We start from the raw sequence: 46,815 nt of genomic DNA on the forward strand, positions 1-46,815 counted from the left end.
AGGAGGGGAACCACAGGTCGAACAGCGTGTCGAAGCCCGGCCGGTGCGAGGGCCGCTTGACCAGCGTCGCGGCGTACGCGGCCCGCAGCGACTCCCGCTCGGTCAGGTCGATCACCTCCAGTGCCCTGGCCGCGTCCAGCCCCTCGGCCAGCGACACCGGCAGCCCCGCCTCGCGTAGCGCGTGCACGAACCCCACGTGCCGGTCGAGCAGGCTCACCTGCCGCCTCCCGCCCCGTGGGCCGCGCGCTCCGCGCCGGTCACAGGGCCAGCTCCTTGCGTGCCCGGGTCTGGTCGGAGGCGTGCTTGAGCACGACGCCGAGGGTGGCCCCGATCGCCGCCTCGTCCAGCTCGGTCCTGCCCAGCGCGATCAGGGTGTTGGCCCAGTCGATCGTCTCGGCGATCGAGGGCGCCTTCTTCAGCTCCAGGGCGCGCATGGTGGCCACCGTACGGGCGAGTTGCTCGGCCAGGGCGGTCGTGATCGTGGGCACCTGGGCCAGCACGATGTCGCGCTCGCGCTCCGGCGTCGGGTATTCCAGGTGCAGGTAGAGGCAGCGCCGCTTCAGCGCCTCGGAGAGCTCGCGGGTCGCGTTGGAGGTCAGCACCACGTAGGGCCTGCGTACGGCGGTGATCGTGCCGAGCTCGGGGATGGTGACCTGGTAGTCGGACAGGATCTCCAGCAGCAGCCCCTCCACCTCGACGTCCGCCTTGTCGGTCTCGTCGATCAGCAGGACCGTGGGCGTCCGGGAGCGGATCGCCGCGAGCAGTGGCCGCTCCAGCAGGAACTCCTCGGTGAAGATGTCGTCGTGGGTGGCGTCCCAGCTCTCGTCCTGTCCGGCCTGGATGCGCAGCAGCTGCTTCTTGTAGTTCCACTCGTACAGCGCCCTGGCCTCGTCCAGCCCCTCGTAGCACTGCAACCTGACCAGTTCCGCCCCGGTCGCCGCCGCCACGGCCTTGGCGAGCTGGGTCTTGCCCACACCGGCCGGCCCCTCGGCGAGGAGTGGTTTGCCGAGCGCTCCCGCCAGGAAGACCGAGGTCGCGATGGAGTCGTCGGAGAGGTAGTCGACGGCGCTGAGCCGCTCGCTGGCATCGGCGGGCGAGGCGAACCACATGTGTGCTCCCAGTACAGGACCGAATGTTGTTCTAGCTTAGCCGCTGATCGTCGCGGATTTCGAAGCCCTGCCCGATGTGCGCTATCCTTCAAGAGCTTCAAGCGCCGCTAGCTCAGTTGGTTAGAGCAGCTGACTCTTAATCAGCGGGTCCGGGGTTCGAGTCCCTGGCGGCGCACTTGCGGGAAAGCCCAGATCGGCATCGCCGATCTGGGCTTTCTTCTTTTGAATCCTCGGTGACCCGGGTCAGCGGACCCGGCGGCCGTGGCTGGGCTCGCTCTGGCGGTTCGCCCGGTCCACGGCCGTCACGTGGTAGTGCGCGCCGCCGGCTCCCTCGGGGTCCACCCAGCGCACGTCGCGGCCCGCGGGGATGACCGCGACCAGGTTGCGGGCGTCGGTGAAGTCACCGGGACCGGCCTGCCGGTCGAACCTGAAGACCGCGAACTGGAACGGGACGTCCCTTCCGGGGGCGACGATGTGCAACTCGGCGCCACCGGCCACCTTGTGCGCGGTGGCCAGGACCGGGCGGCGCGGTGGCCGGCCGCCCGCGAGGCGCGGCAGCAGCGGGGCGAGGGCCGGGCGGGTGTAGTGGTCGGTCACGGCGGTGCTGACGCTGCCCAGCCGGTCCTCACGTACATCGCCGGAGTTGTACCAGATGTCGCCGCCGACCTGGGGGTTGTCCCGGTTGAGAGTGAGGTGCCGGGAAAGCTCGTCCGGCTGGAACCACTGGGCGGGCTGCCCGGCGGCACCGGCCTTGTAGGCGGCCTGGCCGATCCAGAGCTGGACGTCGGTGCCCGCCGCCACGCCGGACCACCAGGGGATCAGCTTGGCGTAGTCGGCGTTCGACTGGCCGATGTACCAGTAGATCTGCGGTGCGATGTAGTCCAGCCAGCCCTTCCTGACCCAGCCCCGGGTGTCGGCGTGCAGGTTGTCGTACGACTGGCTGCCGGCGGTGTCCGAGCCGAGGGGGTCGGTGGACCTGTTCCGCCAGATGCCCGAGGGGCTGATGCCCCAGGCGACCTCCGGCTTGGCCTGCCGTACCCGCTGCTGCATCTCCCGGACGAGCAGGTCCACGTTGTCGCGCCGCCAGGAGGCGAGATCGGGGAAGCCCGCGCCGTAGCGCGCGAAGGCCGCGGCGTCGTCGAAGGCCGTGGTGTTGACCGGGTAGAAGTAGTCGTCGAAGTGCAGGCCGTCGATGTCGTACCTGGTGACCGCGTCCATCATCGCGTCCTGCACGAACGCCCGCACCGCGGGGATGCCCGGGTTGTAGTACAGCTTGCCGCCGTAGGAGACGATCCAGTCCGGATTCCTGCGGCCCGGGTGCTCGGGGTGCAGTTTGGCCGGGTCCGGCTGCATCGACACGCGGTACGGATTGAACCAGGCGTGGAAGGCCAGGCCGCGCCGGTGCGTCTCCTCGACCAAGAAGGCCAGCGGGTCGTAGCCCGGGTCCTGGCCCTGAACGCCGGTCAGGTACTCCGACCACGGTTCGTGCGGCGAGGGCCAGAAGGCATCGGCGGTCGGCCGGATCTGGACGAAGACCGAGTTGAGCCGACGGGTCCGCGCGAGGTCCAGCCAGGCCAGGTACTCGGCCTGCTGCGCCTCGACGGTCAGGCCGGGCTTCGACGGCCAGTTGATGTTGAGCACCGAGGCGATCCACATCCCGCGCATCTGCCGTAGCGGCGGGACGTGACCGTCGGCGTTGCCGGCGGCGAAGGCGGGCGTCGAGGTGAGGGCCGACAGGGGGAGAGTCGTCGCGCCCGCGGCCAGGGCCAGGCCGCGCAGGACGGAACGTCGGGTGGGTGTGCTCATGCGGACCTCCGGGGGGCTGAAGAAGAAGGCGCCGAGCGTGACATTGGCAGAAACTTACTTTCAAATCAATGACAATGAAGGAAAATATCGTTGAGATGCGATCCGCTCCAAGGCGTTCGGGCGGGCGGCCCGGTGGAGGCCACGGCGCGCCGAGGGGTCGGGTGGATCGGTGGTGATCCGGTGGCGGGTGCGTGTCGGTCGCCTGAAGATGGGCACTGGACATAAACCCATATAAGAGGTAGGGATAGTATGAAAAATTCCATGACATTCGAGGAGCAGCCATGGCAGCCAAAGTGATCGACGCGACCGCGTACGTCCAGGAATGGCAGGACTGGCACCACCGGCACGAGGTGGTGCTGGCCGATCCCCACGGGTTCCTCGCCGTCACGAACCTGCACTGGCTGACCTCTGAACCGCAGCGCCTGCCGGATGCTCCGGGGGAATGGTCGACCGGCGGCGAGGGCGTCGTGGTGACCCTCGGAGACGCGGAGGAACTGGTGGTGGACGGCACGCCGGTGCGTGGCCGGTACGTGTTCGGCCTCATTCCCGAACGCGGCGCGATCAATGCCACCTGGGGTGACGCGGTGATCGAGGTGGCCAGGCGGGGCGGGCATGACATCGTCAGGCCGAGACACCCGGACCACCCGCTGCGTGTCGCGTTCGCCGGCACGCCGACCTTCCCGCCGGACCCGCGCTGGCTGGTCGCCGGCCGCTACGTGCCGTTCGACGAGCCCCGGCCGACGGACGTCGGGGCGGCGGTGGAGGGGCTGCGGCACGTCTACGACGCGCCGGGGCGGGTCGAGTTCGAGCTCGACGGGCAGACGCTGAGCCTGACGGTGTTCAACGGCCACGCGCCGGGCAGCCTGATCGCCCTGTTCACCGACGCGACCTCCGGCGTGACCACCTACGCCGCCAACCGCGTCCTGCAACTGGGGGTGCCCGACGCCGGCAACCAGGTGACCGTGGACTTCAACCGGGCCACGAACCTGCCGTGCGCCTACACCGACTTCGCCACCTGCCCGCTGCCGCCGGCGGAGAACCGACTGCCGGTCGCGATCGAGGCGGGCGAGAAGATCCCCTACGAGCGCGGCTGACGTCGGATGAGCACGCCCGTGATCTCGCTCATCCGTTCCCCTGGGGGAGAGTATCGGCCGGTTCAACGGGATCACGGCCAAAGGTCCGCCGGGTGGCGGGCGCGCCAGGCGGTGTAGTGCGGCTGACTTTCGAGGGATTCGCGGTGGGCCTCGGTGGCGAGGCGCGTCAGCTCCTCGGCCCGGTGGGCGAGGGCGCCGTCGCGGCGCCAGGCCGCCAGGTGCCTGATCCACACCGGTGATCCGGCGAGCGGGCGGACCACGAGCCCAGGTCCTGCGGGGAAGCTGGCCTGGCAGGGCGAGATCGCATGCTTCTCGGCGATGAGATTACGGATCATCATCGGCTCGATCATGATGTACGGCATCTTCGGGACGAAGCCCTCGTTCTGGCAGGCGGTCACGAAACACTCCGGCCAGCCGACGCCGTCCGGCGGCGAGAGCACCCAGTCGTCGCCCGCCAGCTCCGCCAGCGGCACCTCCTCCAGCACCGCGAGGGGATGGGACTCGGCCATCGCCACGAAGACGGGTTCCACGGCGATGGGACGCACGCCCACCGAGGGTGGGATGACCAGCTCGTGGCCGGGGTAGTCGATGAGGGTCGCGGCGTCCAGCCGCCGGGAGGTCAGCAGATCCAGCAGCAGGCGGGGCGAGTGCTCGGTGTGCACGGTGATCGAGGCCCCCGGGACCTCGAACAGCCGCCGCAGCAGGCCGCTGAACAGGGGGTTGGCGTAGCCGCCGATGCGGGCGACGCTCGTCTGGCCGCTGGGCGGCAGGGCGCCTGTCATCAGCTCGTCCACGGTGTGCAGCGCGGACCTGGCCCGGGTGAGCACGAACTGGCCGAACGGGGTCGGTGTCACGCCCAACCGGCTGCGCCGGAAGACCTGGCCGCCGAGCGTGGACTCGATCCGGTGCAGCTGGGCGGTCAGGGCGGGCTGGGAGACGCCCAGGGAGGCCGCCGCCTTGCTGAGACTCCCCGCGCCGGCGATGGTGCATAACGCTCGAAGGTGCCGTAGCTCCAGCTGCATGGGCCAAATATAGTGCGGCATAACGCTGGATTTATATGTCTCTGGGATAAGACGCGGTTCCCTCGTTCGGCGCACAGTTGACGATGATCCCTACTTCCGAAGGAACCCCTATGCCAGTGACCTACCGCCGTTCCGGCCTCGTCTTCACCGATCACACGATCACCGTCCCGCTGGACCACTCCAGCCCGGACGGGGCGACGATCGAGGTGTTCGCGCGGGAGGTGGTCGCGGCGGGGCGGCAGGGGGACGACCTGCCGTGGCTGCTGTACCTGGAGGGCGGCCCCGGCCACAGTGCCCCCCGCTCGCCGGTCGGGTGGCTGCACCGGGCCACCAGGGAGTACCGGGTGCTGCTGCTGGACCAGCGCGGCACCGGGCGCAGCACTCCCGCCAACCGGCAGACCCTGGCCGGCCTCGACGACCCCGCCGCCTACCTGCGCCATTTCCGGGCCGATGCCATCGTCAGGGACGCCGAACTGCTTCGCGAGCGCCTTCTCGGGGACCGGCCGTGGAGCCTGCTGGGGCAGAGTTTCGGCGGGTTCTGCGCGCTGACCTACCTGTCGCTGGCCCCCGAGGGGCTGCGCGAGGTCATGATCGCGGGTGGGCTGCCGCCGCTGGCCGACCGGCCCGAGGACGTGTACCGGGCGGCCTACCCCCGCGTCCTGGCGCACAACGAGCGGTTCTTCGCCCGCTATCCCGGTGACCTGGCGATCGCCCGTCAGGTGGCCGACCACCTGCAACGGCAGGAGGTGTTCCTGCCCGGCGGGGAGCGGCTGACCCCGCGGCGCTTCCAGACCCTCGGGATCACGTTCGGCACGGAGAGCAGGTTCGACACACTGCACCATCTGCTGGAGGAGGCGTTCGCCGGTGAGAAGGAGCTGTCCGACGTCTTCGTGCGCCGGGTGGACGCGCTGGTCTCCTACGCCGAGCACCCGCTGTACGCGCTGCTGCACGAGGCGTCCTACTGCCAGGGCGGGGCCTCCAACTGGGCCGCGCACCGCGCGCTGGGCGAGTTCCCCGAGTTCGATGTGGAGCAGGGCGGCCCCGTCCGGTTCTTCGGCGAGATGATCTTCCCGTGGTTCTTCGACGAGGACCCGGCGCTGGTCCCGCTGCGGGCCTGCGCCGAGGCACTGGCCGCCTGCGAGTCCTGGCCGCGCCTCTACGACCTGGACCGGCTGAGCGGCAACACCGTTCCGGTGGCGGCGGTGATCTATCACGACGACCTGTACGTGGACCGCGACAGCTCCCTTCGCACCGCGAGCACGGTGCGTGACCTGACTTCCTGGATCACCAACGAGTATGCCCACGACGGGTTGAGGGTCTCGGGCGAGACCGTGCTGGACCGGCTCATCGCGATGGTCCGCCGGTGAGCCTGGGGACATGACGGGGGCTCGGCCTCCCGTGCCTTCCGGTGGCGTACGAGCGTCGATCGCCTTTCGCGGAGATGAGCCCTTTTCCATAACCCGTGGGTTATGGAAAAGGGCTCATCGTGTATATCTCAACTGCCCATAACCCACCGGTTATGAACAGCCTTGACCTGCGGCTCCCCGGCCGGTACGAACGGGCCGACAAGCTCGACACTCTCGCGTGATCACCCCGTTATCCGACACCGGTGACAATCTGCGGCATTCCCCAAGCAAGGAGAACCCGTGCGCAGATCGTCCGTGGTGGTCGCCACGCTCATGGTCATGGCGTGTCTGTCGACCGGTCCGGCTCACGCCGAGGATCCGGGCCAGACGCGAAAGGTCGAGGTCTTCGGCGAGCACGCCCCCCAGGGCTACACCGAGGTTCCGGTGGAGAGCGGCGACAAGGCGAGGGGCCTGGCCGTGCCGTCCGCCACGGTGACGCCGATCGAGGTCAACGGCCCCAGTGACAAACGCATCGACCTGGTCTACCTCGGCGACGGTTTCACCGAGGACGAGCAGGACGCCTACACCGCCCAGGTGGCCAACAGCTGGAACATCCTGGTCCAGCGCGAGCCGTTCAAGAGCTACCGCAAGCTGTTCAACGTCTGGCAGGTGAACGTCGTCTCCAACGAGTCCGGCGTCGACAACGACCCGGTCAAGGGGGTGCGGAAGGACACCGCGCTGGGCGGTGAGTACTGGTGCGAGGACCTGGAGCGCCTGGTCTGCGTGGACATCCCCACCGCCCAGTCCTACGCCGGGCTGGCCCCCGCCTTCGACCAGATCGCCGTCGTGGTCAACAGCCCCACCTACGGCGGTGCCGGCTACATCGAGGAGAACCTGGTCACCTTCTCCGGCGGGCACCGGAGCGGCCCGGAGATCCTGCCGCACGAGTTCGGCCACTCCATCGGCGACCTGGCCGACGAGTACCCCTACTGGGCCTACCCGGACGACGGCAGCACCTACACCGGCGACGAGCCGGTCGAGACCAACGTCTCTGTCCACAACGCCGGGCAGCAGACCGCGCGGCAGGCCAAGTGGTGGTACTGGCTGGGCGCCCAGACCCCCGACGGCGGCGTGATCGACACCTTCGAGGGCGGCGCCTACTACAACCTCGGCATCTACCGGCCCAGCGACAACTCGCTGATGCGCTCTCTGTACCGGGAGTTCAACCTGGTCGGCCGCGAGGAGATGGTCCGTACGTTCGTCGGCACGACCGGCCTGATCGACGACTCCACCCCGAGCGGCAAGGTCAAGCCGAACAGCACCCTGACGGTCACCCCGGTGGGCCTGCCGACCGTGTCCACCCGCTGGTTCATCAACGGCCACGAGATCACCGAGTGGGCGGGCAGGACCTCGGCGGTGGCTCTGACCAAGAAGCCCAAGGACCACGGAAAGCCCGAGGCGCCGTGGTGCGGGCACAAGGACCTGAAGGCCAAGAAGGGCGACTGCACCTACTCGGTGCAGGTCAGTGACTCCACCGACTTCGTGAGGAACTCCGCCTACAAGACGGACACCCTCACCCAGTCGATCACCTGGACGGTCGGCAAGCACTGACCGGAGGATCCTGCCACGCCCCGCTCGGGACGCGGCGGGACCGGATGGCGAAAGAACGGCGATCGCCGAAGGATGTTCCGCGGAAGCGGGCGTCCTTCGGCGATCGCGTGCGTTCAGCGCCGGGTCGTCATCCCGTCTTGGCGAGAATCGCCTTGGTCATCGCGTCGAGACCGATCAGGTTGAACTTCTTCCCGAGGGTGCGCATGATCGAGTTCTCCGACGGGCGGTAGATGCCGTACGCGTAGTCGGCGCCCCCCTGGTAGGCGCCGATCACGCCACCGTCGGGAGTGGCCTGACCCAGGTACTGGTACCACTTGCGCTTGCCCGAGGTGAGCTGCGCGGCGGTGTACTTCGAGACGTTCGCCGCCGACGGCTCGCCGCCGGTGTAGGTGGCGTTGAGGGTGGAGTACTCGTCCGCGAGGTTACCCATTGAATGTCCGAGCTCGTGCACCACGACCTGGCCGGAGCTCGCGTTGCCGCCCGAGGCGGTGGCGACGCCGCCACCCGCGCCGTACCCCGCACCGCCGTACTTGGTGCTGTTGCCCAGCGCCACCACCTGGTCGACACCGGGTGCCAGCGCGGCGTAGGACTTGGCGGTGGCGGTGTTCACGCAGAGCAGGCGCTCGATTCCCGAGCACCAGAACCCCATTCCGAGCGCGGTGTTCCTGCTGACGCCCTGGGTGGGGTCGTTGTCGACGCCCGACTGGCTGGAGACGACGTTGACCATCCACACGTTGAAGGAGTTCTTGTAGGTGCTGAACGGTTCGACGGCGGTCATCTCGGCCCACTTGCTCGCGGCGTGGGCCTGGAAGGTGGCGATCTCGGCGGAGGTGTAACCGTCGCCCACGAAGACCAGGTCGAAGCGCTGGGAGGAGGGGCCCGTCTGCTGCAGGGCGGTGACCGTGGCGGTCGGCGCGGCGCGCGGGGCGGGAGGCACCTGCCGCTTCGGGATCTCGACCTGCTGGATCGTGCCGTCGGGGGAGAAGACCTCCACCCGCTCGGTGGATCCCGGCGGGGACGGTTCGGCGGCGGCGGACGTTGGTGTGGCGAGGAAGGCGATGACGACCGGTACGAGCAGCGCCAGGCGGAGGGGGCGGGGCACGGCGTCTCCTTGGGGGTGAGCGCAGTGGATCTAGTGCCCACATCGTGATTTATCGCCATACGCCCAGATAATCCCTTTTCGAGATAACCCTCCCGTTATAGTGGTGAATCCTGAGCCCTCACCCCCTCCAGGTCGGGGACTCCGCCTCCGGTGACGGCCTGGAATGTGAGGGCGGCGGCAACTCTCAGTCGCGGGGGAGAGCCTCGATGGTCTCCAGATGCCTCTCGCCCCAGTCGCCGAGAGGGAGAAGCGCGGTGTTGAGCGAGTGGCCGAACTCGGTCAGCGAGTACTCCACCTTCGGCGGAACCTGGTGGTAGACCTCGCGGTGCACCAGGCCGTACGACTCCATCTCGCGGAGCTGCTGGATGAGCATCTTCTCGCTGATGCCGGACACCGACCGGTTCAACTCCCCGAACCGCAGCGGCTTGTTGTGGAGCGCCCACAGGATCAGTGCCTTCCACTTACCGCCCACGACGTCGACGGCGGCATCGAGCCCGCACGAATAGGTCCGCTTCTTCATTCGCGTTCTCCATACTTACAAAAAGGTTAGTACCTGACAAAATAGTAGGTACTTGAGGAAAATTCAGCAGAGCGCCAGCATCGAAACGTCCCAGCCGGGGTCACGAAGGGCCCGGGACTGGGACGTTCGCATGCCGACATCTGATGAAAGCGGGGGAGAGAATGACGGTCGCCAGCCGATCGCCGGTGACAGTTCTCGGTCTGGGCGCGATGGGAAGAGCACTGGCCGGGGCGTTCCTGGACAACGGCCATCCCACGACCGTGTGGAACCGTACCGATGGGAAGAGCGCGGAACTCGCCGGCCGTGGCGCGACCGTGGCCGCCACAGTCGCCGACGCGGTCGCCGCGAGCCCGATCGTGGTGATCTGCGTACTGGACTACGACGCCGTAAGCGATGTTCTCCGCGGTTTCAGCGCCTCGGGAATCCCCGGCAGGCCGGCGGGCATCCTGGTCGGCCGGACGCTGGTGAACCTCACCAACGGCACCCCTCGCCAGGCGCACGAGATGGCCCGATGGGCGGCCACGCACGGTGCGAACTACCTGGACGGCGGCATCATGGCGGTGCCTCCGATGATCGGGAGCACCGGGTCGCTCGTCCTCTACAGCGGATCGCCCGAGGTCTTCACCGCCCACGAGCGGACCCTCGCCGCACTCGGCACCTCCACTCACCTGAGCGCCGATGTGGGCAGGGCGTCGCTGTACGACATCGCGCTGCTCAGCGCGATGTACGGCATGTTCGGTGGCTTCTTCCACGCCGTCGCCATGGTCAACTCCGAGAAGGTCCCGGCGACGGAGTTCACGCCCCTGGCGGTCTCATGGCTCACTGCCATGATCACCAGCCTTCCCGCGATGGCGAAGGCGGTCGACTCGGGCGACCACTCCGCGACGGACTCGAATCTGCGGATGCAGGCGTTGGCCTACGTCAACCTGCTGGAGGCCAGCAGGGACCAAGGGGTCAGCACCGAACTGGTGGAGCCCATGCGAGCACTGCTCAACCGGGGAGTCGCTGCGAACAGGGGCAACGGCGACCTCTCAGGGCTGATCGACCTGCTCCACACGAGTCCGGTGAGAAACCTCAGAACCGATGACCTGCTCCACTCGGATTCCGTGGGGGACAACGAATCGACCGACTTCGGATCGGAGTAAAAATGACACACGACCACCCCACCCCGGTGACAGTTCTGGGCCTGGGTCCGATGGGGCAGGCGCTGGCGGGCGCGTTCCTCGGGAACGGCCACCCCACGACCGTGTGGAACCGTACGGCCGCCAAGGCCGACGCCCTCGTCGCCCGGGGCGCGGTCCGCGCGGACACGGTCGCCGACGCGATCGCGGCGAGCTCGCTGGTGATCGCCTGTGTGATCGACTACGACGCGGTGAGCGCGATCATCGATCCCTCGGTAGACGCGCTGAAGGCCCGGACCCTGGTCAACCTCACGGCCGACACGCCGGAACGCGCACGCCGGATGGCCGACTGGGCCGCCGGTCACGGCGTCGACTACCTCGACGGCGCCATCATGACCCCGACGCCGACCATCGGCGGGCCGGCGGCGGTCGTCCTGTACAGCGGACCTGAAGAGCTCTACCAGGCCCATCGGCCCGCGCTGGCGAGCCTGGGCGGCACCGCCACCTACCTCGGCGCGGATCCCGGGCGGGCGGCGGCCCACGACGTGAGCCTGCTCGACCTCTTCTGGACGTCCATGAGCGGCCTCGTCCACGCCTTCGCCCTGGCCGGCGCGGAGGGCATCTCGGCCAGGGACCTCGCCCCGTTCGCCAAGGGGATCGGCGCCCTGCTCCCCGATCTCATCGACGAGTTCGCCCGCTACGTCGACGACGGCCACCACCCGGGCGACCAGTCCAACATCCTGTCGTCCGACGCGGGGATGGCGCACATCATCCACGCGGCCCAGAGCAGGGGCATCGACACCGGCGTGCTGAGCGCCGCCAGGGCCGTCACGCGACGCGCGATCGACGCCGGTCACGGCGACGACAGCTTCTCGCGCCTGGCCGAGGTGCTCGGGAGGCCGACACCGTAAAACGCGCTCGAAGAGGGGGCGGCCCGCCACGACCGGCTCTGATGATGGCGCCGCCCCCACCGGAACGATCACCGTCCAGGCCCGGCCGGAGTGGAAAGCAGGCGTAGAGTAGGAGATACCGAGGACATTTCGTACGTTGGCATTCAGGTCGACGTCGCCCAAGGCGATAGGCGAATCCGGTCCTCCTACGGGCCGAGACGGGCCGGGCGATCATGACGCAGGCGCTTCTTTCCCACAGCACACCGCTCACCGACGAGGCACGTCTGAGTCTGGATCCCACCCTCGGCCGCAGGGGCGCCGTGGACGGGGCCTGGTGGCCACACTCCCAGGACGCGGCGGTGGAACTGCCAGACCTCATCGCCGCCGTCGACCGGCGGCTGGACCGGCCCGTCAGGCGGGTGGGTCTGCCCCTGGGGTCCTGGGACGACATCCCGCACCGTGTCGCGGCCCCCGGCCGCCAGGTCAAGGTGGGCTGGTTCCGCAACATGGACCCACACGTGGTCACCCTGATCTGCGAGGCCATGGAACCCGTCAACCTGCTGGTCATTCCACCCGGCACCGAGAGCGGCACGGCCGCGCACGCGCTCACCCTGGCCACCAGGTGCGCGGGCGCCACCCGCCCGACCGACATCCTCACCGCCGCGGCCTCCTCGGACGTCAGCTCGATCGCCCGGGATGACAGCCGGGCCGTCTGGGAGGACGAGGGCGGACAGATCGCCGGCTGCGCACCGGCTGCCGGTCACCAGGGCCCGGATCCTCGCCGAGAGGAGACCTCATGACCATCCTGAAAACCCGAGCCTCCTGCGGAGTGGGGCCCCAGGCCGTCGCCCCCGCCGCCACGGTCATCCATCTGCACGGCGAGATCGACGTCTTCACCAGCGCGGCGCTGCGCGAACGGCTGCTCCGCGCGTTGCGGCGCGGAGCGAATCCGCTCATCCTCGACCTGTCCGGGGTGTCGTTCTTCGACACCTCGGGGCTGGCCGTACTGGTCGGCATCCAGCGCCGCGCCAGATCGCTCGGAGTCACCTTCGAGCTGTCCGCGCCTCGTCACCAGACGGCGGACCTGCTACGGGTCACCGGCCTGGACCGCACCTTCACCATCCGCTGAACGTCGGTCGAGTCCTCTGGGGGAGGATCCCCTTCACCAGAGGACGATGGAGCGGGTCAGGATCTTGGTGAGGTCGTCCTCGGTGACCGGCCGGGGGGCGGTGCTGAGCAGGCGCTGCTGCTTCATCGCGCCCTCCGCCAGCGCGGGGACGTCCGCCTCGGTGTAGCCGACGCCGCCGATCCCGCAGGGGAGGCCGATGTCGCGCATCAGCCTGGTCAGCACGCCGGGCAGGTACTCGGAAAGGTCGTCGGGCCTGGCGGCGGACGGGTCGAGCAGCTCGGCCGCGCGCAGGTGCCGCTCCGGCTGCGCCTCGAAGGTGAACCTGAACGCCTCGGGAGCGGTCAGCGCGACGGCCATGCCGTGCGGCACCATCGGCTCGCCCGCCGGGTAGCCCTCGGGGTGGAAGTCCCTGACCCGCCCGGCGATCGGGTAGGCGTTGGCGTGCGGGATGTGCACGCCCGCGTTGCCGAACCCCAGTCCGGCGAACGTCGCCGCCAGCGCCATCCGTCCCCTGGCCTCGACGTCGTCCCCGTCGCGTACGGCGGTGCGGAAGGACTGCGCGAGCAGCGCGATGGCGCGCTCGGACCACATGTCGGCCACCGGGTTCGAACCGCAGTAGGGCACCCGCTCCTCGGGGCGTTTGCGCTCGTATGAGGTGTACGGCCGGGCGGTGTAGCTCTCCAGGGCGTGGCAGAGGATGTCCATCCCGGCGGCCGCGGTGACCCCGGCGGGCTGGGTCATCGTCAGGTCGGGGTCGACGACGGCCAGCACCGGGCGGAGCCGGGCGTGGCTGATCCCGGTCTTCACCTTCAGGTCGAGCACGTCGAGCACGCAGATCGTGGTGCTCTCGGACCCCGTTCCGGTGGTCGTGGGCACCGCGACCAGCGGCTTGAGCGGCCGGGACGGGGCCAGGCCGCCGCCCACGGGCGCGTTGACGTAGTCCATCAGCTCGCCCGGGTTGGTGGTGAGCAGGTTGACCGCCTTGGCGGTGTCGATGCTGGAGCCGCCCCCGATGGCGACGAAGGCGTCCCACGGCCCGGAGGCGCAGGCGTGTTCGATGGCCGCCAGCAGGCTCTCGTCCGTCGGCTCGACGCGCACGCCCTCGTAGACGCTCGCCTCCATGCCGAACCCGGAGAGCTGCTCGGCGATCCGCTGTGGCGCGCCGGTCGCGGCCACCCCGGGGTCGGTGATGACGAGGACGCGCCGGACGCCGTACTGCCCGAGGTCGAAGCCGATCTCGGCCGAGGCGCCGGAGCCGAACTTCAGGGCGGGGGCGCCGTAGGTGAAGACGGACTCGGGATTGCCCGGAGTACTGAACACGCCCGGCTCCTCTCTCGCTGATCTTAGGAATGTCACGGGAGAGCCGTAAGAGGTACTCCGTGACACTTGATGCCCATTTCTCCGTCTACCGCCCCTGGATCTCGCTGATCTTCCCGGTGGGGTCAGAAGGTCTTGGTACCGACTTCTACGATTGCCGACACGTTCCCAGGCGGCACCCCAAGTGGTGATATCTGCCCTTATGGCAAGAGGAATGCATGCAAACGGCAAGCCGTCCTCACTAGCATCGCCGCCATGATGAAAAGAATGATCGCGGTGACCGCTGTCGCCGGAGCCGTCGTGCTGGCGGCCCAGCTTCCCGCGTCCGCGAGCTCCTCCACCGCGCTGCTCCGGCTGCGCGGCGGTTTGACGCTGGAGATCCCGAATTCCTGGCGGGTGTACGGGACCGCGGACCAGGTCCGGGTGGTGACCGGTGCCTGCGCGCGGCCCAACGGCGGCTACTTCCAGCCCAGGTGCGACAGCTTCTGGGTCATCGGGCCGAAGGCCCTCAAGACCGGCGCCGAGGGCTTCGGGCGCTACAACCCCGACCAGGGGCCGTTCTACCCGGCGTCCGACGTGGTGCCCTGCGCGACCAACCCCAAGTACGGCCAGGTCCTCGGCAAGGCGATCGCGGTCGGCTACCGCAACATCGGGGTGGCCCACAAGGCGCACTACCGGGTGTGGCCCGGCCGGTGCGTGACGTACACCGGCGGTGAGCAGAAGTCGACGTTCAACCAGCGTGAGTGGTACCTGCCCCAGTCGAAGATCCTCATCGTCGACCAGTGGGCCACCCCGGGCCTGGCCACCATCCTGAAGAACGCGGTCTGGGACAACTGACCGTCAGACCCGCCACCTGAAACCGGGCCGGCCTGCCCGCCCCTCGATCGCGGGCAGGCCGACCAGCCGCGACTCCCGCCCGCCGTCGCCGTCGGGCCCCGGTACGCGTACGGCGGGCGTGCTCGCGGCGGACCATCGTGGTGGTACGGGCCAGGTGGCTCATCTGAAGATCATCGGTTGTGCTCGCCGAAACCGTGCAGCAGGGTGTCGACCAGGCGGGTGGCCAGGGCGTCGGCGTCCTGCCCCTCGTCCGGTCCCGTCGCCGCCTCGTGGATCAGGGCGTAGTAGACGCGGCGGGTCCAGTCGAGGTCGGCGTCCGCGCGGAGCAGGCCCGCGTCGCGTGCTCTGCGGAACATCTCGTCGCACCGCTCCCGGGCCACGGCGTACACGCGGGCGACCTCGGGGCCGGCCGAGGGGGTCCGGCTCATCGCGTACCCCCAGTTGATCTTGATGCGGAGCACGTTCGCGGTCACCTGGTGGAGTGTGACCAGGGGTGGGGCGGTGGTCGTGTAGGCCGACTCGACGGCCTCGGCGAACCGGTGCGTCGCCCACGCGGTCATCGCGTCGACGAGCGCGTCGCGCGAGGTGAAGCGGCGATGAACGGTCGTGCGGGCGACCCCGGCGGCCTCGGCGATCTGCTCCATGCTCGCGGCCGGATTCCGGCTGAGGACGCGTTCGGCCGCCTCCAGGATCGTTCGCACGGTCCGTTCCGTGTCCGAGCGCAGCTTGTTCACCCCGTAAGGCTACTTCAATGTCCCTCTTTGAGGATTACTTGCAACATATATGTTGCATGTCGTACCTTCGCTGCATCACAAGTGTTGCGAGTGGATGGGAAGGCTCTGTCATGGATCTGGGACTGAACGGCAAGACCGCGGTGGTGACCGGTGCCGGCAGGGGGATCGGCCTGGCGATCGTGCGGACGCTGACGGCCGAGGGAGCGCGGGTGGTCGCCGGAGCGCGCACGCTCACCGCCGAGTTGAAGGAGACGGGCGCGCTCGTGGTGGCCGCCGACCTGGCCACCGCGGAAGGGGTCACCGCACTGGTCGAGCACGCGGTCGGGGAACTGGGCGGGATCGACGTGCTGGTCAACAACGTCGGCGGCGGCGACGGGGCGGCGGGGCAGGCCGGAGGGTTCCTCGACTTCGACGACGAGCGGTGGCTGGGGTCCTACCAGCTGAACTTTCTCAGCGCGGTACGCGCCACCCGGGCCGCGCTGCCCAGCCTGATCGAGCGGGGCGGCGTGATCGTCAACGTCTCCTCCAACAGCGCCCGGCAGCCAAGCGCGGGACCGGTCCTCTACACGACCGCCAAGTCCGCGCTGACGGCGTTCGGAAAGGCGCTGAACGACGAGTTCGGGCCGAAGGGCGTGCGGGTCAACACGGTCTCGCCCGGACCGGTGCGGACCTCGCTGTGGGAGGGCCCGGCGAGTTACGGCGCGGAGCTCGCCAAAGCGATAGGGGTGCCGCACGAGGACCTGCTCCGGCTGCTGCCCGCGCAGATGGGCATGACGACCGGCCGGTTCGCCGAGCCCGCGGAGGTGGCCACGCTGGTCGCCTACCTGGCCTCACCGCTCGCGGCCAGTATCGCGGGAGCCGACTACCTGATCGACGGTGGCGCGATCAAAACGGCCTGACCGGTTACCCGAACCTCACCTGGTTCTGAAAAAGTGCGACCTACCAGTAATAACGTTTCGCGGGCAGGCTCGGTCGCGTGACGATAATCAACCGGCTGGACTACCGGCCGTTTCCCGAGGGCCCGCACAACTACAAAATCTCTGCGGAATCGGCCACAACGATGACCTGACAGCGGCGGGCCGCTTGGCGAGCCAGGCCAGGTACACCCGGACCCGGAGGCGTAGGTGCGGCGGGTGTCGGCCGACAGGCACCTCCTCCAGCGCGACGGCGTACTCGGCGAGGTGTCGTTTGTAGGTGGCAGGCAGCGGGGTGGGGCGGGCGCCGCGCCGCTTGGCGGGAACGTCGCCCGTTCCGGTCTCGGTGTTCTCGGAAGTTGCCGGCGGGGATTGTGACCCGGCCGGAGTTGGATTCCCGGAAGTCACCACCGGAGTGTACTTCCGAGAACCGGTCATTCTCAGAAGCCGCCCGAACGGGATCGCTGCCATTTCACCGCCGCGAGGCGCGATACCCGTTGGGGGCGGAGATAAAGCGATGAAGATGGCCGAATGCGGTCGCCGTGACCGCATTGATCCGAAATGCGATCGGGGTCAGTGTGAGTGGACTTCAGCTCACGGAGGTGGCTATGGCGGCTCAGGATTCCCTGCTCAAGGTCTACGGCGATCGTACGTACGCGCATGTGGCGATGGTCCGGCACCAGGGCATCACGGTGGCGTTCGCGATGGACTCGGCGCGCCGGATCGTCTACAACGTCCTGGACCTGGCCAGGCAGGATGCGGCCAAGGGGGAGACGGACGCCGCGTACTGGGCCGACAACCCCGCCGAGCTGCCGTTCTCGCGCGAGATCACCGAGGTCGGCTACAGCATCGCGGGCGCGACGGCGATGCCGACGGTCAAGCGGGGCGGCCGGATCGAGGCGGGGGCGGCCGAACAACTGGAACCCGACGAGATCGACACGTTCTTATCCACGACCGCGCGCCTGTCGGCGGCGGTCCCGTTCCAGGTGATCTCGGACGGCACCTACGTGGTGGTGCTACGGCAGTCGATCGGGGCTGCCCACGCCGACGCGGTGCACAAGCTGACCGGCGGCGGCTGCTCCGGCGACGCGGCCAGGACGGACTACGTGCTCAGCGGCGGCGCCAAGGTGCCGCTGGTGCGCGAGACGCTCTTATGCGACAGGTTCCTGCTGGTGGACGGCAAGCTCAAGCCGGTGCTGGAAGTGCGCTACCGGCGCAGCCGCCACGCCACGCGGCCCGACTCCTCCAACGACACGCTGGGCACCGAGGACATGGAGAACCGGCCGTTCTACGAGCCGACGAAGGAGCTGTCGTTCATCCGCAACCTGAGCGGCGGGCGGTTCGCGGCGGTGATGGTGCCGACCGCGATCAACGACATGTGGCGCTGGCAGCTCTTCGCGCACAACGACGCCACCGGCCGCGTCGACTGCTTCAACGTCGAGCGCGACGCCGACGGCGGGTTCAACACCCAGGGCACCCGCTACTACACCAGCCCCGACGCCAAGTACCGCGACTCCGTCTTCGAGCGCGCCCCTGGTAAGTGCCCGTTCACCGGTCTGGATCTGGTCCCGGTGGCGGGTGTCGCGGGGCACGCGGAGACCGCGCTGCTGCTGGACGGCACGGCCGGGCACGTGGACCTGGGCACTCCTGGAGCGCTCCAGTTCGGCGCCGGGCCGTACACGATCGAGGCGTGGATCAAGCCGTCGGCCTTCGACGGGACCGTGCTGGCCAAGGGCGCGGCCTGCCGGCTCGGGGTGCACGCGAACGGCACGGTGTTCCTCGCCCACAACAGCGCGCCCTGGTCGGTGGCCTCGGTCGAGCCGATCTCGCTGAACGAGTACACCCACGTGGCCGGGGTCTACGACGGAAGCAAGGCGACCGTCTTCGTCAACGGCCGGGCGAGCCAGAGCGTGAACCTGCCGTACCAGGCGGACCAGGCCGCACCGGTCCTGATCGGCGCGCAGAGCACCGCGGGGCAGCCGGGCAAGTTCTTTAACGGCGAGATCGACGAGGTACGCCTCTGGGACCGCGCCCGTACGACCGAGGAGCTGAGGCGGGAGCTGGGCCATCGCCTGATCGGCAACGAGTCGGGGCTGGTGGCGTACTACCGCTTCGACGAGGGGTCGGGCACGACCGCCTACGACCAGAGCGACCGCGCCGTCAACGGCACGCTCCGCGGCGGCGTGCGGTGGGTGGGCTCGCAAGCCCCGGTGGGCGACCACCCAGGCGTGCGCCGCGACAGCTTCTCCATCGCGGGCCGGAGCGTGATCTCCGGGATGGCCGCCGCCCTCTACCACCAGCAGCAGTCCGCCGCCGTCGGGTACGGCACCACCGCCAAACCGGCCAAGCGCCAGGCGCGACTACTGCTCGCCTTCACCACCAAGGCCGCCGCCGACTCCGGCGGCCAGGTGGCGACCGTGGACTTCGGCGTGGGCCGGGACGGACGGCTGGCCCAGGTGCCCGACATCCTGGACCTGCCGCTGATCGACCGCCCGAAGCAGAGCCAGGACCTGGACGCGATCGCCGCGCTGGAACAGAAGATCAAGACGCTCGAGGGTGAGGTGCTGGACCTGCCCCGGGAGATCGACCGGTTGACCAAGGCCGCCGGGAACATGCCCGCGCTCCAGAGCGCCTACGACGCGAAGGCCGCCCAGGTCGCCTACCTCCAGCGGATCGTCGACGGGTCCAAGGGCAACCTGGCGGCCTGGCGGTGGCGGCTGGAGTTGAAGGGGTCGCCCACCCGGCCGACCATCGCGATCAGGAGCGACCGCACCGACGACGGCGCGGAGCTGGTGAGAAACCCCGATTTCAACTCGCCCAGCAGCCTGTGGCTGTTCATCCGCCTTGGCAGCGTGACGTACAACGGCAACCCCGTCTATCAAATCCTCAACGTCCTATCGAATGGCCTCATGGCCGTGAACGGCGCGTCCACCACCGACATGGCGTGGATCATCCAGCAGCGCGGCACCAGCGGCGGCCCCTCACAGTTCGCCATGGAGAAGAACGGCGACCACGTCAGGCTCATCAACCTCAACAGCGGCCTCGCCGTCTCCTCGGAGGGCACCGGCAGCACCGTGGTCCAGACGCGGGCGGCCCTGACGCAGGATTCCGGGCTGATCAAGATGGTGCCCGTCAGCATGCTCAACGGCGTCGACACCGACCTGAAGAACGAGCAGATCGCGCTCGACAAGGCCCGCATCGCCCTGGAGGAGGCACGCACGGCGCAGATCAAACTGCCGGTGCTCCGCCGCGAACTGGCCGCCAAACTGATCGACCTGGACACGGCGCGCAACGAGCTCGCCCTGAAGACCGGCGGCGCCCAGGGCGCGACCGATCTGACGGTGGCCATGCCACTGCTGACCCTGGACCGCACCGGGCTGAGCTGCGCCGGCGCCCTGCTGGCCTTCGCCCGCTGCAACGACGCGCCCACCCTGCTGGACAGCGCCACCGGCAATGTCGTGCTCTACTTCCACGGCGTCAACGACCAGTTCTTCGCCGCCTACCTCGACACCTTCGTCATCCCCTCCACCCAGGAACTCCTCGTCAACGGCAGCGCGGTCGTCTTCACGGCCCGCGACGCGGCCCTCGACCTGGGCGCGCTCACCATCACGGTGAGCGACGGCGACGCGCCGGGCCGGTGCGACCTGACCATCTCCGGCGGCCGCGACGGCGAGACCTGGCGCTCGCTGCCGCGCGACACCGAGCGGCTGACCGCGGTACTGGCCGGAGCCTTGGGCGAGCCCGTCAGGCTCGGCACGGTGGCCAAGGTGAACGGCACGCAGGTGGAGCTGACCGAGCCCCTGACGGCCGTCGTGCCGAAGGCCGCCCACATCATGATCGGCTCGGACGGCTACAGCGCCGACGCGGACCACGCGGTGGGCGCCAAGAGCCTCACCCTGACCGCCGTCAAGCAGACGATCACACCCGGCGCGCTGGTCACCCTGGCCGTCTACGACTACCAGCGGGCCACCTGCGCCCGTCCCGGAGTGCCGCTGTCGGCGGGTTCGCGCCTGGTCCTCCTCACCGCGGGCACGGTCACCTCCCTCGCGAACGGGAGCGCCAAACGCCTGGTCACCGGGCACGCCTGCCGCTGGCGCGGCGAGATGCCCGGCCGCGCCTACTCCTTCGACGGCCGCCAGCAGCACCTGACACTGCCCGCCGCCCAACTGGAGCAGGTCACCACTCCCGGCGACCTGACCATGGAGGCCTGGGTGAACGCCTCGTCCATGACGGGTGCGGGGGCCAGGATCCTGCACGCCAACAGCGGGCAGTCGCAGTACACGCTGTCGCTCGCGGACGCCCCGCTGAACACCGCGAAGGTGTTCAACGGATCGGAATTCCTCGAACTGAGCAAGAACATCGAGCTGGCCGGGCGGGACTTCACGATCGAGCTGTGGGCACGGCGCGACCCCGGGCAGACCAACACCCAGCCGCTGCTGATCCACGGCAACCTGGGCGGAGTGCAGAATCAGACGCTGCACCTGCAGATCAACGGCGACAACACCAGCTACGGCTTCAGCTTCTACGGCGATGACCTCTACGTCACCCAGGGCTCCACGGACCTGGGATGGCACCACTGGGCGGCGGTGTACGAGCACGCCACCCGCACCCAGATCCTCTACATCGACGGCAACGAGGTCGGCCGCCGCGCCTCCAACGCCCCCTACACCGGGCGCGGCCCCCTGCTCCTGGGCGTCAAGCCCTTCGCCGGCCATTACCTGGCAGGCCAGATCGACGAGGTACGCGTCTTCAACCGCATACGCACCCCGTACGAGATCAGCAGCGAGCGCAACCAGCGGCTGTCGGGCCGCGAGCCCGGCCTGCTGGGCTACTGGACCTTCCCCGGCTCGTCGGCCGCAGCCTCCCCGATCAAGGGCTACCGGATGGTGGCCGGAGTCGGCAACCGCGTCTTCCGCAGCCAGGAGACCTTCCCCTGCGGCGAGTGGACGCACCTGGCCGCCGCCTTCCGGCAGTCCTGGGCCCTGCGGCTGGACGGCAAAGCCCACCTGGAGGTGGCCAAGGACGAGGCGCTGAACGTGGTCGAGGACCTGACCCTGGAGGTGTTCCTGCAGGCCGATCGGCTCGGCGGCACCATGGGCCTGGTCTCCAAGGGAGATCTGTACCTCTCCGGCGGTGTGCCGTACCAACTCAGCGTGCGGCCCGACGGCAAGCTGGAGTTCGCCTTCGAGGAGCCCGACGGCAAGGTCGTGCGCTACACCTCCACCCGCGCCATCGCCGCGCAGGCCTTCCACCGGGTGGCCGTCGTGCGCAAGGGCCGCCAGACGGAGACCTCCACCACCGCCACGACCCCGCCGGACACCCAGACCTGGGCGGACATCCGCTTCTACATCGACGGGCAACCGGCCGGCGCCGAGCGCTACACCGGCCCCGGAGCCCAGGGCAACGACAGCATCCTGACCATGGGCAAGACGGTGTCCGGCACCGCGTTCTCCGGCGTGCTGGCCGAGGTGCGCCTGTGGAACACGGCCCGCGAGGCGGCCCAGATCGGCCAGCCGGTCACCAGGCGGGAAAAGGGGCTGGTGGCCCGCTGGGCCTTCGAGGAGAACACCGGCAACGTCACCCTCGCCGCCGACGGCTCCTACCCGGCGCGCCTGCGCGGCACCCAGTGGGTGCGCGACCCCGATCCGATCGCCAGCCCGTTCCGCCTGTTCCGCAACGGCGTGCCGCTCGTCACCGAACCCGTCACGACCCCGGTCGACTATGGCGACCGGCAGCTCAGCCTGGCCGCCCGGCTGGCCGCCGGCGCGGTGACCGAGCCGTTCAGCGGCATGCTGGAGGAGGTCCGCCTCTGGCGCACGGCACGCACCGGGGAACAGATCCTCGACAACCTCTTCACCCGTCTCAAGGGCGACAAGAAGGACCTCATCGGCTACTGGCCCTTCGACCGCGACTCCACCGCCCTCACCGCCACGCAGGTCTATGACGAAGGACTGCGCGGCAACCACCTCGGTTTTCCCGCCGCGCGTCCGCGCCCGATGCTCTCCAACGCCCCCATCGCCACCGACACCGCCCAGGTACGCTCCGCGCTGGCCGCCATCCGCACCCCCTTCCACGACATGATCAGCGCCACCCCGGCCGTCGGCGAGTACGCCGACATGCAGCACACCGTCAAGGGCGAGCCGTTCGGCGTGCTCAAGCGCTGCTACGGCTACCTGCGCCAGGGCCGCTGGCACCTGGTGACCGGCTACAAGGTCGGCAACCTCGTCTCGGAGTGGGTGGGCCAGGCCCAGTTCGACCCGCAGCTCATCGGCTACATCGAGAGCGCCCCGCCGGTGCCGTCGGAGAACCTGACCGGCGCCAACTCCTTCGCCGGCGCCTCCACGGTGGAGTTCACCGAGGCCGACCAGGTCTCCTACAGCATGTCCTCCAACCGCAACAGCAGTGTCGACGCCTCCTACAAGGCGAAGTTCACCGGCGAACTGAACGCGAAAGTGATGATGATCACCGCACCGATGGGCGCCGGGGTCGCCAGGCCGATGATGGAGGTGACCTACAAGAACTCGTACTCGCTGAACTTGGAGTTCTCCAACGCCTGGTCGCAGGAGACCAAGCTCTCCCAGGGCCAGAACACCACCCGCGCAGCCAAACTGCGGCTCACCGGCCACCTGGAAGACCCCACCCAGCTGCTCAACGCCGCGGTCGGCCGCCGCTACGTGCCCGCCAATACGGGCTTCGCGCTGGTGCAGTCGGAGACGGCCGACATCTTCTCCCTGCGCCTGGCCCACACCGGCGCCCTGGTCGCCTACCGGATGGTGGCCAACCCCGACATCCCCAAAGACTGGAACATCATCTCCTTCCCGGTGAACCCCCGCTACACAAAGCAGGGCACCCTGGACGGCACGGTCGGCTTCGACGACAACGGCAAGGTCCGCGACCCCGACTACCCCGCCGCCGGCACCTACGGCTACCACAGCTTCTACAAGCCCGTCGAGGCGTACTCGCTCAAACGCCGCATCATCCGCGACCAGCAGCGGCTGCGCGCCTACTACGAGTCCATCTCCACCGAGACCCACGTCCCCGATCCGACGCACGCGCAGGCCCAGAAGCTCCTGCGGAAAATGGGCGTGACCGCCGACCCTCCCTCAGGAGGCGACCGCGACGCCGGCCGCAACTCCGCCCCCAGCGGCTACTCCCACCGCGACCTGGTCAACACCTACGTCTGGACGGCCAAGGGCGGCTTCTTCGCCGAGACCACCCAGGCCACCGACGCCGTCACCCAGACCCACAACGGCTCCTACAGCTTCAAGGGCAAGTTCGGCTTCGGCATGGAGGGCGGCCTCAAGGTCGAGGGCGCCGGCATGACCGCCGAGATGGACGCCTCCTTGGGCGGCAGCACCTCCGTGACCCGCTCCCGCGCCAAGGACGTCAGCCGCACCTTCGGCCTCACCGTCGACTGCGCCCCCTCCGGCGACCTGCAACGCTACGACAACGGCAAACCCGCCTTCACCCCCCAGGGCAAGCCCATCCTCGTCCCCGGAAAGGTGGACGCCTACCGCTTCCTCACCTTCTACCTGGGCGAGAGCAGCGCCAACTTCGACGACTTCTTCAACAAGGTCGTCGACCCGATCTGGCTCTCGAACAGCGCGGCCCCCGACGCCTCCGCCCTACGCCAGACCCGCCAGAGCACCGCCAAACCCCCTTGCTGGCGAGTCATGCACCGCGTCACCTTCATCAGCCGTCTCCTCCCACCCATCCCGGCCCCGGGCGCCCCCCCGATCGAACGCGCCATGCGCTCCGAAAACATCGCCAGCAACTACGAACTGATCCAACGCCTGGCCCCCTACACCCGCACCGCCACGGCAAGCAGTTCGGAACTCGCCAACGCCACCCGGGTCGCGCTCGCCAAGCACCTGCCCGAGCTGCTGCCGCACGCCGCCGAGGTCATCGACTACCTGATTGCTTACTACGGCCTCCAGGACTGACCCGCGCCTTCCAGCACTCAGCGGGTGCGGCCCGGCGATGACATGATCACGCCGGGCCGCACCCGCGACCGCGAACGCATTCGGCCGAAGTCCAGTCGCTACGGCGCGACGTCCATAGCCCGCTCCGCCGCCCCCTCAACCTGAAAGGAATCGGGAAGGCAACTGCCGTACACACTCTGAACTGGAGCTACTCTAAGTCTAGACAGACTAGACAGGGTGATGTCCATGAGTGGGTGGCAGGTCCAGGAGGCGAAACAGCGCTTCAGTGAGGTCGTTCGGCGTGCGGTGAGCGAGGGTCCTCAGGTGGTCACCCGGCACGGAGAGGAGGTGGCCGTCGTCATCGACATCGCCGAATACCGCCGACTCAAAGGCGACGCTCCGGACTTCGGGCAGTTCCTGCTCGCCGACCCTGACTGGGACGACGACGTGGAGTTCCCGCGGAACCAGGACCTTCCCCGGGAAGTCGATTTCGACTGATGGGCATCGGCTACCTGCTCGACACGAACGTGGTCTCCGAAGCACGCAAGCGGAACGGCAGCCCTCAGGTCAAGGACTGGATCGCCGCGGCGCACGGACCCACTCTTTACATCAGCAGCCTGACGGTCGGGGAGATCCGCTGCGGAGTCGAGCTCCGCAGACGCCGGGACCCCGACCAGGCAACGGTGCTGGAACGCTGGCTGCACGGCCTTCAGCGGCAATTCGATGATCGCATCGTCCCCGTCACCGTGGAGGCCGCCGAGGAGTGGGGACGCCTGAACGCCATCCGCCCGCTCCCCACGACGGACGGCCTGATCGCCGCGACGGCCCGGGTGAACGGCTGGACCCTGGTCAGCCGGAACACCAAGGACTTCGCCGGCACGGGAGTGTCCGTCGTCAACCCGTTCGACGTGCTGATCTGAGTCCTGCCGACCTGGGCGCCGATGGCGGAGACTACCCCGCCACCTGGAACCAGACCGACCTGCCCGCTCCGTCGTGGTGGAATCCCCACTCGGCGGCGAGCAGGTCGACCAGCCACAGCCCCCGCCCGCCGTCGTCGTCGGTCTCCGGTACGCGTACGGCGGGCGCGCTCGTGACGGAGCCGTCGTCGGTGACCTCCACGTGGACCATCGTGGTGGTACGGGCCAGGTAGACGGTCAGGCGCCCGTCCGTGGTACGCCCGGAGTCGGAGTGGGCCACCGCGTTGGCGGCCAGCTCGCTCAGCAGGAGCAGCACGTCGTCGAGCAGCGGGGCCGCGACGCGTCCGGCCAGCAGGTCCCGCGCCCAGGCCCGCACCTCCGGCACGGAGGCCACCCGGCCGGGAAAGACCTGCCGCCACGCGCTGTACGGCCCACCCGCCCACGGCATCGTGTCGTGATGTCCGGGAAGTTTGTCTTCTTCCCCTGGCGTCGTCGAAGTTCCGTCACAGTGATGTCCGAGGCAGACGTCCTCTTCCCTCGGCGTTTTCGAGGCTCCGTTGCCACGGTGTCCGAGGCAGTGGTCCTCCTCCCTCGGTGCCTCCGGCTCGGATCTCATGCGGTCACCGCCGACATGATCATGTCGGCCGCGTTGTCGGCCTCCGCCCAAACCCATTCACCGCGCTGCCACAGCCGCGCCCACCAGGGCCGCCAGACGAACGCCCAGCCGCAGTAGCGCCGGACGACCGTGATCCTGACCAGTGCCGTGCCCGTCGCCGACCGGATCTCCAGAATCGGCTGCCCGGCCACCGGAAGGACCAGCGAGGTGCACACCCCGAGGCCGTGCAGATCCCAGCTGAGCCGGGTCAGATGAACGAATCGCGCACGCCGCTCGACCGCCGTCACGCTCCGGTCCTCCGGATGCCCCCGGCGGGCACGACCAAGGCGTGAAAGGTCACCGTTCTGATCATTCATCACTCGTTCTCGTTCCTGATTTAAAGGTATGAGGATGCTTTCTTTTCCGTCCTGTCGAACCGAGAAGACGTGTGATTAGATTGCCCGCATGGCAGGTGGATTCATGGCTGGATTGGCACCCCGGTGGATGCTCTGGAATGTCGGGTGAGGGTTTCCCTATACCAGGGTCTGGAATTGCCGCTATAACCAAAAATCCGTTTTTCTCTATTTCAGGAGGAATGCGATGAGCGACGAGATCCCCCCGGACCCGGGCTCCCCCCGTGCGCGCTTCGCCGCCGAGATGCGCCGCCTGCGCGAGGCGGCCCAGCTCTCCCAGACCGCTGTGGCCAGACGCCTCGGCTGCACCCAGACCCAGATAAGCCGCCTGGAGAGCGCCAGCCGCACCCCGTCGAAGTCCGACGCCGAGCGCCTGGACGCCCTCTTCGGCACCAACGGCAGCACGTACTTCGTGGACCTGCGCGAACACATCGTGGCCCGCCATGGCGCCCCGATCTGGTTCATGAGCTGGGCACAGGAGGTCGAGCCGTTCGCCCTCGTCATGCGCTCGTGGGAACCGCTCCTCGTCCCCGGCTTCCTGCAGACCGAGGCGTACGCCCGAGCGATCTTCAAGCATGCCCCTCGGATCACCCCGGAGGAGATAGAGGAGCGGGTTAAGGGGCGGATGTTTCGTAAGAAAATCCTTGATGGGGACAATCCCCCACTTTTTCTGACCCTCATCGACGAAAGTGTGCTGCGCCGTAATGTCGGCGGTCCCGAAGTAATGTGGGAACAGCTCGGCTACTTACTGGAGATCGCCCAGCGCCCCTCCATCTCCATCCAACTCGTTGATCGGCTCTGCCTCTCCGGCGTGCTGGGCGCTTTCATGATCGCAGAACTTCCGGACGGGCAACCGGACGCGATTTACGCGGACTCTTCAGCGGAGGGACAGATTTCGGCCGACCCTAGCGTCGTAACCCCGATATGGAATCGCTATGAAGCGATACGTGGGTGGGCTTATCCTGAGCACATGTCCCTCAAAATGATCGAGGAAGCGAGGCAGGAATGGATCTGAGTGTCGCGGTATGGCGGAAGTCATCGCTCTCCGGAGACAACGGTGCTCAGTGCGTCGAGGTCGCCGCCAACCTGCCTGGCGCTGTCGCGGTTCGTGACAGCAAGGACCCCGATGGCGCCAAGCTGCTCTTCACCCCCGGTGAATGGCAGTCCTTCGTTGGTGGCATCAAATCCGGCGAGTTCGACCGCCTGGTCTGACCTCCTCGGGAAGTTCGGAGACCGCCCAGCGGAAGGAGATCAGGAATGGATCTGAGTGCCGCCATATGGCGGAAGTCATCGCTTTCCGGCCCGAACGGCGGTCAGTGCGTCGAGGTCGCCGCCAACCTGCCCGGCGCTGTCGCGGTTCGTGACAGCAAGAACCCCGATGGCGCCAAGCTGCTCTTCACCCCCGGTGAATGGCAGTCCTTCGTCGGCGGCATCAAGTCCGGAGAGTTCGATCGGCTGACCTGATTGCCTCCGGGGGCTCGGACGTTGCCCCAAGGGGGTGAGACAGGCATGGAATCGCCTGGTTTGTCGTACTGGACTGTAAGAATCACCGCATGGTGGGAGAAAACGACTTATCCAGGGAAGGTGCTCCCCGGCGTGATGAGGAGTTCGTCCAGCTCACGCGGGACAGGAGAGTGCGAGTCCGGGTAGGAGTGGCGGCCGATCCGGAGGCGCCGGCTCATGTGATCGTGAGGATGGTCACCGATTCCTCCCCCTCGGTCAGAAGGGCACTGGCGGCGCGGGTGGATGCGCCGCCGGAGGTCCTGCGCGCGTTCGCCGATGACGCCGATCTGAAGACCCGGCAGGTCCTGGTGAGAAATCCCGCGTGCCCGCCTGAGGTGCTGGCGTTGCTGGCCGGAGATCCACACTGGTCGGTGCGATGGGACGTTCCGGCGCATCCGGCAGTGGATCTGGCCGTTCGTCGAGCGGTCGCGGCGTCCCCAGACGAGGATCTTCGCCGGTTGCTCGCTGGAACTCCCGGCTTGGACGGCGAGACCAGCGCGGCGCTGCTCGTGGATCCCTCTCCTGCGGTCCGGGCCGAGTTGGCAGAGCACACAACCGATCCGGACGTTCTCGCGGTACTCGTCGCGGACGGAAAGGCGAAGGTACGCGCGGGAGCCGCCCAGAACCGGCACACCACACCTGAGCAGCGCCGTCGGCTGGCGCGTGATCCGGTCGCCGACGTGAGGGCCGCGCTGATCATCTCGGCCTTGCTGCCGGATGAGGACCTGCGGCAATTGGCCCACGACCGATCGGTCAATGTCCGCTGGTGGTTGGCCACCTCCCACGCCACCTCCGATGAAATCCTGGAGATCTTGGCCCGGGATCCTCATCCAGATGTGGTGAACCAGGCGCGGATGACGTCGGTCGCCCGGAACCGGCGCAACAAGAGCTGAAGCAATGGCGCCGCACTGCCCTTCCCCGGTCCCGTGCTTGCTCTCGTCCTGCGTGGCACCTCAGCGGTGACGCGATCACCCGCGTGACTCTGCTCGCTGCCCCGCGGGCAGCGGCCGGTCACCCTCTGTCTGTCGGTTGATGAGAATCGAACAGCGCCCTGCTACGAGGCGCCGATGCCGGGGAGCTTGGCGAGAAGCCGGATGAACCGGTTACCGGCGAATCCGGTACAGCACATGCCGACGTAGCGGCCCGTCGGGCACGTTCGGGTGGTCGAAGTCGGCGGCCGGGTCACGGGTCATGCCGATCCGGCGCATCACCGCCTGGGAACGCAGGTTGGTGGTGGTCGTGATGGCGACGACCTCCGGCAGTTCCAGGGTCTTGAAACCGAAGTCCAGGCAGGCCAGGGCGGCCTCGGTGGCGTAGCCGTGGCCCCACGCCGAGCGGGTCAGCCGCCAGCCGATCTCCATCCCGGTGAACGGCATGCCCTCGTCCGCCGGATCCAGGCCGGTGAAGCCGATGAACTCGCCGGTCGCCAGGACCTCCACCGCCCACCACCCATAACCCCGGCGGTCGAGTCCGTCCTGGAAGAGCGCGATCGAAGCGGCACTCTGTTCACGTGTCAGCAGGTCCGGGAAGTGTTCCCGGACCTCGGGATCGGCGTTCATCGCCGCCCAGGGGTCCAGGTCGGAGTCCCGCCAGTGGCGGAGCAGGAGGCGATCGGTACGTAGTTCGGACATGCCGCCAAGCTAATGTGATCAAGGTCGGCGGGGCGACCGATTTTGCCGGGGGACCGTCGCCGCCCGGCGGGTCACCGGAAACCGTCATCGCGGCGACCGGCCTGGCCGGGAACGCGATGGCCATCGGCCACCGCCGCCCCGGCCGGAGAGGCCGCCGAAGCCGCCCGGGGACGTCCAGGCCGGCCGGCGCGGGCCGGCCTGGACGTCACCTGATCAGACGAGGTCGAACCGGTCCAGGTTCATCACCTTGTCCCACGCCGCGACGAAGTCGTTCACGAACTTCTCCTTCGCGTCGTCACTCGCGTAGACCTCCGCGAGCGCGCGCAGCTCGGAGTTCGACCCGAAGACGAGGTCGGCGCGGCTGCCGGTCCACTTGACCTCGCCCGTGGCGGCGTCGCGACCCTCGAAGGTGTTCGCGTCCTCGGCCGTCGCCTTCCACGCCGTGCCCATGTCGAGCAGGTTGACGAAGAAGTCGTTGGTCAGCACCCCGGGGGTCGCGGTGAGGACACCGAGCGGCGACTGCTGGTGGTTCGCGTCCAGGACGCGGAGGCCACCGACGAGGACCGTCATCTCGGGGGCGCTCAGGGTCAGCAGGTTCGCCCGGTCGACCAGCAGGAACTCGGCCGGCAGCCGGTTGCCCTTCCCGAGGTAGTTGCGGAACCCGTCAACGGTCGGCTCAAGCGCGGCGAACGACTCCACGTCGGTCTGCTCCTGCGACGCGTCCACCCGGCCCGGCCTGAACGGGACCTCGACGTCGACACCGGCCTCCTTGGCGGCCCGCTCGACGGCCGCACCGCCGGCGAGCACGATCAGGTCGGCGAGTGAGATCTGCTTGCCACCGGTCTGGGCGGCGTTGAACGCCTCGGCGATCCCCTCCAGGGTGCTCAGCACCGTCGCGAGCCGGTCGGGGTCGTTGACCTCCCACCCGTTCTGCGGCTCAAGGCGGATGCGCGCGCCGTTGGCGCCGCCGCGCTTGTCGCTGCCGCGGAAGGACGAGGCCGACGCCCACGCGGCGGACACCAGCTCGGACACCGACAGGCCCGAGGCGAGGATCCGCTCCTTGAGGGAGGCGATGTCCGCGGCGTCGACGAGCTCGTGCGTCACCGCGGGGAGGGGGTCCTGCCACAGCAGCGTCTCGGTCGGGACCTCCGGGCCGAGGTAGCGCGCGACCGGGCCCATGTCGCGGTGGGTCAGCTTGAACCACGCGCGGGCGAAGACGTCCGCGAACTCGTCGGGGTTCTCGTAGAAACGCCGCGAGATCGGGCCGTAGACCGGGTCGAACCGGAGCGCGAGGTCGCTGGTCAGCATGGACGGCGCGTGACGCTTCGACGGGTCGTGGGCGTCGGGCACCGAGTCCCGACCGGCGCCGTGCTTCGGCCGCCACTGGTGCGCGCCGGCCGGGCTCTTGGTCAGCTCCCAGTCGTAGCCGAACAGGTTCCAGAAGAAGTTGTTGGACCACTTCGTCGGTGTCGAGGTCCAGGTGACCTCCAGACCGCTACCGATCGTGTCCGCGCCCTTGCCGGTGCCGTAGGTGCTCTTCCAGCCGAGCCCCTGCTGCTCGATGGGGGCGGCCTCGGGGTCGGCGCCGACGTGGTCCGCCGGGCCCGCGCCGTGGGTCTTGCCGAAGGTGTGACCGCCCGCGATCAGGGCGACCGTCTCCTCGTCGTTCATTGCCATCCGGCGGAACGTCTCACGGATGTCGCGGGCCGAGGCCAGCGGGTCCGGGTTGCCGTTCGGGCCCTCCGGGTTGACGTAGATCAGGCCCATCTGGACCGCGCCGAGGGGGTTCTCCAGCTCCCGGTCGCCGGTGTAGCGCTGGTCGTCGAGCCAGGTGGACTCGGGACCCCAGTAGACGTCCTCGTCGGACTCCCAGACGTCCGCACGGCCGCCGGCGAAGCCGAAGGTCTTGAAGCCCATCGTCTCCAGGGCGACGTTGCCGGCCAGGATCATGAGGTCGGCCCAGGAGATCTTCTGGCCGTACTTCTTCTTGACCGGCCACAGCAGACGGCGGGCCTTGTCGAGGTTCACGTTGTCCGGCCAGCTGTTGAGCGGCGCGAAGCGCTGCTGGCCGGCCCCGGCGCCGCCGCGGCCATCGCTGATCCGGTAGGTGCCCGCGCTGTGCCAGGCCATCCGGATCATGAACGGGCCGTAGTTGCCGTAGTCGGCCGGCCACCAGTCCTGCGAGGTGGTCAGCACCTCCGCGATGTCCTGTTTGACGGCCGCGAGGTCGAGGCTCTTGAACGCCTCGGCGTAGTCGAACTCCTCGCCGAGCGGGTTGGAGACGGCGGGGTTCTTGGCGAGGACCTTCAGGTTGAGCCGCTCCGGCCACCACTGGTGGTTTCCGCCACCCTGGGTCGGGTGCGGGGCGCGCTCGTGCGCGACCGGGCAACCGCCTCCGCCCTCCGTCTTCGCGTCTACGACGATTGCATCATGGTTCTCAGACATGGGAATCCTTCCGAACTATGCGGATCACGGTGCTCAGGAACCGCGGGTGGTGGAACAGCCGGGGCACAGGCCCCAGTAGATGACCTCGGCCTCGTCGATCAAGAAGCCGTGGTGGTCGGACGTGGTCAGGCAGGGCGCCTCGCCGACCGCGCAGTCGACGTCGGCGACGGCACCGCATGACCGGCACACCACGTGGTGGTGGTTGTCCCCGACGCGTCCCTCGAACCGGGCCGGGCTGTCGCCTGGTTCGAGACGGCGTACGAGTCCCGCCGCGGTGAGCGCGTGGAGGGCCTCGTACACGGCTTGCAGGGAGATGTGGCCCACGCGATCGCGCACCCCGGAGGCGATCGCCTCGACGTCGAGGTGGTTACCGTCCCGGACGGTCTCGAGCAGTGCGACGCGGGCGGCCGTCACTCGCAGGCCTGCCCCGCGTAGCTCCTCGGCGGTGGTTGGAGTCCCGGGTGCGGTCATGGTGCCAAACCCTAACGTCATAAACACGAACTGTACAAGACAACGAATAGTACAAGTCTAGCGCCGTGTCGAGCGATGTTCGCCCCGTTATGGTGTGAGATGTCGCCCTGATGGTGATCTTGGGGGCGCAGCACGGTCGGGCCGTCTCGGCGGCGGAACGCGTACGCGTACGCGGAATCGATCACGCTACCGGCATCCGGTTACGCAAGATCGCCAACAGGGCGAACGCCGCCTGACGCGGCACCGGCTTCCATCCCGTGCTCGGCCCCGTCCTGTCCGGCACCGAACGAGCGTTGCGGCGGCGACGTGATCACCCACGCGATTCTGGTTGAACAGCTCATTGCCCCACAGGCGAGGAGTTTCAGGACTCGTGGATGAGATGGTTCGCCGCCGGCTTGCGCCTCCCGTAGGGGGAGGCGCAAGGGTGAGGGCATGAACGGCGACACGCTCTACTCGATCGGTGATCTGGCCCGGCGGACCGGGCTGACGGTCAAGGCCATTCGGTTCTACTCCGATCGCGGGATCGTGCCGCCGACCGACCGTAACCCGGCCGGCCACCGCCTCTACGGCATCGACGCCGTCGCACGCCTGGACCTCGTGCGGACGCTGCGCGACCTGGGACTGAACCTTCCCACGATCCGGAAGGTCGTGCACCGGGAGATCTCGCTTCCCGAGGTCGCCGCAGCGCACGCCGAGGCACTGGCGGCGCAGATCCAAGTGCTACGCCTGCGGCGCGCGGTGCTGACGGCGGTGGCCAAGCGCGGGTCCACTCCCGAGGAGATGGATCTCATGCACCAGCTGGCCAAGCTTTCCGAGGACGAACGTCGACGTCTGATCGGCGATTTCCTCGACACCGCCTTCGGCGGCCTGGAGGCCAACGCCGGATTCGTGGGGATCATGCGCTCGATGACCCCCGAGCTGCCCGACAATCCCGAGGCCGAGCAGGTCGAGGCATGGGTGGAGTTGGCCGAACTGTCCCAGGACCCGGATTTTCGCGCCAGCGTGCGGCGCATGGCCGAGCATCATGCGGCCGAGCGTGTCCAGGGCGACACCACGGTCCTGCGCCGCGACTCTGCCGCAATGGTCCGTGACCAGGTCGGCCCAGCCCTGGTGGCCGGCATCGACCCGGCCTCGCCCCAAGCCGATGCGGTCGTCGCGGCGGTCACGGCTCAGTACGCGGATGTCTTCGGCTGCGTGGACGACGTCGACCTTCGGCGCCGGCTGTTGACCCGGCTGGAAACCGCGAACGACCCTCGCAGGGAGCTGTACCTTCGGCTGCTCGCAGTGATCAACGGCTGGCCGGCCCCGGAAAGCCTGGCGCGGGTGTTCGACTGGTTCATCCAGGCCTTGCGTGCCCGGATACCGGGGTAGCGGTCCCTCTTCGACCCGGCCGTGGCCGCTCAGCGGGCGGACCTCTGGAACTCCCATGGGTCGTGCGCCGAGACGACGTCGACCTCGCCGCCGGACAGGCGGACGAGCTCGCTGAGCCGGGCGTGGTCGCCGAGCCGAAGTGAACGATCCACCTTGGCGCTGAGCTGCACGAAGTCCAGCATCGGATGAGAGCGTGGCGCGCCGGGGCCGACCTCCTCGATATCGAGCACGGGCTGGGCGTAGGTCGTCCACTCCTCGCCGAGTGTGTCGGCGTGTCGTGCCATGCTGCCATTCCCCGGTAGCGTCCGATCTTCAGGCAGGCGCCGACCCGTGGATGGACTCACCGTGAAGAAGCTGATCGTCCGGCTCTGGAGGCTCGTCAACGGCTCGCTCCAGTGGCGCATCCTCTGGCTCCGGCACGCCAAGTTCACGGTCGGTGTGACCGGGGTCGTGCGTGACGCGGACGGCAACGTTCTCCTGCTGAAGCATCGCTTCTGGCCGGTGGGCAGGCAGTGGGGGCTGCCGACCGGCTGTGCGAACAGGTCGGAGACCTTCGAGGACACGGTCTGCCGAGAGGTGCGGGAGGAGACCGGGCTGAAGGTCCAGGTGGGAGAACTCGTTCGGTTGAAGAGCGGCTACAAGCTGCGCCTGGAGGTGGCGTACGAGGCCGAGTTCATCGGTGGCACGCTCGAAATCGACGATTTCGAGATTCTGGAGGCGAGATGGTTCGCCCCGGACGAACTGCCGGAAGAGATGCAGGAGTCGCACCGTCTTCTCATTCACCGCGAGCATCTCTAGCCTCCGTGCCGTGCCCGGCGCCGGGCGGTCACCTCGGTCGAGGGCGCCGACCACGACGGAATCCGGAAGCTCGTGGCCGGCCGGTCGTGCCCTCGGCGGGACGGGTGTCCCCGGATCTCAGCCGGTGGTCTCTTCGACGATGGAGTCGACCCGGTCGGGATAGAAGGCGACGTGGTCCTTGATCTCGGCGACGGCCGGGTGCGGCGACTCGTAGAACCACACCGCGTCCACCGACCGCTTCCCGTCCGTCGTAACGGTGTAGTAGCTCGCGTCGCCCTTGAACGGGCAGTAGGTGGCGGTGCCGGTCCGCTCCAGCAGCGAGCGATCGACGTCGGTGATCGGGATGTACTGAACCGGCGGGTACGTCGCCTCACGCAGGGTCAACGCCCGCCGCGAGTCGGCGACCACCCGGCCGCCCACCGAGACGACGATCCGGGCCGGATTCGCCTCGATCGTGATCGGGTGATCGGGGCCGGGCTGCAGGATGGGCTTTTCGGTCATGGCGCGAACTCCTTTCTTCCAAAGGTAGTGCGCCGAGCCTCGGACCGCACTGCCGCCAACCCGGTACGGCCAGGGTGAACGGCCGGCCCCTGGTCAGCCGGAATGTCAGGGGCTTCGACGGCACGGGGGTGTCGGTCGTCAACCCGTTCGACGCCGCCGAGCATCCGCCGGGCGCGTAGGATCCGACAGCCGGACAACCGGGGCGAGTGCGAGGACGTGGCGTGAGTTTTGAACTCGGAGTCTGGCTCGGGGCCGAGCCGATCACCGCGCAGGAGGCGCTTCGCAGGTATCTCGTCTGGAGCCGGAGCGACGCCGTCCCCGGTGAGCCGAGCCCGGAGACGGCGGCCTTCTACGAGGAGCTGACCTCGCTCTTCCCCGACCTGACCGCCGAGAACTACGCGGTCTCACCGTGGTCCGCACCGCTGATCGTGGGGGAGGAGTTCGTGCTGATGGACGCGGTCTTCCCACGCGCCGGAGAGGTGTGCCGCGTGGTGCTGGAGCTGGCCCTGAGGCATCCTCTGGTGCTGTTCGAACCGTAGGTCCGGCGCGCGTCCGCCTTCAGGGGGAGACGGTGTCCGCCCAGCGACTGATCTTCTGCCCGCCGGAGCTTCAACGGCCCGTTCTTGTCCGGGCCGCTGCCTAATGTCCCTCATGGCGAAGGCGCCGCACGTTTGCGTCCGGGCGATCCGGACCGGTTCTCGGGAGATGCCGTCATGACCGTGTGGGAAGAAGTCCGCGACCTCATCGGCACCGGCGATGCTTTCAAGGTCGCGGCCAGGGTCGCCGCCCTTGACGACGCCGGGCGCGCGGAGGTGGCACGGGAGTTGCCCGGCCACCTCCCGGTGGCCCGGCAGGAGATGAGGGCGGCGGTGGAGAAGCGACGGTCCGACCGCTGGAACGAGCGAGACCGGGCCCGGAGGACCCGGGGGGAGGCGTACAAGCGGTTCGCCCGCGAGCGCGGGATGTCCGATGCGGAGATTCACCGCCAGTGGGCGATGACCGACGGCTGGGGCGGCGACATGGAGGGCACCTGGGAGGATCCCTGGCCGGCCACCCCGGAGTACGGCGCGGGATACCCGGACAGGTCCGAGTACGACGCCTGGGTCGACCCGATGCGCGTCGCGGGAGCGGGCACGCTCCCCTGCGCGGCTGCGGCCTCCTGGCTTACCCGGCGCGGTTTCGAACGCGTCGGGGAATCCGCCGATCTCGTCGAACCGGTGCTCCAGGTGGTCGCCGCGCGTCCCGCCGAGTGGCAGGCCGATCTCGCCGTCCGGCTCGCGCTGCGGATCCGCGTCCGGCCCAGGCGGTGGGAAGGCGACCTCGGAGACCGGAACCTGCCGCTCGCCCTGGCGCTGCTGCGCCACACCGGTGCCACACCGCCCGAGCACGACCCGCTCGTGGTCGGTTGGGCCGACACGCCGCCGACCGCGGAGCGGCTGCGCGAGGACCCGCTGCTCGATGTGCTGCTGCCCAGGCTCTTCCAGGCGCAGGGGGTGGGCCGCGCGCTGCGTGAGGAGCGGGCCGACCCGCTCGCCGCCGAGTCGTGGCTGGGCGCGCTGCGCACCCTGGCCGCCGAGGGCAGGGTGAGCCGGGAGGTGTTGCTGGAGGGCTGCGTGGGCCGGTTCCTGCGCGGGGGCGGCGCGACCGACCTGCGGTTCTTCGCCCGCCTGCACGAACTGCTCGAACCGTCTCCCGCCGAGGTGGCCTCCCGCGCCGGTGACTACCTGCGGCTGCTGCCGGCGGCGCCGGGGCCGGTGGCCGAACTGTCGCTCAGGCACCTGCGCCACCTGGACTCCCTCCCGCGGGACGATGCGAACGACCTCGACTCCGACGACGTGAGCGAGGCCCTGTCCGGCCTGCTGTTCCGCGCGGAGGGCGGGCTGGTCAGGTCCGGGCTGGCCTGGCTGGACCGGTTCCTCCAGCGGGAGCCGGAACGGGCCGACGAGCTGTCGTCGGCCCTGGCGGCGGTGCTCGGCCACGAGGCGCCCGCCGTCCAGGAGCGGGCCGTGCGCCTGCTGGTCGGGCACGCGGCGGCCTTCGGCCCGTTCGGTGCCGAGGCCGTACGGGACGGGGCCGGGCAGCTGCCCGCCGGCCTGTCCAACAGGCTGGTCGCGGTCTTCGGCGGAGATCTCCAGGAGGAACCCGAACCCGAGCCGGAGCCGGAGGAGCCCGGCGTGCTCCCCGCGCCGCCGCCCGCCACTGCGTTCCCGGTGCCGCGGACGCCCCAGCAGGTGGCCGCCCTGTGCGGGAAGAAGGACTGGGTCGAGGCCGAGGGGTTTCTCGGAGGGTTCGTCCGCCTCGCCGCCGAAGATCCCGGTGGGCTCCGGGACGCGCTGGCGGCACACCCCGCGAGGCAGCCGACGCAAGGCAGCTGGACGAGTCCCGAGTGCTGGGGTGCCGCGATCGCGGCGGAGTTCGTCGATCCCGGCGCGGAACCCCTTCCGGATGGCCTCGCCTCCCCGGAGGAGACCAGACCCGGGTGCGGGATCCGCCCTGCCGACCCGCGACCGGAGTCGCCGTGGACGAGGCTTCCCGGCCGGGATGAGGTCTGCGCGCCGGAGTGGCTCGTGCTGCGTCGTCACGCGGAGATCCTGGCCGCTCTCAAGGAGGGTGTCCTGCCGCCGCTGCTGCTGGCCACGCCCACCCTCTCCACCGGCCACCTCGACCCCGTGGAGCTGGTCGCCCGGATCGAGGAGCTGGAGGCGGCGGGGGCGGAGCCGCTCCCGGCCGATCTGGCGCAGGCGCTGCTCAGGCTGCCCAGGACCGCCGACCCCGCCGCGGTGACGCGGGCCGCCGCGCTGACCTCGGCGGCCGGGCGCGAGGCCGCCCGCCGGCTGGCGGGGAACGGGCTGCCCGATCCGGTGGTGACCGTCCGCCGGTTCTGCTCTCCCGGTGCGAAGCCGGGCTGGAAGCTCACGGAGGATCCGGCCGGACACTGGCTCGACGAGCGCGAGCCGCAGCGGGCTCTCAAAGCGTGGCAGACCCTGGCGGTGGCCTCCATCACGCCGAGCGACATCACGCCGGGCGACATCACGCCGGGCGACATCACCCTGGGCGACATCATCCCGAGTGACATCACCCCGGGCGCACCGGCCGGTGAGCGGACGGTCCGTGCCGCGGCGTCGCTGATCGCCGAACTCCTGGTCTCGCCGCCCCGGTTCCTGGAGGAGGGGCGCGGCCATCACGGCAAGCTGATCGGCTGGTGGCCGGGCGTCATGCCGTCCCACCGCGAGGTGATCGCCGCGCACATGGTCCCGCTCCGGTTTCGCAGCGACTGGACCGGTGGCCTCGTCGACGGGCCGCGGCTCACCGACCTCGCGTGCGCGCAGGGACCGGTCGGGCAGGCGACCGCCCTGCTGCTGGTGGAACGGCTCGCCCTGAGCATGTCGGTGTACCGGCGCCGGGCCGTGCAGTACCTCCTGGCCACCGGGGACCTGCCCGCCGCCCAGCTGGGCACGGAGTTCGGGGAGCGGATACGCCGGTCCTGGCTCTCGATCTCCACGTTCCGGACGATCATGGAGGACGCCGTCTGCGTGGGCACCCACCGCGAGGCGTGGGCCATGATCGCCGCCGCCCTGCCCGGCCTGCTGGCCGTTTCTGGCGGGCGACCCCCCAAGGAACTGGTCGACTTCCTCGCCTTCGCCCGCCGGGTGGCCTGGCAGGCGAAGGCGACCGGCGAGATCCCCGAGGTCACGGCGGTCGCCGGGCGCAAGGGCTCCACCCAGGTCATCCGCGAGTGCCGCGGGCTGCGCGACCTGCTCTCCGCGCCGTGACAGCCGGACGGCGTCGTTCTCGATCGGCGTCGGCCACGGTCAGCGGCTGACCCCGTCGGACGGGCGGAGCAGGTCGAGGTCGGCGCGGCGGGGGAGGCTCTCCCAGTCGCCGTCGGCGGTCACCGCGAAGGCCCCGGCGGCGGAGGCGGTGGCGAGGCGCCGCTCGGAGGTCGCCCCGGCGAGGGTCTCGGCGATCCAGCCGGCGGCGAAGGCGTCCCCGGCGCCCACCGGGTCGAGCTCGGCGACCCGGTGGGGCTCCGCGTGCCGTACGGCGCCGTCGGAGAGCTCGACCGCGCCGAGGGCGCCGCGCTTGATGAGGACGTGGCGCGGGCCGAGGTCCGACAGGGCGTGGGCCAGGGTGAGCGGGTCGTCGCCCTCGACGATCAGCCTGGCCTCGGCCTCGGTGGCGAACAGGACGTCCACGGCGGCGACGGTCTCGCGCAGCGCGGCGGACGCCTCGGCGGGCGTCCACAGGGCCCGGCGGTAGTTGACGTCCATCGACACGATCGCGCCCGCGTCGCGGGCCTCGACGATCGCGGCCCGCACCGCCTCGGCGGCCGACGCCGACAGCGCGAGGGTGATACCGGTGACGTGTAGCACGCGTGCCGAGCGGATCAGCGAGACGTCCAGGTCGGCGGGGCGGAGCCGGGATCCGGCGCTCGCCGAGCGGTAGTAGCGCACGTCGACCACCTCGGACGTGCGCCTGCTCTTGATCATCAGGCCGGTGGGCGCCTCGGGATCGACCAGCATTCCCCGTACGTCGACGCCCTCGCCGGCCAGCGTCGAGCGGAGCAGTTCCCCGAACTCGTCGGCGCCCACCCTGCCGATCCAGGCCGCGCGCCCGCCGAGGCGGCAGACGCCGATGGCCACGTTGGACTCCGCGCCACCCACGCCGAGCCCGAAGTCGCGGGCGTGCCTGAGCGGGCCGGTACGCCGCGCGCTGAACAGCGCCATGCTCTCGCCGAGCGTTACCAGGTTGGTCATGGGAGAGGAGTCGTCCTTAGGGAGTCGGTGCCGGTTTCGCCGGTCAACGGGTCGTGCCGGTGGTGAGGTCGACACCGGTCCTGGCGTCGGCGGGCGGACCGTGTCCGATTCCGCCGGTCACCGGGTCGCCCCGAGCTTCCTGGAGATGCACAGGGCCGTCTCGGCCACCAGGGGTCCCAGCTCTCGTACCCTCGCGGCGGTGATCCGGGAGGTGAGACCCGAGATGGAGATCGCCGAGATGGCGACGTCGTTGTGGTTGAAGATCGGCGCCGCGACGCAGCGCACCTCGGGCTCGTTCTCCCGGTCGTCGACCGAGTAGCCCCGCTGCCTGATCCGGCCCAGCTCGGTACGGAGGCGCGCGGCGTCGGTGATGGTGTGCCGGGTGACGTACGGCAGCCCGGCGGCCACGATCTCCTCGACTGCCTCCTCCGGCTGCCAGGCGAGGATCGCCTTGCCCACGGCGGTGCGGTAGACGGGAGCGCGGCTGCCGATGCGCGAGGCCATGCGCACGTTGGTCTCGTTCTCGACCTTGTCGATATAGACCACGTCGGGCGGGTCGTAGACCACGAGATGGACTGTCTCCCTGGCCTCCGTCATCAGCCGGTGCGACTCCTCGGCGGCCACGGTCCGCAGGTCGAGCGTGGCCAGGTAGGCCTGCCCGAGGTGGAGGGCGCCGCTCCCCAACCGGTAGGCGCCGCTCCTGCGGTCGCGTTCCAGCAGCCTGGCCTCGATGAGCGGGGTGGCCAGCCGGAGCACAGTGCTCTTGGACATGCCGAGCGCCTCGGCGAGCCGGGTGAGCGACAGGCCGTGGCCCGCGCCCGCGTGGTCGCGTACGTGCGCGAGGACGGCGAGGGCACGCCGGAGCGAGGCCGACTGGTTGCGTTCCGGGGCGGGCTCACTCATCACGGCTTTCCATGCTGCTCCGGCAGATCGAATACCAGGTCAAGGTAGGCGAGCACGCCACCTCGCGCCACTTTGCAGCACAACCTTCTGCACTGCACAACAAATCGGTGATCCGCTTCCCGTGGCGGACGGGGCTTCCTAGGGTCTGCCGCCAACAGGAGGAGGCGCTTTGAAGTTCCTGAACATGGCAGTGGCGGGTGTGGCCCTGCTGGCCCTCGCCGCGTGCGCGCCGTCCATCGCCCCGTCGGCGGGCGGCGGCGACGAGAAGTCCGGAACCCTGCGGGTCTGGCTCTTCGACGAGCCCAACCGTGCTCCCAAGGAGAAGGTGGTGGAAGAGGCGATCAAGGAGTTCACCGCGGCCAACGCGGGGGTGAAGGTCGAGGTCACCTACATTCCGACGACGCCGGCCCGGCACGAGAAGTTCAAGGGCGCGTTCAACGACCCGGCCAGCGCCCCCGACGTCGCCGAGTACGGCAACACCGACCTGGCCGAGTACGCCGCCGCGGGCGGCTTCGCCGACCTGAGCGCCGACCTCGCGAGCTGGCCGGAGGGCAAGGACATCGGCACGGACCTGCTCGGGTCCGCGACCGTCGACGGCAAGGTCTACGGCCTGCCGTGGTACATCGGCATCCGGGCCCTCTACTACCGCACCGACGTCTTCGAGGAACTCGGCCTCAAGCCGCCCACGACGATCAAAGCCCTGACCGAGACCGCCCGCGAGATCCGTGAGAAGAAGCCCGACCTGTACGGCGTCGCCGTCGGAGGGGAGTACACCTTCGGCGCGCTGCCCTTCGTCTGGGACGCCGGAGGCGACATCGAGAGCCTCGACGGCGACGCCGCCCGCAAGGGTGTGAAGAGCTACACCGACCTGCTCAAGGATGACAACTGCCCGCCGCAGGCGTGTGCGAGCCTCACCGGCGGCAAGACCGTCGAACTGTTCGCCAGTGGCAAGGCCGCGATGGGCATCCTGGGCAACTTCAGCAGGTCCGCGGTGGACGCGGGCGCGGCGGCGGGCAAATACGCGGTGGTGCCGCTGCCGGGCACCGAGGAGGGGACGATCGCCCCGGCCTTCTCCGGCGGCAACAACCTCGGCGTCATGAAGAACAGCGGGCACCGCTCGCTGGCCGTCAAGTTCGTCCAGCTGCTGGGTGGCAAGACATACCAGACCAAGATGTACGAGGCCATGGGCAACCTGCCCACCCTGACCTCCGCGCGGGACGAGCTCGCGGCCTCGGACCCCTTCCTCAAGCCGTTCCTCGACACCGTCGCGGCGGGCACCCGCTTCGTGCCGATCGACCCGGCCTGGGTGAAGATCGACAACCAGAAGGTCATCCCGACCATGCTGCAGAAGATCGCCACGGGGCAGTCCACAGTCGAGCAGGCCACCGAGGAGGCCGCCGCGGCGGTGAAGGCGGCGTTCGGCCGGTCATGACCACCGCCACCACGACGACGGCGGGCTCCGGGGCCGGGGTCCGCCGGGCGGTGCCGCGCCCCGGCGGCGGGCTCAGGCCGTGGCTCTACCTGCTGCCCTCTGCTGCCGTGCTGCTGCCGCTCTTCGGCTACCCGATCTACATGCTCGGCCTGCTGTCGGTGTTCGACTACCGGCAGGCCCAGGTCAGCGGGGGAGAGCCGACGAGGTTCATCGGCTTCGAGAACTACGCGACGCTCCTGGGCGACCAGCGCTTCTGGTCGGTGCTGGCGCAGACCCTGGTGTTCGCCGCGGCCCTGGTGGTCGCGACGCTGGCCGTCGGCGCGACCCTCGCCGTCGTGCTCACCAGGGCGGGCCGGGTGCCCCGGCTACTGCTGTCGCTGGCGGCGATGGCCGCCTGGGCCGCGCCCGCCATGACCGGCTCGACGGTCTGGATGTTCCTCTTCGACGCCGACCTGGGCCTGGTCAACCAGCTCCTGGGCATCGAGGGCTATAACTGGTTCTACGACAAATGGGTGACCTTCGGGGTCGTCGGTGCCACGGTGGTCTGGCACTCCTTCCCCTTCGTCATGGTGACCCTCTACGCCGGGATCCAGGCCATTCCGGTCTCCGTTCTGGAGGCGGCAGCCCTGGACGGCGCCTCCGCGTGGAACTCGTTCTGGCGGATCATCGTGCCGATGCTGCGGCCGCTGATCACGATCGTGGTCATTCAGTCGATCATCTGGGACTTCAAGATCTTCACGCAGATCTATGTGATGACCAACGGCGGCGGCATAGCGGGGCAGAACTCGGTGCTCAACGTCTACGCCTACCAGACGGCCTTCGGCTCGTCGGAGTACGGGCTCGGCGCGGCGATCGGCGTCGTCATGACCCTGATCCTGCTCACGGTCACCCTCTTCTACATCCGAGCCCTCTACCGTACGGGGGAGAAGCTGTGAGCAGGTCCCGCCTGGTCGCCAACACCGTGGCGCTGGTCACCGCGTTCGTCACCTTCTTCCCGATCTACTGGATGGTGCTCTCCGCGCTCAAGCCCGCCGGGGAGATCCAGTCACTCCAGGTGCGCCCGTGGACCCTGGCACCCACCTTCGAGCACTTCCAGCGGGTGCTCGGTGGCGAGAACTTCGGCCGCTACCTTCTCAACAGCCTGGGTGTCGCCCTGACCGTCGTCGTCCTGTCCGCGCTGGTGGCCTTTCTCGCCGCGGTCGCGGTGACCCGGTTCCGCTTCCGGTTCCGTACCACCGTGCTGATCATGTTCCTGGTGGCGCAGATGGTGCCGGTGGAGGCGCTCACCATCCCGCTGTTCTTCCTCGTCCGAGACCTCGGCGGGGTGGTGCCCGGCGTGGGCCTCAACACCCTGGGCTCGCTCGTCCTGGTCCACCTGGCGTTCTCGCTGCCGTTCGCCGTCTGGATGATGAGGGGGTTCGTGGCCGCGGTGCCCGAGACGCTGGAGGAGGCTGCGATGATCGACGGCGCGAGCCGGCCGGTGATCCTGTGGCGGATCCTCTTTCCCCTCGTCGCACCGGGACTGGTCGCCACGAGCGTCTTCTCGTTCATCACGGCCTGGAACGACTTCATCTTCGCCAGGACCTTCATCATCTCGGCCAGGGACAACCAGACGCTGCCCTCGGCCCTGCTGGTCTTCTTCAAGCCCGACGAGAACGACTGGGGCGGCATCATGGCGGCCTCGACGCTGATGACCGTTCCTGTGCTGATCTTCTTCGTGGCCGTCCAGCGCAGGCTGGTGGCCGGGCTGGGCGGGGCGGTGAAGGACTGACACCCGCCGGGCTCCGTTCCCCTCTGTACCGATAATTTTTGCCTGGACCAGGGCAGAACTGTCCCTCGGGATGGTTGACAGGCCAAAATTGGTCCGTGGTCAGGATCGGATCGGTAGGAATGAGCGATTGCGAGGGTGGGAGGCTTCCGCCAGTTCTGGGCCAGTTGTTCGCTGACAGGGCCGACGGAAGCAGCGAGGGTGAGGGCCGGAGGCTCTCGGTGGACCTGCCACCGGGTGACGTGGTGTGGCCCGACCCCGGTTACGCTCAGCTCTCCTTTCGTCGCCGTCCGGCGTTCTGGCTCAGCGAGGTGGCCGTCTCAGGTGAGTACTGGGCACGGCTGCGGGCGCAGCACGAGCACTCCGGCCTGTGGCCGGTGCTGCTGGAGGACTCGGTGCAGCCCTGGTCGGCCGGCCAGATCGCCCCGGACACCGCCGTCGAGATCGACAACTACCACGCCGCCGCGTTCATGGCCGAGGTCTGGTCCGACTGGATCGCCAAGGCTCACATCGACCAGCTCGAAATCCTTGACCCCTTCGGAGTCGAATGCCCGGGTCCGGCCCCGGCGGGAAGGCTCGCCGCCGATCCCGGCGTGGTCGCCGACTGGTACGCGGGCCTGGTGGCCGAGCGCAGGACCCCGCTCGGACTCGTCGCGGTCGAGCGCGGGGCCGACGCCCTCGCCGTCATGGGCTGGCAGGGCGCCCTGAACCACAACGAGTGGATGGTCCCGCTCGCGGCGGTGGTACGGAGCTGGGAGGACAGGTTCGGGGTGCGGCTGGTCGGGATGGGGTTCAACACCCTCGACCTCAGCGTCGCCGCGCCCCCGACGACCTCGGAACACGCCCTGCACGTCGCCGCGGAGCACTGGACGTTCTGCCCCGACAGCATCATCCAGGGCGCGGGGAACCTCATCGACTACGCCGAGCAGATCAAGGGCAGGAACGCCTGGTCGTTCTGGTGGGACTGAGCCCGCCCCGGGGTGCCCTTCGTCAAGGGAGGGCTTCCTCGGGGAGCGCGGATTCCCCAATGTGGATCTTTGAGGGGGATCTACCTTGGGGATGCTCTCCCCTCGGGCGTGGAAGGGCTTCGGGCACGGGGCGCGGGGTGTGATCACCCTCGCGCGACTGGGCCCCTCGTGGGCGCGGAAGGCCCTCGGATGCGGGTCTCCGGGGTGTGAAACCCGAGATCGGCAAGACGTTCTCGCTGGTAGGGCGGTTGTTGGTGGGACGGGGTCTCCGATGGGGCTTTCTTGAAGCTTGTAGGTAGATCTTCTGGGGTTTTCATGACATTTGCTTTGCTTTGTCCGGTTTCGGTGGGTAGTGTCCACGGATATCGGTTGGCGACCTGCCCTTCACAAGAGGGAGCGGCCGGCCGACGTCGAATCCCACCGGGCCCGCGGGGCCCAGGGAGCCGGGGAACCACTTTCCCGGGGTGAATCCGCCGCGAACGTGCGGCGGTAGGGCAACTCCATCGCCCGAACCCGTCAGCTAACCCGGTAGACGAGCTGGAGAGGAGATCCCCCTCATGGATCACCGCGTCACCGCGTCGGTGCCCGTCCTGCCCGTGCCGACCACCTGAACTTCATCTCCGTCCTTCGTCGCCGCGCCTGAGCGCGGCACCTGGACCGTGCTCCGTGTAGCGAACCGCTGATCTCGCCACGCCGCTTTTCCGAAGAGCGCGTCCCCGCCAGTGCACCCCTTGCCGTGTGTCGCAGCTGGCTGCCCCGTTCCCTCGTGAAAGAGCCCCTTCTTCATGCGTCTTCCCTTTGACCTGCCCAAGAACGGTCTGATCAAGAACCTCTCGTACAAGAACCGTCTCACCACCGCCGCCCTCGTCGGCGCGAGCGTGCTCGTCTCCGCCGGCGTCGCCTCCGCGCTGCCCGCCTCCCCCGCCGTCGCCGCCCCCGCCTCCGCCGCCTCCCCCGGCGCGGACACCGAGGTGGCCGCCAACGAGGTCGTGCTCCTCAAGGGCTCGACCAGGGCCTCCTACTTCTGGGACGACTCCTCGGGCCGGGCCGGCGACACCGGTCTGCCGGCCAGTGGCAAGCCGATGCAGAAGGGCATGATCGCCAGCCCGAGCTGGCCCCTGTTCACCGAGGGCTACGTCGTCTACAAGGGCAAGAAGGCCAAGTTCTTCGTCGGTGACCGCGGTCCCGGCGTGCCCTCCAACGTGGGCGTCATGATCGACCTTGACGCCAAGACCTTCGCCGACCTGACCGGTGGCCGGTTCAACCCCGCCACGCTCGGTGTGGACGGTAACGGCGGCATGGGCCACATCGACGTCAAGTACGTGGTCACCAAGTGGGGTGACGGCGTGGGCAAGAAGAACCACCCCGTGGCGTTCTCCACCGGTGCCTGGCGTTACCGGGACGCGAACCCGGCGAAGCCTCCGCAGACGGTCCTGGTCAAGGCCGAGCAGTCCAAGAAGGCTGTGAAGGCCCAGCAGGTGAGCCAGACGTTCGCCAAGCCCAAGATCATGTCCGAGCCCCTCACCGCGCCCGGGGCGATCGTCGCCGCCAAGCCGGTCGCCCTGTCCGGCGCCGATGCCAAGGCCGCCGAGCAGGGTGTCCGGGACCTGGGCGCCACCGCCCCGGTGGCGGCCGCGACCCCGGCCGGTCCCTCCGCCACCACGGCCGCCACCCTGGCCCTGGTCGGAGTGCTCGCCGCGGGCGGTGCCACCTACCTGGTCGCCGGCCATCTCCGTCGCAGGGCGGTCGCCGAGGAGAGCTGAGGTCCGGCGCGATCGATGAGCTCACCGCCCTGGTAACGCCCGGGCCTCGGCGTGCTCCAAGTGGTCGATACCGACCCGGCGCAGCCAGTGGCGGGCCCGCTCGAC

42 protein-coding genes, 1 tRNA gene and 1 riboswitch (1 of these 44 running past the window's edge) are annotated in these 46,815 nt (G+C 69.2%); of the genes, 26 read left to right on the top strand and 17 right to left on the bottom strand.

Annotation, left to right across the window (positions count from 1 at the left end; all coding sequences use genetic code 11):
- Positions 1–217, bottom strand: the 5' portion of a protein-coding gene (locus ABT061_RS04620; RefSeq protein ID WP_350912620.1) for a vWA domain-containing protein. 1,136 nt of this gene lie to the left of the window's left edge; 217 of the gene's 1,353 nt are visible here — the first part of the coding sequence; its start codon is at positions 215–217; the stop codon falls past the left edge of the window.
- 40 nt (positions 218–257) lie between these two features.
- Entirely contained in the window at positions 258–1,109 is an 852-nt protein-coding gene (locus ABT061_RS04625) for an AAA family ATPase (protein ID WP_350912622.1), read from the bottom strand.
- Positions 1,110–1,210: 101 nt separating this feature from the next.
- Here ABT061_RS04625 and ABT061_RS04630 point away from each other — a divergent pair.
- A tRNA-Lys gene (locus tag ABT061_RS04630) sits at positions 1,211–1,284 on the top strand.
- Positions 1,285–1,352: 68 nt separating this feature from the next.
- On the opposite strand, the gene ABT061_RS04635 is transcribed toward ABT061_RS04630, so the two are convergent.
- Complete coding sequence (locus ABT061_RS04635; protein ID WP_350912623.1) at positions 1,353–2,915, bottom strand: glycoside hydrolase family 10-like protein; 1,563 nt, start codon at positions 2,913–2,915, stop codon at positions 1,353–1,355.
- Positions 2,916–3,196: 281 nt separating this feature from the next.
- On the opposite strand from ABT061_RS04635, the gene ABT061_RS04640 reads away from it, so the two are divergent.
- The gene (locus ABT061_RS04640) at positions 3,197–4,009 is read left to right on the top strand and encodes a DUF1684 domain-containing protein (RefSeq protein WP_350912625.1); all 813 of its coding nucleotides are present in this window, start codon (positions 3,197–3,199) and stop codon (positions 4,007–4,009) included.
- Between the two features lie 71 nt (positions 4,010–4,080).
- On the opposite strand, the gene ABT061_RS04645 is transcribed toward ABT061_RS04640, so the two are convergent.
- Positions 4,081–5,031 carry a LysR family transcriptional regulator gene (locus ABT061_RS04645; protein ID WP_350912627.1) on the bottom strand — a complete coding sequence of 317 codons (951 nt, stop codon included), beginning with the start codon at positions 5,029–5,031 and terminating at the stop codon, positions 4,081–4,083.
- A gap of 110 nt (positions 5,032–5,141) precedes the next feature.
- Here ABT061_RS04645 and ABT061_RS04650 point away from each other — a divergent pair, with 110 nt between their 5' ends.
- The gene (locus ABT061_RS04650; protein WP_350912630.1) at positions 5,142–6,398 is read left to right on the top strand and encodes an alpha/beta fold hydrolase; all 1,257 of its coding nucleotides are present in this window, start codon (positions 5,142–5,144) and stop codon (positions 6,396–6,398) included.
- A gap of 279 nt (positions 6,399–6,677) precedes the next feature.
- Positions 6,678–7,988, top strand: coding sequence for a M64 family metallopeptidase (locus ABT061_RS04655; protein ID WP_350912632.1), 1,311 nt, complete (start codon positions 6,678–6,680; stop codon positions 7,986–7,988).
- 127 nt (positions 7,989–8,115) lie between these two features.
- On the opposite strand, the gene ABT061_RS04660 is transcribed toward ABT061_RS04655, so the two are convergent.
- Both ABT061_RS04660 and ABT061_RS04665 read right to left on the bottom strand, forming a co-directional pair.
- Entirely contained in the window at positions 8,116–9,090 is a 975-nt protein-coding gene (locus tag ABT061_RS04660; RefSeq protein WP_350912634.1) for a M64 family metallopeptidase, read from the bottom strand.
- Positions 9,091–9,274: 184 nt separating this feature from the next.
- Entirely contained in the window at positions 9,275–9,610 is a 336-nt protein-coding gene (locus ABT061_RS04665; RefSeq protein ID WP_350912636.1) for a winged helix-turn-helix transcriptional regulator, read from the bottom strand.
- A 185-nt stretch (positions 9,611–9,795) separates the two neighbouring features.
- Between ABT061_RS04665 and ABT061_RS04670 the strand changes: the two genes are divergently transcribed.
- The 4 genes from ABT061_RS04670 (at position 9,796) to ABT061_RS04685 (ending at position 12,750) form a co-directional block, all read left to right on the top strand.
- Positions 9,796–10,755 carry an NAD(P)-dependent oxidoreductase gene (locus ABT061_RS04670; protein ID WP_350912638.1) on the top strand — a complete coding sequence of 320 codons (960 nt, stop codon included), beginning with the start codon at positions 9,796–9,798 and terminating at the stop codon, positions 10,753–10,755.
- Positions 10,756–10,757: 2 nt separating this feature from the next.
- Positions 10,758–11,642 carry an NAD(P)-dependent oxidoreductase gene (locus ABT061_RS04675; protein WP_350912640.1) on the top strand — a complete coding sequence of 295 codons (885 nt, stop codon included), beginning with the start codon at positions 10,758–10,760 and terminating at the stop codon, positions 11,640–11,642.
- A 212-nt stretch (positions 11,643–11,854) separates the two neighbouring features.
- Complete coding sequence (locus ABT061_RS04680; protein WP_350912643.1) at positions 11,855–12,421, top strand: DUF5994 family protein; 567 nt, start codon at positions 11,855–11,857, stop codon at positions 12,419–12,421.
- A complete protein-coding gene (locus ABT061_RS04685) occupies positions 12,418–12,750 on the top strand; it encodes an STAS domain-containing protein (RefSeq protein ID WP_350912645.1) in 333 nt (110 codons plus the stop codon). The genes ABT061_RS04680 and ABT061_RS04685 overlap by 4 nt, the downstream gene beginning before the upstream one ends.
- Before the next feature lie 33 nt (positions 12,751–12,783).
- Here the strand turns inward: ABT061_RS04685 and ABT061_RS04690 are convergent, their stop codons facing one another.
- Positions 12,784–14,070, bottom strand: coding sequence for a hydroxyacid-oxoacid transhydrogenase (locus ABT061_RS04690; RefSeq protein WP_350912647.1), 1,287 nt, complete (start codon positions 14,068–14,070; stop codon positions 12,784–12,786).
- A gap of 252 nt (positions 14,071–14,322) precedes the next feature.
- Here ABT061_RS04690 and ABT061_RS04695 point away from each other — a divergent pair, with 252 nt between their 5' ends.
- The gene (locus ABT061_RS04695; protein WP_350912649.1) at positions 14,323–14,904 is read left to right on the top strand and encodes a hypothetical protein; all 582 of its coding nucleotides are present in this window, start codon (positions 14,323–14,325) and stop codon (positions 14,902–14,904) included.
- A 170-nt stretch (positions 14,905–15,074) separates the two neighbouring features.
- Here ABT061_RS04695 and ABT061_RS04700 read toward each other — a convergent pair whose 3' ends face one another.
- The gene (locus ABT061_RS04700; protein ID WP_350912651.1) at positions 15,075–15,638 is read right to left on the bottom strand and encodes a TetR/AcrR family transcriptional regulator; all 564 of its coding nucleotides are present in this window, start codon (positions 15,636–15,638) and stop codon (positions 15,075–15,077) included.
- A 110-nt stretch (positions 15,639–15,748) separates the two neighbouring features.
- On the opposite strand from ABT061_RS04700, the gene ABT061_RS04705 reads away from it, so the two are divergent.
- The 4 genes from ABT061_RS04705 (at position 15,749) to ABT061_RS04720 (ending at position 25,394) form a co-directional block, all read left to right on the top strand.
- Complete coding sequence (locus ABT061_RS04705; RefSeq protein ID WP_350912653.1) at positions 15,749–16,537, top strand: oxidoreductase; 789 nt, start codon at positions 15,749–15,751, stop codon at positions 16,535–16,537.
- A gap of 623 nt (positions 16,538–17,160) precedes the next feature.
- Positions 17,161–24,495 (top strand): LamG-like jellyroll fold domain-containing protein, encoded by a 7,335-nt coding sequence (locus ABT061_RS04710; protein ID WP_350912655.1) that lies wholly within the window; start codon positions 17,161–17,163, stop codon positions 24,493–24,495.
- Positions 24,496–24,720: 225 nt separating this feature from the next.
- The gene (locus ABT061_RS04715; RefSeq protein WP_350912657.1) at positions 24,721–24,972 is read left to right on the top strand and encodes a type II toxin-antitoxin system Phd/YefM family antitoxin; all 252 of its coding nucleotides are present in this window, start codon (positions 24,721–24,723) and stop codon (positions 24,970–24,972) included.
- Positions 24,972–25,394, top strand: a complete 423-nt coding sequence (locus ABT061_RS04720) for a type II toxin-antitoxin system VapC family toxin (protein WP_350912659.1) — start codon at positions 24,972–24,974, stop codon at positions 25,392–25,394. The genes ABT061_RS04715 and ABT061_RS04720 overlap by 1 nt, the downstream gene beginning before the upstream one ends.
- 31 nt (positions 25,395–25,425) lie before the next feature.
- Here ABT061_RS04720 and ABT061_RS04725 read toward each other — a convergent pair whose 3' ends face one another.
- Positions 25,426–25,839 (bottom strand): ATP-binding protein, encoded by a 414-nt coding sequence (locus tag ABT061_RS04725; RefSeq protein WP_350912661.1) that lies wholly within the window; start codon positions 25,837–25,839, stop codon positions 25,426–25,428.
- 164 nt (positions 25,840–26,003) lie between these two features.
- A complete protein-coding gene (locus tag ABT061_RS04730; protein WP_350912663.1) occupies positions 26,004–26,294 on the bottom strand; it encodes a hypothetical protein in 291 nt (96 codons plus the stop codon).
- 292 nt (positions 26,295–26,586) lie between these two features.
- On the opposite strand from ABT061_RS04730, the gene ABT061_RS04735 reads away from it, so the two are divergent.
- The 4 genes from ABT061_RS04735 (at position 26,587) to ABT061_RS04750 (ending at position 28,795) form a co-directional block, all read left to right on the top strand.
- On the top strand, positions 26,587–27,414 hold the full coding sequence (locus ABT061_RS04735; protein ID WP_350912665.1) for a helix-turn-helix domain-containing protein: 828 nt from the start codon (positions 26,587–26,589) through the stop codon (positions 27,412–27,414).
- Positions 27,405–27,611 (top strand): DUF397 domain-containing protein, encoded by a 207-nt coding sequence (locus tag ABT061_RS04740; protein ID WP_350912667.1) that lies wholly within the window; start codon positions 27,405–27,407, stop codon positions 27,609–27,611. Before ABT061_RS04735 ends, ABT061_RS04740 begins: the two co-directional genes overlap by 10 nt.
- Positions 27,612–27,656: 45 nt before the next feature.
- Positions 27,657–27,863, top strand: coding sequence for a DUF397 domain-containing protein (locus tag ABT061_RS04745; RefSeq protein ID WP_350912670.1), 207 nt, complete (start codon positions 27,657–27,659; stop codon positions 27,861–27,863).
- Between the two features lie 89 nt (positions 27,864–27,952).
- Complete coding sequence (locus ABT061_RS04750) at positions 27,953–28,795, top strand: hypothetical protein (RefSeq protein ID WP_350912672.1); 843 nt, start codon at positions 27,953–27,955, stop codon at positions 28,793–28,795.
- Positions 28,796–29,005: 210 nt separating this feature from the next.
- Here ABT061_RS04750 and ABT061_RS04755 read toward each other — a convergent pair whose 3' ends face one another.
- From ABT061_RS04755 to ABT061_RS04765, 3 genes are all read right to left on the bottom strand, one after another.
- Positions 29,006–29,533, bottom strand: coding sequence for a GNAT family N-acetyltransferase (locus tag ABT061_RS04755; protein ID WP_350912674.1), 528 nt, complete (start codon positions 29,531–29,533; stop codon positions 29,006–29,008).
- 213 nt (positions 29,534–29,746) lie between these two features.
- Entirely contained in the window at positions 29,747–31,978 is a 2,232-nt protein-coding gene (katG, locus tag ABT061_RS04760) for a catalase/peroxidase HPI (RefSeq protein ID WP_350912676.1), read from the bottom strand.
- 33 nt (positions 31,979–32,011) lie between these two features.
- Entirely contained in the window at positions 32,012–32,449 is a 438-nt protein-coding gene (locus tag ABT061_RS04765) for a Fur family transcriptional regulator (RefSeq protein ID WP_350912678.1), read from the bottom strand.
- A gap of 432 nt (positions 32,450–32,881) precedes the next feature.
- Here ABT061_RS04765 and ABT061_RS04770 point away from each other — a divergent pair, with 432 nt between their 5' ends.
- Complete coding sequence (locus ABT061_RS04770) at positions 32,882–33,820, top strand: MerR family transcriptional regulator (RefSeq protein ID WP_350912681.1); 939 nt, start codon at positions 32,882–32,884, stop codon at positions 33,818–33,820.
- A 29-nt stretch (positions 33,821–33,849) separates the two neighbouring features.
- Here the strand turns inward: ABT061_RS04770 and ABT061_RS04775 are convergent, their stop codons facing one another.
- Positions 33,850–34,104, bottom strand: a complete 255-nt coding sequence (locus ABT061_RS04775; protein WP_350912683.1) for an MBL fold metallo-hydrolase — start codon at positions 34,102–34,104, stop codon at positions 33,850–33,852.
- A 61-nt stretch (positions 34,105–34,165) separates the two neighbouring features.
- Here ABT061_RS04775 and ABT061_RS04780 point away from each other — a divergent pair, with 61 nt between their 5' ends.
- Positions 34,166–34,618, top strand: a complete 453-nt coding sequence (locus ABT061_RS04780; RefSeq protein WP_350912685.1) for an NUDIX domain-containing protein — start codon at positions 34,166–34,168, stop codon at positions 34,616–34,618.
- Positions 34,619–34,735: 117 nt separating this feature from the next.
- Here ABT061_RS04780 and ABT061_RS04785 read toward each other — a convergent pair whose 3' ends face one another.
- Positions 34,736–35,119: a DUF427 domain-containing protein gene (locus ABT061_RS04785; RefSeq protein WP_350912687.1), complete on the bottom strand. Its 384-nt coding sequence runs from the start codon at positions 35,117–35,119 to the stop codon at positions 34,736–34,738.
- A gap of 221 nt (positions 35,120–35,340) precedes the next feature.
- Here ABT061_RS04785 and ABT061_RS04790 point away from each other — a divergent pair, with 221 nt between their 5' ends.
- The gene (locus tag ABT061_RS04790; protein WP_350912689.1) at positions 35,341–35,658 is read left to right on the top strand and encodes a hypothetical protein; all 318 of its coding nucleotides are present in this window, start codon (positions 35,341–35,343) and stop codon (positions 35,656–35,658) included.
- Positions 35,659–35,832: 174 nt separating this feature from the next.
- Entirely contained in the window at positions 35,833–38,892 is a 3,060-nt protein-coding gene (locus ABT061_RS04795; protein WP_350912691.1) for a DUF6493 family protein, read from the top strand.
- A 39-nt stretch (positions 38,893–38,931) separates the two neighbouring features.
- Here ABT061_RS04795 and ABT061_RS04800 read toward each other — a convergent pair whose 3' ends face one another.
- Both ABT061_RS04800 and ABT061_RS04805 read right to left on the bottom strand, forming a co-directional pair.
- On the bottom strand, positions 38,932–39,876 hold the full coding sequence (locus ABT061_RS04800; protein WP_350912694.1) for a sugar kinase: 945 nt from the start codon (positions 39,874–39,876) through the stop codon (positions 38,932–38,934).
- A gap of 117 nt (positions 39,877–39,993) precedes the next feature.
- Positions 39,994–40,779 (bottom strand): IclR family transcriptional regulator, encoded by a 786-nt coding sequence (locus tag ABT061_RS04805; RefSeq protein WP_350912697.1) that lies wholly within the window; start codon positions 40,777–40,779, stop codon positions 39,994–39,996.
- A 169-nt stretch (positions 40,780–40,948) separates the two neighbouring features.
- Here ABT061_RS04805 and ABT061_RS04810 point away from each other — a divergent pair, with 169 nt between their 5' ends.
- The 5 genes from ABT061_RS04810 to ABT061_RS04830 all read left to right on the top strand — a co-directional run bounded on the left by ABT061_RS04810 (position 40,949) and on the right by ABT061_RS04830 (position 46,710).
- On the top strand, positions 40,949–42,211 hold the full coding sequence (locus ABT061_RS04810) for an extracellular solute-binding protein (RefSeq protein ID WP_350912699.1): 1,263 nt from the start codon (positions 40,949–40,951) through the stop codon (positions 42,209–42,211).
- Positions 42,208–43,146: a carbohydrate ABC transporter permease gene (locus ABT061_RS04815; protein ID WP_350912701.1), complete on the top strand. Its 939-nt coding sequence runs from the start codon at positions 42,208–42,210 to the stop codon at positions 43,144–43,146. Before ABT061_RS04810 ends, ABT061_RS04815 begins: the two co-directional genes overlap by 4 nt.
- Positions 43,143–43,982, top strand: coding sequence for a carbohydrate ABC transporter permease (locus ABT061_RS04820; RefSeq protein WP_350912703.1), 840 nt, complete (start codon positions 43,143–43,145; stop codon positions 43,980–43,982). Before ABT061_RS04815 ends, ABT061_RS04820 begins: the two co-directional genes overlap by 4 nt.
- Positions 43,983–44,146: 164 nt before the next feature.
- On the top strand, positions 44,147–44,947 hold the full coding sequence (locus ABT061_RS04825; RefSeq protein ID WP_350912705.1) for a DUF4253 domain-containing protein: 801 nt from the start codon (positions 44,147–44,149) through the stop codon (positions 44,945–44,947).
- A gap of 398 nt (positions 44,948–45,345) precedes the next feature.
- Positions 45,346–45,497, top strand: a riboswitch (cyclic di-AMP (ydaO/yuaA leader).
- A 235-nt stretch (positions 45,498–45,732) separates the two neighbouring features.
- Entirely contained in the window at positions 45,733–46,710 is a 978-nt protein-coding gene (locus ABT061_RS04830; protein WP_350912707.1) for a hypothetical protein, read from the top strand.
- Positions 46,711–46,815: the final 105 nt, after the last annotated feature.

Source organism: Streptosporangium sp. NPDC002544 (genome assembly GCF_040295965.1).
Lineage (GTDB): Bacteria > Actinomycetota > Actinomycetes > Streptosporangiales > Streptosporangiaceae > Streptosporangium.

What these genes read in the sequence shown, in the direction of transcription:
- ABT061_RS04735 (WP_350912665.1), top strand. Translation starts at nt 26,587, where the DNA reads ATGAGCGACGAGATCCCCCCGGACCCGGGCTCCCCCCGTGCGCGCTTC.
- ABT061_RS04635 (WP_350912623.1), bottom strand. Translation starts at nt 2,915, where the DNA reads ATGAGCACACCCACCCGACGTTCCGTCCTGCGCGGCCTGGCCCTGGCC.
- ABT061_RS04800 (WP_350912694.1), bottom strand. Translation starts at nt 39,876, where the DNA reads ATGACCAACCTGGTAACGCTCGGCGAGAGCATGGCGCTGTTCAGCGCG.
- ABT061_RS04645 (WP_350912627.1), bottom strand. Translation starts at nt 5,031, where the DNA reads ATGCAGCTGGAGCTACGGCACCTTCGAGCGTTATGCACCATCGCCGGC.
- ABT061_RS04805 (WP_350912697.1), bottom strand. Translation starts at nt 40,779, where the DNA reads ATGAGTGAGCCCGCCCCGGAACGCAACCAGTCGGCCTCGCTCCGGCGT.
- ABT061_RS04740 (WP_350912667.1), top strand. Translation starts at nt 27,405, where the DNA reads ATGGATCTGAGTGTCGCGGTATGGCGGAAGTCATCGCTCTCCGGAGAC.
- ABT061_RS04750 (WP_350912672.1), top strand. Translation starts at nt 27,953, where the DNA reads ATGGTGGGAGAAAACGACTTATCCAGGGAAGGTGCTCCCCGGCGTGAT.
- ABT061_RS04640 (WP_350912625.1), top strand. Translation starts at nt 3,197, where the DNA reads ATGGCAGCCAAAGTGATCGACGCGACCGCGTACGTCCAGGAATGGCAG.
- ABT061_RS04815 (WP_350912701.1), top strand. Translation starts at nt 42,208, where the DNA reads ATGACCACCGCCACCACGACGACGGCGGGCTCCGGGGCCGGGGTCCGC.
- ABT061_RS04695 (WP_350912649.1), top strand. Translation starts at nt 14,323, where the DNA reads ATGATGAAAAGAATGATCGCGGTGACCGCTGTCGCCGGAGCCGTCGTG.
- ABT061_RS04665 (WP_350912636.1), bottom strand. Translation starts at nt 9,610, where the DNA reads ATGAAGAAGCGGACCTATTCGTGCGGGCTCGATGCCGCCGTCGACGTC.
- ABT061_RS04765 (WP_350912678.1), bottom strand. Translation starts at nt 32,449, where the DNA reads ATGACCGCACCCGGGACTCCAACCACCGCCGAGGAGCTACGCGGGGCA.
- ABT061_RS04715 (WP_350912657.1), top strand. Translation starts at nt 24,721, where the DNA reads ATGAGTGGGTGGCAGGTCCAGGAGGCGAAACAGCGCTTCAGTGAGGTC.
- ABT061_RS04830 (WP_350912707.1), top strand. Translation starts at nt 45,733, where the DNA reads ATGCGTCTTCCCTTTGACCTGCCCAAGAACGGTCTGATCAAGAACCTC.
- ABT061_RS04705 (WP_350912653.1), top strand. Translation starts at nt 15,749, where the DNA reads ATGGATCTGGGACTGAACGGCAAGACCGCGGTGGTGACCGGTGCCGGC.
- katG (WP_350912676.1), bottom strand. Translation starts at nt 31,978, where the DNA reads ATGTCTGAGAACCATGATGCAATCGTCGTAGACGCGAAGACGGAGGGC.
- ABT061_RS04725 (WP_350912661.1), bottom strand. Translation starts at nt 25,839, where the DNA reads ATGCCGTGGGCGGGTGGGCCGTACAGCGCGTGGCGGCAGGTCTTTCCC.
- ABT061_RS04745 (WP_350912670.1), top strand. Translation starts at nt 27,657, where the DNA reads ATGGATCTGAGTGCCGCCATATGGCGGAAGTCATCGCTTTCCGGCCCG.
- ABT061_RS04650 (WP_350912630.1), top strand. Translation starts at nt 5,142, where the DNA reads ATGCCAGTGACCTACCGCCGTTCCGGCCTCGTCTTCACCGATCACACG.
- ABT061_RS04785 (WP_350912687.1), bottom strand. Translation starts at nt 35,119, where the DNA reads ATGACCGAAAAGCCCATCCTGCAGCCCGGCCCCGATCACCCGATCACG.
- ABT061_RS04720 (WP_350912659.1), top strand. Translation starts at nt 24,972, where the DNA reads ATGGGCATCGGCTACCTGCTCGACACGAACGTGGTCTCCGAAGCACGC.
- ABT061_RS04625 (WP_350912622.1), bottom strand. Translation starts at nt 1,109, where the DNA reads ATGTGGTTCGCCTCGCCCGCCGATGCCAGCGAGCGGCTCAGCGCCGTC.
- ABT061_RS04770 (WP_350912681.1), top strand. Translation starts at nt 32,882, where the DNA reads ATGAACGGCGACACGCTCTACTCGATCGGTGATCTGGCCCGGCGGACC.
- ABT061_RS04710 (WP_350912655.1), top strand. Translation starts at nt 17,161, where the DNA reads ATGGCGGCTCAGGATTCCCTGCTCAAGGTCTACGGCGATCGTACGTAC.
- ABT061_RS04675 (WP_350912640.1), top strand. Translation starts at nt 10,758, where the DNA reads ATGACACACGACCACCCCACCCCGGTGACAGTTCTGGGCCTGGGTCCG.
- ABT061_RS04755 (WP_350912674.1), bottom strand. Translation starts at nt 29,533, where the DNA reads ATGTCCGAACTACGTACCGATCGCCTCCTGCTCCGCCACTGGCGGGAC.
- ABT061_RS04680 (WP_350912643.1), top strand. Translation starts at nt 11,855, where the DNA reads ATGACGCAGGCGCTTCTTTCCCACAGCACACCGCTCACCGACGAGGCA.
- ABT061_RS04795 (WP_350912691.1), top strand. Translation starts at nt 35,833, where the DNA reads ATGACCGTGTGGGAAGAAGTCCGCGACCTCATCGGCACCGGCGATGCT.
- ABT061_RS04775 (WP_350912683.1), bottom strand. Translation starts at nt 34,104, where the DNA reads ATGGCACGACACGCCGACACACTCGGCGAGGAGTGGACGACCTACGCC.
- ABT061_RS04685 (WP_350912645.1), top strand. Translation starts at nt 12,418, where the DNA reads ATGACCATCCTGAAAACCCGAGCCTCCTGCGGAGTGGGGCCCCAGGCC.